This window comes from Methylobacterium jeotgali (assembly GCF_022179345.1).
Classification (GTDB): Bacteria; Pseudomonadota; Alphaproteobacteria; order Rhizobiales; family Beijerinckiaceae; genus Methylobacterium; species Methylobacterium jeotgali.
Window position 1 is genome coordinate 1 of the sequence record NZ_BPQR01000045.1, and the last position, 55,465, is coordinate 55,465.

51 protein-coding genes and 1 riboswitch are annotated in these 55,465 nt (G+C 72.4%); of the genes, 22 read left to right on the top strand and 29 right to left on the bottom strand.

The features are described from left to right. Positions 1 to 88: 88 nt before the first annotated feature. Entirely contained in the window at positions 89 to 1,051 is a 963-nt protein-coding gene (gene mdh, locus MFF04_RS13755) for a malate dehydrogenase (RefSeq protein ID WP_238276558.1), read from the bottom strand. Between the two features lie 363 nt (positions 1,052 to 1,414). On the opposite strand from mdh, the gene mdcB reads away from it, so the two are divergent. Continuing rightward, on the top strand, positions 1,415 to 2,275 hold the full coding sequence (gene mdcB / locus MFF04_RS13760) for a triphosphoribosyl-dephospho-CoA synthase MdcB (RefSeq protein ID WP_238276559.1): 861 nt from the start codon (positions 1,415 to 1,417) through the stop codon (positions 2,273 to 2,275). Continuing rightward, positions 2,272 to 3,201, top strand: a complete 930-nt coding sequence (locus tag MFF04_RS13765) for an acyltransferase domain-containing protein (protein WP_238276560.1) — start codon at positions 2,272 to 2,274, stop codon at positions 3,199 to 3,201. The genes mdcB and MFF04_RS13765 overlap by 4 nt, the downstream gene beginning before the upstream one ends. 102 nt (positions 3,202 to 3,303) lie before the next feature. Here the strand turns inward: MFF04_RS13765 and MFF04_RS13770 are convergent, their stop codons facing one another. The 4 genes from MFF04_RS13770 to MFF04_RS13785 form a co-directional block, all read right to left on the bottom strand. Further along, on the bottom strand, positions 3,304 to 3,726 hold the full coding sequence (locus tag MFF04_RS13770; RefSeq protein WP_238276561.1) for a hypothetical protein: 423 nt from the start codon (positions 3,724 to 3,726) through the stop codon (positions 3,304 to 3,306). A gap of 56 nt (positions 3,727 to 3,782) precedes the next feature. Next, complete coding sequence (locus MFF04_RS13775; protein ID WP_238276562.1) at positions 3,783 to 4,139, bottom strand: hypothetical protein; 357 nt, start codon at positions 4,137 to 4,139, stop codon at positions 3,783 to 3,785. Positions 4,140 to 4,313: 174 nt separating this feature from the next. Then, a complete protein-coding gene (locus tag MFF04_RS13780; protein WP_238276563.1) occupies positions 4,314 to 5,366 on the bottom strand; it encodes an alpha/beta hydrolase in 1,053 nt (350 codons plus the stop codon). A gap of 150 nt (positions 5,367 to 5,516) precedes the next feature. Then, positions 5,517 to 7,922, bottom strand: coding sequence for a putative bifunctional diguanylate cyclase/phosphodiesterase (locus tag MFF04_RS13785; RefSeq protein ID WP_238276564.1), 2,406 nt, complete (start codon positions 7,920 to 7,922; stop codon positions 5,517 to 5,519). Between the two features lie 394 nt (positions 7,923 to 8,316). Continuing rightward, positions 8,317 to 8,378, top strand: a riboswitch (Fluoride riboswitch). Between the two features lie 80 nt (positions 8,379 to 8,458). On the opposite strand from MFF04_RS13785, the gene crcB reads away from it, so the two are divergent. Genes crcB through MFF04_RS13800 form a run of 3 tightly spaced genes read left to right on the top strand, consistent with a single transcriptional unit; the run spans position 8,459 to position 10,562 of the window. Then, positions 8,459 to 8,890: a fluoride efflux transporter CrcB gene (gene crcB / locus MFF04_RS13790; RefSeq protein WP_238276566.1), complete on the top strand. Its 432-nt coding sequence runs from the start codon at positions 8,459 to 8,461 to the stop codon at positions 8,888 to 8,890. A gap of 41 nt (positions 8,891 to 8,931) precedes the next feature. Next, positions 8,932 to 9,951, top strand: a complete 1,020-nt coding sequence (gene meaB / locus MFF04_RS13795) for a methylmalonyl Co-A mutase-associated GTPase MeaB (RefSeq protein ID WP_238276568.1) — start codon at positions 8,932 to 8,934, stop codon at positions 9,949 to 9,951. Continuing rightward, on the top strand, positions 9,948 to 10,562 hold the full coding sequence (locus MFF04_RS13800) for a pyroglutamyl-peptidase I family protein (RefSeq protein WP_283206372.1): 615 nt from the start codon (positions 9,948 to 9,950) through the stop codon (positions 10,560 to 10,562). The genes meaB and MFF04_RS13800 overlap by 4 nt, the downstream gene beginning before the upstream one ends. 4 nt (positions 10,563 to 10,566) lie before the next feature. On the opposite strand, the gene MFF04_RS13805 is transcribed toward MFF04_RS13800, so the two are convergent. After that, on the bottom strand, positions 10,567 to 11,709 hold the full coding sequence (locus MFF04_RS13805) for a GGDEF domain-containing protein (protein ID WP_238276570.1): 1,143 nt from the start codon (positions 11,707 to 11,709) through the stop codon (positions 10,567 to 10,569). Positions 11,710 to 11,918: 209 nt separating this feature from the next. Here MFF04_RS13805 and MFF04_RS13810 point away from each other — a divergent pair, with 209 nt between their 5' ends. Then, positions 11,919 to 12,263 (top strand): CsbD family protein, encoded by a 345-nt coding sequence (locus MFF04_RS13810; RefSeq protein ID WP_238276572.1) that lies wholly within the window; start codon positions 11,919 to 11,921, stop codon positions 12,261 to 12,263. Positions 12,264 to 12,293: 30 nt separating this feature from the next. Here the strand turns inward: MFF04_RS13810 and MFF04_RS13815 are convergent, their stop codons facing one another. From MFF04_RS13815 to MFF04_RS13825, 3 genes are all read right to left on the bottom strand, one after another. After that, positions 12,294 to 13,079: a 3-hydroxybutyrate dehydrogenase gene (locus MFF04_RS13815; RefSeq protein WP_238276573.1), complete on the bottom strand. Its 786-nt coding sequence runs from the start codon at positions 13,077 to 13,079 to the stop codon at positions 12,294 to 12,296. Between the two features lie 26 nt (positions 13,080 to 13,105). Continuing rightward, positions 13,106 to 13,849, bottom strand: coding sequence for an acetoacetate decarboxylase (locus MFF04_RS13820; protein ID WP_238276575.1), 744 nt, complete (start codon positions 13,847 to 13,849; stop codon positions 13,106 to 13,108). 67 nt (positions 13,850 to 13,916) lie between these two features. After that, entirely contained in the window at positions 13,917 to 15,041 is a 1,125-nt protein-coding gene (locus tag MFF04_RS13825; protein WP_373320061.1) for a DUF3734 domain-containing protein, read from the bottom strand. 202 nt (positions 15,042 to 15,243) lie between these two features. Between MFF04_RS13825 and MFF04_RS13830 the strand changes: the two genes are divergently transcribed. From MFF04_RS13830 to MFF04_RS13840, 3 genes are all read left to right on the top strand, one after another. Continuing rightward, complete coding sequence (locus MFF04_RS13830; RefSeq protein WP_238276652.1) at positions 15,244 to 16,197, top strand: acetyl-CoA carboxylase carboxyltransferase subunit alpha; 954 nt, start codon at positions 15,244 to 15,246, stop codon at positions 16,195 to 16,197. A gap of 38 nt (positions 16,198 to 16,235) precedes the next feature. After that, positions 16,236 to 16,928 (top strand): DUF1796 family putative cysteine peptidase, encoded by a 693-nt coding sequence (locus MFF04_RS13835; protein WP_238276653.1) that lies wholly within the window; start codon positions 16,236 to 16,238, stop codon positions 16,926 to 16,928. A gap of 186 nt (positions 16,929 to 17,114) precedes the next feature. After that, positions 17,115 to 18,593: a L,D-transpeptidase family protein gene (locus MFF04_RS13840; RefSeq protein ID WP_238276580.1), complete on the top strand. Its 1,479-nt coding sequence runs from the start codon at positions 17,115 to 17,117 to the stop codon at positions 18,591 to 18,593. A gap of 70 nt (positions 18,594 to 18,663) precedes the next feature. On the opposite strand, the gene MFF04_RS13845 is transcribed toward MFF04_RS13840, so the two are convergent. The 3 genes from MFF04_RS13845 to MFF04_RS13855 form a co-directional block, all read right to left on the bottom strand. After that, positions 18,664 to 18,915, bottom strand: a complete 252-nt coding sequence (locus MFF04_RS13845) for a hypothetical protein (protein ID WP_238276582.1) — start codon at positions 18,913 to 18,915, stop codon at positions 18,664 to 18,666. Positions 18,916 to 19,051: 136 nt separating this feature from the next. Further along, positions 19,052 to 19,768 (bottom strand): PhoH family protein, encoded by a 717-nt coding sequence (locus MFF04_RS13850; protein ID WP_238276584.1) that lies wholly within the window; start codon positions 19,766 to 19,768, stop codon positions 19,052 to 19,054. A gap of 427 nt (positions 19,769 to 20,195) precedes the next feature. Beyond that, positions 20,196 to 22,475: an ATP-dependent helicase gene (locus MFF04_RS13855; protein ID WP_502692905.1), complete on the bottom strand. Its 2,280-nt coding sequence runs from the start codon at positions 22,473 to 22,475 to the stop codon at positions 20,196 to 20,198. Positions 22,476 to 22,717: 242 nt separating this feature from the next. Here MFF04_RS13855 and MFF04_RS13860 point away from each other — a divergent pair, with 242 nt between their 5' ends. After that, complete coding sequence (locus MFF04_RS13860; protein ID WP_238276588.1) at positions 22,718 to 22,960, top strand: hypothetical protein; 243 nt, start codon at positions 22,718 to 22,720, stop codon at positions 22,958 to 22,960. A 100-nt stretch (positions 22,961 to 23,060) separates the two neighbouring features. Then, on the top strand, positions 23,061 to 26,639 hold the full coding sequence (locus tag MFF04_RS13865) for an AsmA family protein (protein ID WP_238276590.1): 3,579 nt from the start codon (positions 23,061 to 23,063) through the stop codon (positions 26,637 to 26,639). Positions 26,640 to 26,643: 4 nt separating this feature from the next. Here MFF04_RS13865 and mdcG read toward each other — a convergent pair whose 3' ends face one another. Genes mdcG through mdcA form a run of 5 tightly spaced genes read right to left on the bottom strand, consistent with a single transcriptional unit; the run spans position 26,644 to position 30,924 of the window. Continuing rightward, the gene (gene mdcG / locus MFF04_RS13870; protein WP_238276592.1) at positions 26,644 to 27,315 is read right to left on the bottom strand and encodes a malonate decarboxylase holo-[acyl-carrier-protein] synthase; all 672 of its coding nucleotides are present in this window, start codon (positions 27,313 to 27,315) and stop codon (positions 26,644 to 26,646) included. Positions 27,316 to 27,359: 44 nt separating this feature from the next. After that, entirely contained in the window at positions 27,360 to 28,064 is a 705-nt protein-coding gene (gene mdcE, locus MFF04_RS13875) for a biotin-independent malonate decarboxylase subunit gamma (RefSeq protein ID WP_238276594.1), read from the bottom strand. Continuing rightward, positions 28,051 to 28,959: a biotin-independent malonate decarboxylase subunit beta gene (locus MFF04_RS13880; RefSeq protein WP_238276595.1), complete on the bottom strand. Its 909-nt coding sequence runs from the start codon at positions 28,957 to 28,959 to the stop codon at positions 28,051 to 28,053. Before MFF04_RS13880 ends, mdcE begins: the two co-directional genes overlap by 14 nt. Continuing rightward, complete coding sequence (mdcC, locus tag MFF04_RS13885) at positions 28,956 to 29,270, bottom strand: malonate decarboxylase acyl carrier protein (RefSeq protein ID WP_238276596.1); 315 nt, start codon at positions 29,268 to 29,270, stop codon at positions 28,956 to 28,958. Before mdcC ends, MFF04_RS13880 begins: the two co-directional genes overlap by 4 nt. Positions 29,271 to 29,277: 7 nt before the next feature. Continuing rightward, complete coding sequence (gene mdcA, locus MFF04_RS13890) at positions 29,278 to 30,924, bottom strand: malonate decarboxylase subunit alpha (RefSeq protein ID WP_238276597.1); 1,647 nt, start codon at positions 30,922 to 30,924, stop codon at positions 29,278 to 29,280. 113 nt (positions 30,925 to 31,037) lie between these two features. On the opposite strand from mdcA, the gene MFF04_RS13895 reads away from it, so the two are divergent. Further along, positions 31,038 to 31,733, top strand: a complete 696-nt coding sequence (locus MFF04_RS13895; RefSeq protein ID WP_238276598.1) for a GntR family transcriptional regulator — start codon at positions 31,038 to 31,040, stop codon at positions 31,731 to 31,733. 140 nt (positions 31,734 to 31,873) lie between these two features. Here MFF04_RS13895 and MFF04_RS13900 read toward each other — a convergent pair whose 3' ends face one another. From MFF04_RS13900 to MFF04_RS13915, 4 genes are all read right to left on the bottom strand, one after another. After that, entirely contained in the window at positions 31,874 to 33,394 is a 1,521-nt protein-coding gene (locus MFF04_RS13900; RefSeq protein ID WP_238276599.1) for an amidase, read from the bottom strand. A gap of 264 nt (positions 33,395 to 33,658) precedes the next feature. Then, the gene (gene acuR / locus MFF04_RS13905) at positions 33,659 to 34,309 is read right to left on the bottom strand and encodes an acrylate utilization transcriptional regulator AcuR (protein WP_238276600.1); all 651 of its coding nucleotides are present in this window, start codon (positions 34,307 to 34,309) and stop codon (positions 33,659 to 33,661) included. A gap of 158 nt (positions 34,310 to 34,467) precedes the next feature. Then, positions 34,468 to 35,949 carry a M48 family metalloprotease gene (locus MFF04_RS13910; RefSeq protein ID WP_502692904.1) on the bottom strand — a complete coding sequence of 494 codons (1,482 nt, stop codon included), beginning with the start codon at positions 35,947 to 35,949 and terminating at the stop codon, positions 34,468 to 34,470. Positions 35,950 to 35,999: 50 nt separating this feature from the next. Continuing rightward, complete coding sequence (locus MFF04_RS13915) at positions 36,000 to 36,896, bottom strand: thermonuclease family protein (RefSeq protein ID WP_238276601.1); 897 nt, start codon at positions 36,894 to 36,896, stop codon at positions 36,000 to 36,002. A 471-nt stretch (positions 36,897 to 37,367) separates the two neighbouring features. Between MFF04_RS13915 and MFF04_RS13920 the strand changes: the two genes are divergently transcribed. The 4 genes from MFF04_RS13920 to MFF04_RS13935 all read left to right on the top strand — a co-directional run bounded on the left by MFF04_RS13920 (position 37,368) and on the right by MFF04_RS13935 (position 41,750). Then, positions 37,368 to 37,784, top strand: coding sequence for a helix-turn-helix domain-containing protein (locus tag MFF04_RS13920; RefSeq protein ID WP_238276603.1), 417 nt, complete (start codon positions 37,368 to 37,370; stop codon positions 37,782 to 37,784). A 154-nt stretch (positions 37,785 to 37,938) separates the two neighbouring features. Then, positions 37,939 to 39,117: a methionine adenosyltransferase gene (metK, locus tag MFF04_RS13925; RefSeq protein WP_238276605.1), complete on the top strand. Its 1,179-nt coding sequence runs from the start codon at positions 37,939 to 37,941 to the stop codon at positions 39,115 to 39,117. A 4-nt stretch (positions 39,118 to 39,121) separates the two neighbouring features. After that, on the top strand, positions 39,122 to 39,838 hold the full coding sequence (gene trmB, locus MFF04_RS13930; protein WP_238276606.1) for a tRNA (guanine(46)-N(7))-methyltransferase TrmB: 717 nt from the start codon (positions 39,122 to 39,124) through the stop codon (positions 39,836 to 39,838). Positions 39,839 to 40,022: 184 nt separating this feature from the next. Continuing rightward, complete coding sequence (locus MFF04_RS13935; RefSeq protein WP_373320062.1) at positions 40,023 to 41,750, top strand: sensor histidine kinase; 1,728 nt, start codon at positions 40,023 to 40,025, stop codon at positions 41,748 to 41,750. 19 nt (positions 41,751 to 41,769) lie between these two features. Here MFF04_RS13935 and MFF04_RS13940 read toward each other — a convergent pair whose 3' ends face one another. Then, complete coding sequence (locus MFF04_RS13940) at positions 41,770 to 42,708, bottom strand: hypothetical protein (protein ID WP_238276608.1); 939 nt, start codon at positions 42,706 to 42,708, stop codon at positions 41,770 to 41,772. 287 nt (positions 42,709 to 42,995) lie between these two features. Here MFF04_RS13940 and MFF04_RS13945 point away from each other — a divergent pair, with 287 nt between their 5' ends. Next, positions 42,996 to 43,595: a superoxide dismutase gene (locus MFF04_RS13945; RefSeq protein ID WP_238276609.1), complete on the top strand. Its 600-nt coding sequence runs from the start codon at positions 42,996 to 42,998 to the stop codon at positions 43,593 to 43,595. Between the two features lie 51 nt (positions 43,596 to 43,646). On the opposite strand, the gene MFF04_RS13950 is transcribed toward MFF04_RS13945, so the two are convergent. Both MFF04_RS13950 and MFF04_RS13955 read right to left on the bottom strand, forming a co-directional pair. Beyond that, positions 43,647 to 44,360 (bottom strand): Pr6Pr family membrane protein, encoded by a 714-nt coding sequence (locus MFF04_RS13950; RefSeq protein WP_238276610.1) that lies wholly within the window; start codon positions 44,358 to 44,360, stop codon positions 43,647 to 43,649. 81 nt (positions 44,361 to 44,441) lie between these two features. Then, positions 44,442 to 45,095, bottom strand: coding sequence for a hypothetical protein (locus MFF04_RS13955; RefSeq protein WP_238276611.1), 654 nt, complete (start codon positions 45,093 to 45,095; stop codon positions 44,442 to 44,444). Positions 45,096 to 45,252: 157 nt separating this feature from the next. Here MFF04_RS13955 and murJ point away from each other — a divergent pair, with 157 nt between their 5' ends. The 4 genes from murJ (at position 45,253) to MFF04_RS13975 (ending at position 48,087) form a co-directional block, all read left to right on the top strand. After that, a complete protein-coding gene (murJ, locus tag MFF04_RS13960) occupies positions 45,253 to 46,782 on the top strand; it encodes a murein biosynthesis integral membrane protein MurJ (RefSeq protein WP_238276612.1) in 1,530 nt (509 codons plus the stop codon). A gap of 26 nt (positions 46,783 to 46,808) precedes the next feature. Continuing rightward, complete coding sequence (locus MFF04_RS13965; RefSeq protein ID WP_238276614.1) at positions 46,809 to 47,474, top strand: haloacid dehalogenase type II; 666 nt, start codon at positions 46,809 to 46,811, stop codon at positions 47,472 to 47,474. Between the two features lie 80 nt (positions 47,475 to 47,554). After that, complete coding sequence (locus MFF04_RS13970) at positions 47,555 to 47,917, top strand: ArsR/SmtB family transcription factor (RefSeq protein WP_238276616.1); 363 nt, start codon at positions 47,555 to 47,557, stop codon at positions 47,915 to 47,917. Continuing rightward, on the top strand, positions 47,914 to 48,087 hold the full coding sequence (locus MFF04_RS13975) for a metallothionein (RefSeq protein ID WP_238276618.1): 174 nt from the start codon (positions 47,914 to 47,916) through the stop codon (positions 48,085 to 48,087). The genes MFF04_RS13970 and MFF04_RS13975 overlap by 4 nt, the downstream gene beginning before the upstream one ends. 243 nt (positions 48,088 to 48,330) lie before the next feature. On the opposite strand, the gene MFF04_RS13980 is transcribed toward MFF04_RS13975, so the two are convergent. The 5 genes from MFF04_RS13980 to MFF04_RS14000 all read right to left on the bottom strand — a co-directional run bounded on the left by MFF04_RS13980 (position 48,331) and on the right by MFF04_RS14000 (position 54,152). Continuing rightward, positions 48,331 to 50,001 carry a methyl-accepting chemotaxis protein gene (locus tag MFF04_RS13980; protein WP_238276619.1) on the bottom strand — a complete coding sequence of 557 codons (1,671 nt, stop codon included), beginning with the start codon at positions 49,999 to 50,001 and terminating at the stop codon, positions 48,331 to 48,333. A 294-nt stretch (positions 50,002 to 50,295) separates the two neighbouring features. Beyond that, on the bottom strand, positions 50,296 to 52,440 hold the full coding sequence (locus tag MFF04_RS13985) for a TonB-dependent receptor (protein WP_238276620.1): 2,145 nt from the start codon (positions 52,438 to 52,440) through the stop codon (positions 50,296 to 50,298). Positions 52,441 to 52,574: 134 nt separating this feature from the next. Further along, entirely contained in the window at positions 52,575 to 53,366 is a 792-nt protein-coding gene (locus MFF04_RS13990) for a creatininase family protein (protein WP_238276621.1), read from the bottom strand. Positions 53,367 to 53,440: 74 nt separating this feature from the next. Next, on the bottom strand, positions 53,441 to 53,857 hold the full coding sequence (locus MFF04_RS13995; RefSeq protein WP_238276622.1) for a CsbD family protein: 417 nt from the start codon (positions 53,855 to 53,857) through the stop codon (positions 53,441 to 53,443). Between the two features lie 82 nt (positions 53,858 to 53,939). Further along, positions 53,940 to 54,152 (bottom strand): CsbD family protein, encoded by a 213-nt coding sequence (locus MFF04_RS14000; RefSeq protein ID WP_238276623.1) that lies wholly within the window; start codon positions 54,150 to 54,152, stop codon positions 53,940 to 53,942. 292 nt (positions 54,153 to 54,444) lie between these two features. On the opposite strand from MFF04_RS14000, the gene MFF04_RS14005 reads away from it, so the two are divergent. Continuing rightward, positions 54,445 to 55,455 carry a 2-dehydropantoate 2-reductase gene (locus tag MFF04_RS14005; RefSeq protein ID WP_238276624.1) on the top strand — a complete coding sequence of 337 codons (1,011 nt, stop codon included), beginning with the start codon at positions 54,445 to 54,447 and terminating at the stop codon, positions 55,453 to 55,455. Positions 55,456 to 55,465: the final 10 nt, after the last annotated feature.

The window sequence follows — 55,465 nt, forward strand, 5'->3', positions numbered from 1 at the left end:
ACTCGTGTACGTTCATGGCCGCCTCGCAGATCGGGGACGAGTGTCGCGGGAGCCGGGCGGCGCGGGCCGCCCGGCTTGGTCTCAAGCCTTAGGCGAGCGCCGAATTGATGCCCTTGCAGGCCTCGATCAGGCCCTTCACCGAGGCGATCGACTTGTCGAACATCGCCTTCTCGTCGGCGTTGAACGTGACCTCGAGCACCCGCTCGACGCCGCCCGCGCCGATCACGATCGGCACGCCGATGAATAGGCCGTCGATGCCGTACTCGCCCGAGAGATGGGCGGCGCAGGGCAGCACCCGCTTCTTGTCGCGCAGGTAGCTCTCGGCCATGGCGATGGCCGAGGCTGCCGGCGCGTAGAAGGCCGAGCCGGTCTTGAGAAGGTTGACGATCTCGCCGCCCCCCTTGCGGGTCCGCTCGACCATGGCGTCGAGCTTCTCCTGGGTAGTCCAGCCGAGCTTCACGAGGTCCGGCAGCGGCACGCCGGCTACCGTCGAGTAGCGCACGAGCGGCACCATGTCGTCGCCGTGGCCGCCGAGCACGAAGGCGGTCACGTCCTCGACGGAGACGCCGAACTCGTCGGCGAGGAAGTGGCGGAAGCGGGCGGAATCGAGGACGCCCGCCATGCCGACGATCTTCTGCGGCGGCAGGCCGGAGAACTTCTGCAGCGCCCAGACCATGGCGTCGAGGGGGTTCGTGATGCAGATCACGAAGGCGTCCGGGGCGTACTGCTTGATGCCCTGGCCCACCGCCTCCATCACCTTGAGGTTGATGCCGATGAGGTCGTCGCGGCTCATGCCGGGCTTCCTCGGCACGCCGGCGGTGACGATCACCACGTCGGCGCCCTCGATCGCCGCGTAGTCGCTGGCGCCGGAGAACTTGGCGTCGAAGCCGTTGACCGGGGCCGACTCGGCGATGTCGAGACCCTTGCCCTGGGGAATGCCGTCGGCGATGTCGAAGAGGACGACGTCGCCGAGCTCCTTCAGGCCCGCCAGATGCGCGAGGGTGCCACCGATCTGCCCGGCGCCGATGAGCGCGATCTTGCTGCGTGCCATGAAGGGGACCTCCGCTGTCGTGCCGAACCGTCTCGGACAGGGCCGGCCAGAGCGCCTTGCGCGTCGTCGCGGCGCAGATGCCGTCGACCCTTCCGAATGCGCCGCTGTGTGGCCGAAAAGACCCTGTGCTTCAACCCGAGCGGCCGGGGCCCCAAGCAGCGTTCGGGCCAACCGGACCCTCGGACCGGCGAAGGGTTGTCCAGGAAAGGCGAGCGGCCGGAGCGGCTTAGCTGCCGCTCATGCGGCCGCCGCACGAGCTTGGCCGCGAAATGACATCATCGTGGCTCTGTCACGGGAGGCCTCCGCCGGCCGTGCTTTCGTGCGATACCGGCGCCCGAACGGGGTCTTGCCGGGAATCCTGCCATGCTGAGTCCGGACGGCGCGCCGGCGCGGATGCCCGATCTCGCGCCGCTCTGCGAGCGCATCGCGCAGGCCGCGCACCGGGCGCTAATCGACGAGCTTGAGACCTATCCGAAGCCGGGCCTCGTCAGCCCCGTCGATGCCGGCAGCCACCGCGACATGGACGCCGGCACCCTGCGCCGGAGCGCCGGGGCGATCCGCCCCTTCTTCGTGCTGCTCGCGGCAGCCGGCGCGCGGAACGCGCCTCTCGCCGAGCTGCGGGCGATCGGGCTCCGGGCGGAGGCGGCGATGATGGCGGCGACGGGAGGCGTCAACGCCCATCGCGGCGCGATCTTCTCCCTTGGCCTGCTCTGCGCCGCCGAGGGCGCCACGGGTGGGAGACTGCCGAGCGCGGAGGCGCGGGCGCTGGCCGTCGCCGCCCGCTGGGGCGCGGCGATCGCCGCGCGGCCGCCCTCGCCCGAGACGCATGGCGGCCGCGCGGTGCGCCGCTACCGGGTCGGCGGCGCGAGCGGCGAGGCGGCGGCGGGCTTCCCGACCCTGAGGGTGCTGGCGCTGCCAGCGCTCCGCGAGGGGCGCCGCCTCGCCCCCGGTGATGGGGAGGCGGCGCGGGTGCAGGCCTTCTTCGCGCTGCTCGCCGCCCTCGACGACACCAATCTCCTCCACCGGGGCGGCGCGGAGGGTCTGGCCGAGGCCCGCGCCATGGCGGCGGGCTTCCTGGCGCGGGGCGGCGTCGCGGCGCCGGACTGGCGGGCGGAGGGCGTGCGCATCCATCGCGCCTTCGTCGCCCGCCGCCTCAGCCCCGGCGGCTGCGCCGACCTGCTCGCCGCGGCCCTGTTCCTCGACGCGTTGGAGGCCGGTCGGTGAGCACGCTGGCGATCCTCTGCTCGGGGCAGGGCGGGCAGGGCCCCGGCATGTTCGCCCTGACCGAGGGCGAGGCGGCGGCCGAGCCGGTCTTCCGCGCCGCCGCCGCGCTCCTCGGTGCGGACCCGCGGGCCCTCGTCGCATCCGCGGAGCCGGGGGCGCTCCATGCCAACCGGACCGCGCAGATCTTGTGCTGCACGGCGGCGCTCGCCGCCTGGGCCTGCCTCGGGCCGCGCGCCGCGCCGCGCCGCGTCGTCGCCGGCTACAGCGTCGGCGAGGTGCCGGCCTGGAGCGTCGCCGGGGCGATGACCTTCGACGCGGCGCTCGCCGTCACCGCCGAGCGCGCCGACCTCATGGACGCGGCGACCCCCGGCCCCTCCGCCATGGCCGCCGTGCGGGGGCTCTCGCCGGCTAACCTGGAGCGGGTCCGCGGCGAGGCCGGCGTCCATGTCGCGATCCGCAACGGGCCGGACCAGGCGGTGCTCGCCGGATCGCGCGACGCCATGGCGCGGGCGCTGGCCGCCGCCGAGGCTGCGGGCGCGGCGAAGGTCACGGCGATCCCCGTCGCGGTCCCCTCCCACACGCCGCTGCTGAAGGCTGCGGCGGAGGCCTTCGCCGGGCGGCTCCGGGTGCGGGAGGACGTGCGCCGGCCCGCCGCCCGGCTGCTCAGCGGCATCGACGGGGCGGCGGTGTTCGATCCCCGCGCCGGCCTTCAGAAGCTCGCCCGCGCGGTCGCCGAGACCGTCGACTGGGCGGCCTGCCTAGAGGCCTGCCGGGCAGCCGGAGCGACCCGCGCCTTCGAGCTCGGGCCGGGCGCCTCGCTCGCGCGGATGATGGGCGGCCTGCTGCCCGAGCGCGACTGCCGCAGCCTCGCCGACTTCCGCACCCTGGAGGGCGCGGCGGCCTGGCTGCGGGAGGCGGAGGATTAGCGGCCGATCCGGCCGGCGGGCTCCGCCTCGCGACGCCCGTTCGCCCCTGGAGGCGAAGGCCGCTCCCGTTCGTCCGGTCGAGGCTCTGGACCGCGCGGCACGTCAGCGAGCTGCGGGATACTCGAGCTGGAGCGCCACGAAGGCGGCGGTGCCGGCCCCGTAGCGCTCCGCGATTCCGGACAGCGCGCGGTCGAATGATCCCGCCGGCTGCCGGCTCTCGATCGTTGGCATCATCGCGATCGGCTCCGGCGTCACGCCGAGCGCGACGACGTCGGCGACGTCGGAGCGTTTCAGGATGCCGTAGCGCACGATGAAGTCGGTCGTCTCCGTCCCGTCGTTGTCGCCGACGACCGCCACGACCGGGCGCCGCAGCGCGGCCACGGTCTCCGAATGCTCCTGCGCGGAGAGCCGGGCCGAGGGCGGCCGCGGTGGCGCGGCCGGCCCATCGGCGAGGACGATGATCGCGGTTCCGAGAAGCGCGATCCCGCCGCCGAGGGCCGCCACCCACCCGACCGGGATGCGCATCCGCTCCGTCCCTTGCGTGCGAGGTCCGCCGCGCCCGCCTGGCCGGCCCGGAGGTCTCAGGCGTCGTGCCGGGGGGCCTCGTCCTCGTCTTCGTCCTCATCGCCGTCGATGTCGACGAGGAAGACGATGTCGGCCTCCTCGTCGTCGTCGGACTTCTCCCCGGCATGGGCCGGATCGGACTCGAAATCCGCGTCCGAATCGTCGTCGGCGATGGCGTCCTCGAAGATCTCGATCTCGTCCTCGGTGGCGGCGCGCACGGTGAGCGCCGAGGTGCCGTTCCAGAGCGGCGTGCCCTCGCTCGTCATGGTGCGAATGTCCTGCTTGAAGCCGTCGCAGGTGAAGAGGTCGCGGGCGACCTCCTCGGTACCGTTGATGACCGCCACCGCCGTGCCGTCGATCTCGAGGGTGAACATGCTTCGCGATTCCTAACGCTGCGTCCGCCGGCACCGAGGGCCGGTGCGGCGGGGATCAAGCCTGAGTCGGGTCTCGACGGCGTGACGGTTCGGGCCGTCGTCGCGCCGTCCATTCGGGAAGCTGTAAGGGAAGACGCGCCCGCCCGCCATGGCGTCGGGCGCATCGGCGGGGCCTCAGGCGCCCGCCGCCCGCGCCACTGCGCGCTTGATTACGCCCTGCACTTCCGGGTTCGAGAGGAACAGGTCGTGGTTGATGAGGCCGCCGCCGTAATCGGAGGCGTCGGCGACGCGCACGCCGAGCGCCTCGAGGCGCCCGCGGTCGGCGGCGCCTGCCCGGACGATGCCGCCGGCGATGGTGCTCGACAGTTCCAGCGCCCGGTCGTTGGTGGAGGAGATCACGGTAATCTTCGAGACGTCGGGGCCGAGGCGCTCGACGCCCTTGGCGAAGAGGTCGATGTCGATGTCGGGGGCGGCGAGCACCACCGCGCCGATGCGGGCCATCGCCGCCTCGCCGGCCTCGGCGCGCAGCATCCGCAGGGTCTCGAGCGTCAGCAGCGTGCCCATGGAGTGGGCGACGATGTTGATGCGCCCGCCGCTCGGCGAGCCCGCCAGCGCCTTGAGCAGGTCCTCGAAGGCGTCCCGCGACCAGAGCGCGCTTTCGCGGTCGTAGCCGTAGTCGAAGGTGGCCCCCGCCGAGGGCCAGGTGAAGAGGCCCGAGACGCCGCGGAAGCGGATGCCGTCGGAGAGCATCGCCGCCGAGACCGCCGCCGACTCGAAGCTCTCCCGGTAGCCGTGGACGTAGATCAGCACGTCCCGCCCGAAGGCGGCCTGGGCGAAGGCCTCGGCCGCGCCGGCCCCGGTCTCGACCTTGGGGATGGCGCCGACCGTCCAGTCCCCGGTGATGACCGCGGAGACCTTGCCGATCAGCGAGCGGTCCGGGGCCTTCAGCCGGGCCTCGGCGAAGCTCAGGCCCCGGCCCCGCTCGGAACTGAACCAGGGAGCCTTCGGCGGATTTCCGACGGGCTTGCGGGTGGTGGCGACGAGGAGCACCGGGCTCACGTCGAGGGCCGACTGGCGCTCGGGAACGGCGGCGGTACCGGTGGCGAGACCGTCCGTGATGCAGCCCCCGAGGGAGGGCGCGAGCCCGGCGGCGCCGAGGACGGCGCCGATCCGCAGGAGGGAGCGTCGGGAGGGCCGTTCGGGCGGGCGCGGCGGGAAGCGCGTCATGGTCGGCGTGTCGTCCTCGAAGACCGGGCTCGCGGGCCCGTCCGGGAGGCGACCTTGACCACGATCGTGACCATGGCAGGGCGGGCCAGCGGCGACCGCCTGTGGGCGGCTGGGGAGAGGCCCCGGCGTGGCTTGCGGGCCACGACGGGATCAGGCCGCCCGCGGGATCGACCCGGAGCCGGCCTTGCGCCCGAGGAAGGCTTGCAGCTCTCCGGCGGGCATCGGCTGGGCGAAGAGGTAGCCCTGCGCCTCGTCGCAGCCGGCCTGGCGCAGGAGGTCGAACTGCTCGGCGGTTTCCACGCCTTCCGCGACGGTAGTGATGCCGAGGCTCCGGCCGAGGCTGGTCACCGCCTGGATGATCGCGGAGCAGTGCCGGCTGACGCCCAGCTCGCGCACGAAGCTCTGGTCGATCTTGATCTTGTCGAAGGGGAAGCGGTGCAGGTAGCTCAGCGACGAGTAGCCCGTGCCGAAATCGTCCATGGCGATGCGCAGGCCGAGCGCCTTGAGCCGCCGCAGCGCCGCCACGTTCGCCTCGCTGTCGGCGAGGAGCACCGATTCCGTGATCTCCAGCTCGAGGCGCCCCGGCGCCAGGCCCGAGCGGTCCAGCGCCTCCGTCACGGTCCGCAGCAGGGCTTCGGGATCGCGGAACTGCATCGGCGAGAGGTTCACGGCGACCTTGACGCCGTCGGGCCAGAGCGCGGCTTCCCGGCAGGCTCGTTCGAGCACCCATTCCCCGAGGGCGCCGATGAGCCCGATCTCCTCGGCGAGCGGAACGAACTCGGCGGGCGAGATCCAGCCCCGCTGCGGATGCGGCCAGCGCAGCAGGGCTTCGCAGACCGTGACGGTCCCGCCATCGATGCCGACGAGCGGCTGGTAGTGGATCGCGAGGGCGTCCGTGCAGACCGCCTGGCGCAGGTCGTGCTCGAGATGGCGCCGCGCCTGGAGGCTCGCATCCATGTCGTACTCGAAGAAGCGGAACCGGCGCCGCCCCTCCGCCTTGGCCCGGTAGAGCGCCATGTCGGCGTGGCGCAGGAAGGTCTCCGGGTCGGCCCCGTCCTCCGGCGCGAGGGCGATCCCGACGCTGGCGCCGACCACGATGTCCTGCCCCTGTACGGCGTAGGGGCGGCCGACGGTCTCGACGATCCGGCGCGCCAGCTCCGCCGCCCGCGCCGGGTCGAGATGCGCCGCGAGCACGGCGAACTCGTCGCCGCCGAGCCGGGCGACGCAGTCCCGGTCCGCCCGCAGGCAGCCCTTGAGGCGGGCGCCGACCTCGGCGAGCAGCATGTCGCCGACGGCGTGGCCGAGGGTGTCGTTCACGCCCTTGAAGCCGTCGAGATCGATGCAGAACAGGCCGAAGCCGCCCGCGTCCTCCACGCGCCGGCCCGGTTCCGGGGCGGCGAGCGCCTCGGCCAGCCGCTCCCGGAACATCCGGCGGTTCGGCAGGCCGGTGAGCGTGTCGTGATGCGCGAGATAGGCCACGCGGGCCTCGGCCCGGCGCCGCTCCGTGACGTCGGTCGCCGCCAGGAGCACGGCCGGCGCCTCGCCGTAGCGGAGATCGCGGGTGTAGGTGATCACGTCGATCGGCGTGCCGTCCGCCTTGGCATGCCGGCGGAGCGCCTCGTTGCGGGGGCCCGGCTCCCGCCGCGGCGGCTCTCCCTCCGGCGGCACGCCCTCCGCCGTGATGTCGGCGAGCGTCATCCGGAGGAGGGCGTCGCGGGCGTAGCCGTAGTGCTCGATCGCGGCGTCGTTCACCGCGAGGAAGCGCAGGCTCCCCGGCTCGAACACCCACATCGGGACCGGATTGCTCTCGAACAGCAGGCGGTAGGAGGCCTCGCGCTCGCGGACCGGGCCCACGTCGGTCAGGGTCATCGCCAGGAGGTCGCCGATCGCGCCGGCCTCGACCTGGAGGTGGAGATCGCGCCGGCCGGACGATCCGGGATAGTCCAGGTCGAAGGTCCGGCGCTCGCCCGTCCGCACGACGTGGAGGAGATGGTCCAGCGCGTCCGTCTCCCGGAGCCGAGGGACGAGGTCGTTCAGGGACCGGCCGGGCAGCTCGACCAGGGCTCGGCCCATCATCCGGGCGGCGCTCTCGTTCGCGGTGACGATCTCGAAATCGACGAGGGTGCCGTCGTGCCGCCGGGTCGAGGACAGGACGAGCACGCCGTGCTGCGTCGCCTGGAACACGGCGTCGATGAGGCTGGTGCGGACGGTCTCGCCGGTCGTGAAGAGCAGCACCACCGCGCCGCCGCCGCGGACGTCCAGGGGAAAGGCGAGGAGCTGGCTCGCCTCGAGCGCCCCGGCCCGGATGAGGTTGCGCTGCGCGCTCGCCGGCGCCCGCGTCCGGAGGGCGAGCTCCATCGCCCGGCGGATCGGCTGGGCCAGGTCGTCGGCGAGGCTTGCGACGGCGAGGTCGCGGATCTCGCAGCCGAGCCAGCTCTCGAAGCGCCGGCCGCTCCAGCTGATCACGATGCCGCCGTCGGTGCCGGTCCGCGCGATGGCCGCGCCGTCGGCGTAGCGGCCGAGCTGACCGAGCACGACGCTCTCGTAGGAGGGCAAGCCGCTCTGCGTGCGCGCCGCAGCGCGCCACAACGCGTCGGGTGACAAGGCAGGCTGAGGGCGCAACGGATCCACCCGAGAACCTCGACGCGAAGATGTTCGACCTCGCGCCGGCGTCGTCTATAGCCTGGCACGTTTCGTTTTCGTAAAAATGCCTGCAGAACTTGGATATGTCTCTTTGATGACAACGCTGCGTGCTGGAGAAAATGGTACGACTAATCATTCGGGAAGCGGTCGATATACATCGAACCTCATCTCGTCTTACACGCCCCGCGTGTAGAGGGGCGGCACCTTCGTGCGACGCCTGCGAACGTCGCCGCTCCGCCGACGGCCGGTCCGAGGAGCCCGGCGCCCCGCTCCGAATTGCCTCGCTCCCGGCGGCCCGCTATGTCGGGCCGGCGATGGGGATGGGGTTCCCCGAACCCGCCCGCGAGGGCTGATGACCCCGACCGCAGCCACGATGCGGTCGGGGTATGCCCATCCCGACCCGCCGCGAGGGCGGGTCTGTCCATGCCCGCCCGGAACGAGGAGCGCGCATGTCCTTCACCACCTGCCTCGTCGTGATGCTCGGGGGCGCCCTCGGGACGCTCGCCCGCTACGTCGTCTCGGTGCTGGCGCTGCCGATCAGCCGGGACCTGCCCTGGGGCACGATCCTCATCAACGTCACCGGCTCCTTCGCCATTGGCCTGTTCGGCACGCTGACGCTGGCGCAGGGCCGCTACCCGGCCTCGGAGACCCTGCGGCTCTTCGTGATGATCGGGCTATGCGGGGGCTACACCACCTTCTCCTCCTTCAGCCTCCAGACCCTCGACCTGATGCGCAACGGCGCCATGGTGCGGGCGGGCGTCAACATCGCCGCCTCGGTGGCGCTCTGCGTGGCGGCGACCGCCGCGGGCCACGCCATCGCCGCGCATCTCAACGGCGGCGCCCGGCAGATCGCCCAGACCGCGATCGAGGAGGACGCCTGAGCCCTCTCGACGCCGCCGCCGCGGCCCGGCATGAAGGGGCCATGGCTTCCCCGGTCACGGCGCCCAGCGCCGCCCGCCCCCCCGCCCTCGACATCGACGCGCTCCGCGGGCGGCTCCTCGCCGGGGACCGGGCGGCGCTCGCCCGCGCCATCACGCTCGCCGAATCGAAGCGGGCCGACCACCGCGCCGCCGCCCGCGATCTCATCGACGCGGTCCTTCCGCAGACCGGCAACGCCATCCGCGTCGGCATCACCGGGGTGCCCGGCGTCGGCAAGTCGACGACCATCGACGCGCTCGGCGCCAACCTGACCGCGGCCGGGCATCGCGTCGCGGTGCTCGCCGTCGACCCGTCCTCGACCCGCACCGGCGGCTCGATCCTCGGCGACAAGACCCGCATGGCCCGGCTCGCCACCGACCCGAACGCCTTCATCCGCCCCTCGCCCTCCTCGGGCACGCTGGGGGGCGTGGCCGCCAAGACCCGCGAGACCATGCTGCTCTGCGAGGCGGCGGGCTTCGACGTGATCCTCGTTGAGACGGTCGGCGTCGGCCAGTCGGAGACGGCGGTGGCCGACCTCACCGACTTCTTCCTCGTGCTGATGCTGCCCGGGGCCGGCGACGAGCTCCAGGGCATCAAGAAGGGCATCCTCGAGCTCGCCGACATGATCGCGGTCAACAAGGCCGACGAGGGCGAGGGCGAGCGGCGGGCGAACGCGGCGGCCTCCGAGTACCGGGCGGCGCTGCACATCCTCACCCCCGTCTCGGCGAGCTGGACGCCGCCGGTGGTGACGATCTCGGGGTTCCACAACCTGCGCCTCGACGCTCTCTGGGAGAAGGTCGTCGCCCATCGCGAAAAGCTCACTGCCACCGGCGAGATCGCGCGCAAGCGCCGCGCCCAGGACGTGAAGTGGATGTGGGCGCTGGTCCACGAGCGGCTCCACCAGCGTCTCGTGGGCTCGGCGGAGGTCCGCCGACAGACGGCGGAGGCCGAGGGCGCCGTCGGCCGGGGCGAGCGCTCGCCTGCGGCGGGCGCGGCGGCCATCGCCGAGCTGATCGGCCTGTGAGAGCGGCCGGGCCGGTGCTGGTCACGGGCTTCGGCCCGTTCCCGAGGATGCCCCGCAACCCGAGCGGAGCGCTCGCCCGCCGCCTCGCCGCATTGCCCCGGCTGCGACGGGCGCTCGGTCGCGCGCCCGTGGGGCTGGTACTACCGACCGCCTACGACGCGCTGCCACGCCGGCTCGCCCCGGCGCTCGCCGAGGGGCCGGCCGCGGTCCTGATGTTCGGCGTCGCCGCCCGCGCCCTGCGGCTGCGGGTGGAGGTGCGGGCCCGCAACCGGGCGAGCCGGCTGTTCCCGGACGCGTCGGGTCGCGTCTCCGGGCGGCTCACCCTCGATCCGGCCGGCCCGGCGGAGCGTCGCAGCCGCGCCGCCGCCGCCGCCGTCGCGCTCCTGCGCCGCCGGGGCGTGCCCGTCGCGGTCTCGCGGGATGCCGGGCGCTATCTCTGCAACGCGGGCTACTACCGGGCGCTGGCCGAGCCCTGCCCGGTCCTGTTCGTGCACGTGCCGCCTCCGCGAACGAAGCGGCCCGTCAGGCCGGGGCGGCGTCCGGATGCGTCTCGCGAGGAGCGGGCGCTGGCCGATCTCGTCCTGCTGCTGGCCCGGCTCGGGCGCGCCTGAGCCCTCAGGCCGCGACGCGGTTCCGGCCGAGGGTCTTGGCCCGGTAGAGCGAGGCGTCGGCCCGCGCGATCACGCCCGCGAGCCCGGTCTCGCCGGGCTCGACCATCGCCAGCCCGAGGCTGAGCGTCCAGGGTGGGGCGGCCGGCTCCGGCCCGCTCGGATGCCGCAGGGCGTCGGCGACGGCGAGCGCCGCCTCCCGCGTGGTGCGGCCGAGGAGGATGACGAACTCGTCGCCGCCGAGCCGCGCCAGGACGTCGCCGTCGCGGGGCAGGAGCGCGGTCGCGCGGGCGGCGAGCGCCGCCAGCACCGCGTCGCCCGCCGCGTGGCCGTGGCCGTCGTTGATCCCCTTGAAGTGGTCGACGTCGAGCACGACCACCGCCGTGCCGGGACGCATCATGCCGGCGGCGCGGGCCTCGAGCCCCGCCCGGTTCCAGGCGCCGGTGAGCGGATCGCGCAGGGCGCCCTCGCGCAGCATCGCCTGGGCCCGCTCGCCGGGCATGGCGAGGAGCCCGAGGTTCAGGACCACGAGCAGGATCTGGTCGGAGAGCATCGCGACGAGGGCCGTCGCGTTCACCGCGCCGGGCAGGCCGGAGAGCAGCGGCAGCGCCAGCGCCGCAAGATAGCCCGGCACGTAGGCGAACATCGACAGCCCGACGAGGCGCCGGCCCTTGACCGCGGCGGGCAGCCGGCCGGCTCGGGTGCGCAGGAGCGAGCAGCCGGTGAGGATCACGACGGCGATGAGGGCCAGGGTGCCGCCGATGCGCGCCGCCTGCCGGTCCTCCGCGATCAGGCCGGCGTCCGTCGCCAGCGCCGGCAGGGCGTAGGCGAGGAAGCTCAGGGCGATCGGCACGAGCATCCAGGCGGCGAAGGGCGGGCGCCCGTCGAAGCGTCGCACGCCGGAGAGCGTGACCATGTTCGAGAGCGCCAGCGCGGCATGCAGGAGGCCGCCGACGACGACGGGCGGGGCGTCGGCGTAGCGGCCGAACACGACGAGCGCGGCGGCGTAGATCGCCATGCTCAGCGCCCAGTGCAGGAAGTACTCCTCCTCCCGGCGGCCCCGCCAGAGGGCGAGGAACACGCCGAGATAGGCACTGGCCGCGAGGAGGCTGCACAGGCGTACGGTGCCGATGTCCGGCAGATCGGCCATGGCCTCGATTCGCTCCTGGAAGGGACCTTCGCGGACAAGGCTACGGCCGCGGGGTTAAGGGACCGGTAACCGCCGGTTCGCCGACCCGCGCCCTCCGGCGCGCAAAAATCGGCACCGGGGCGGTGCACAATCGCCGTCTCGCACGTTGGGAGCACGACGGACACCCGCCCCCCCCCCCGCTTGGGGGCGTCCCGCACAAGGAGACGGACATGGTTGATACGGATCGCATCGCCGGCACCGCCCGCGAGCTCGGCGGCAAGGCCCAGGCGGCTGCGGGCGACATCGTCGGCTCGACCCGCGAATCGGTCGAGGGCCGCTTCCGGGAGGCGCACGGGCGCGCCCAGGACGCCTACGGGCAGGCCAAGGACACCCTGCGCGACGTCGCCGACGAGGTCAGCGACTATGCCGGCGAGGCCTACGAGCGCGGCGGCTCCTATGTCCGCGACGGAAGCCGGGCGGTCTCGGCCCGCGTCGAGGAGAACCCGCTGGTGGCCCTCCTCATCGCCGGTGCCGTCGGCTACGGCCTCGCCCTGCTCCTGCATGGGCGCCGCTGAGCCCCCCTCCCCGTGACCGGGCGGACCGCGCTACTGCGCGGTCCAGCCCCCGTCCATGGAGATGTTGGTGCCGGTGATCTGGCTCGCCGCATCCGAGCACAGGAACACTGCGAGCGCCGCCACCTGATCGACCGTCACGAACTCCTTCGTGGGCTGCGCGTGCAGCAGCACGTCGTTGATGACCTGCTCCCGCGTCAGGCCGCGCGCCTTCATCGTGTCGGGGATCTGGCCTTCGACGAGCGGCGTCCAGACGTAGCCCGGCGAGATGCAGTTCACGGTGATGCCGTGGGTCGCGACCTCGAGGGCCGCCGTCTTCGTGAGCCCGACGATGCCGTGCTTGGCCGCCACGTAGGCCGACTTGAACGGCGAGGCCACGAGCGAGTGCGCCGAGGCCGTGCTGATCACCCGTCCCCAGCCCCGCGCCTTCATGCCCGGCAGCGCCGCGTGCAGCGCGTGGAAGGCCGAGGACAGGTTGATCGCGATGATCTGCTCCCACTTCTCCGGCGGGAACTCCTCGATCGGCGAGACGAACTGGATGCCGGCGTTGTTGACGAGCACGTCGACCGCGCCGAACGTCTCCTCGGCGAGCCCGATCATGCCCGCGATCTCGGCAGGCTTCGACATGTCGGCGGCGGAGTGGATCGCCCTCACGCCGTAGTCGCCCTCGATGCCGTCGCGCTCGCGCTCGATGTCCTCGGGCTTGCCGAAGCCGTTGATGACGACGTTGGCGCCCTCCGCCGCGAAGGCGCGGGCGATGGCGAGCCCGATCCCGCTGGTCGATCCGGTGACGACGGCGGTCTTGTCCTTGAGGATCATGCTGGTCTCCTGAGCGGAACGGGGGGTCAGGCGAGGTAGTCGTGCAGCACCCGGCCGAAGGGCAGGGTGAAGTCGACGATCATATGCCGGCCGCCGACGATGCGTCTCACCGGAAGGTCGGCGACCCGGCAGTTGACGTGGGGGATGAGGTCGAGCCGCGCCTCCCCGTCCCAGGCGCCGTGAACGGTGATGTCCTCGAGCCGGTAGCCGACGAGCTGCGCCACCTTGGGCGAGCCGTCGACGTCGGGCAGGAGCTTCAGGTTGACGTTGAGCTTGCCCAGGCCCTCCTTCACCTTGGGCAGGTCGCCGTTCAGGCTCTTGTGCTTGTAGGTCATGGTGCCCATCGCGACCCGCTCCTCGTCGTAGAGGAGCGTGCCGGTGAGAGTATCCTTGCGCAGGTCGAGGCGCGGCTGGCCCCACTTCTTCGGGAAGCCCCAGATCTCGCGGCCGGCGGTGATCGGCGGCTCGTCGTCGAGATACATCTGGATCGAGAAGTTGCAGGGCTCGCCGTCGTAGAAGGCGTAGGCCCCCGAGCCGCTCTCCTGGTAGTCGCCGAAGCCCGAGGAGTCGGGCATCTTCATCCACTCGTAGAAGACGAGGTTCTCAGGGTGCGGCTCCAGCGGCTCGGGCAGCGCCCGGCGCAGGGCCTCGGCATCGGTCTCGTAGGTGACGATCAGGTACTCCCGGTGGACGAACCGGTAGGGCCCGCGCGGGTAGCTCGGGCTGAAGGCGGGCATCGAGGGCATCGAGAGGATGTCGTCGCGGGTCATGTCCGATAGGTCTCCGCTGTCGGCCCGGAGGGCCGGGGCGGCCCGCGGGCGGCGTCTCGGGAAAGGGTCAGTCGCGGGCGTCGCGGGTGAGGTCGAAGACGGCGACGCCCGCCTCGTTGTGGGCCCGCTCCCGCCAGGCGGGGTGGCGCAGGGAGCGCACGACGTCGTTGCGGCCCGCCTGCCAGTGCTCGAGCATGGTGGCGCGGGAGAACTCGTAGTCCTTCGAGTTCCCCTCGTAGGGCTTGCGCCGGTAGATGAGCTGCATCAGCGTGATGAAGTTGGCGTGGCTGATCCGGCGCAGGAAGCCGACATCCTCGTCCGCGAGCATCTCCGCGGGCAGCTTCTCGATGAGCCTGCGCACGGCGCGGCGGGCCTTGCGCATCTCGACGTTCTTGTCGGTGTTGAGGCGGGTCCGGCTCGAGTAGCGGATGTCCTTCTCGCGCTCGGCCGCCTCGGTGAGGGTGCGCGGCACCGGCCCATGGGCGGCGAAGAGATCCACCTGGAAGATCACGAGGTCGCGCTGGCGCTCGGTGTCGAGCACGTAGTCGAGGGGCGTGTTCGAGACGAGGCCGCCGTCCCAGTAGAGCTCGCCGTCGATCTCCACCGGCGGGAAGCCCGGCGGCAGGGCGCCCGAGGCCATGACGTGCTCGGGGCCGATCCGCTCGTGGCGGTTGTCGAAATAGACGAAGTTGCCCGAGCGCAGGTTCACCGCGCCGATGCTCAGGCGGGTCTCGCCCCCGTTGATCCGGTCGAAGTCGACGAATCGCTCCAGCGTGCCCTTCAGCGCGCCGGTGTCGTAGAGGCTCAGGGCCTGCGGTGCGCCGGGCGGGTAGAGGAAGGCCGGCGGCATCCGCGGGGCGAAGAAGCCCGGCACGCCGACGCTCGCCACCCAGCCGGCCGCGACCTCGTTGAAGGTGGCCCGCGCCTGCTCGCCGGGGAAGGCGGGCATCGCCGTGAACCCGGAGGAGACCAGCTCCCAGAAGCCGCGCAGCCGCTCGATCCGGCGCTCGGGCGGGTTGCCGGCGACGATGGCGGCGTTGATCGCCCCGATCGAGATGCCCGCGATCCAGTCGACCTCGATGCGGCTCTCCGCGAGCGCCTCGAAGATGCCCGCCTGATAGGAGCCGAGGGCTCCGCCTCCCTGAAGCACGAGCACGGAGGTTTCCCCCGAGGGATAGAGCTTCGAGTTCAAGGTCTCGCGAATCCTCAGGATGCCCCGTGGACGACCTAGATCGGGGCCCGTGGCGGCCCGATGACAGGCACGGGCCGTGCCGCGCTCCGGCGGCCGAGCTCCCGTGCCGGTTGACACCCGGGCCCGCCTGCTTCCACACCACGCCCCCGCGGAGGCTCCGGCGCCGGACCCGCGCTAGAGGACCGACCCCCGAATGACGGCGATGCGCTCCTATCTCGACTTCGAGAAGCCCGTGGCCGAGCTCGAGGCGAAGGTCGAGGAGCTTAAGGCCATGGGCGCCAAGAACGGCGCCGTCTCGATCAGCGAGGAGGTCGGCCGGCTGGAGGCCAAGGCCGCCCAGGCGCTCGCCGAGATCTATGCCGGCCTCACGCCCTGGCAGAAGACGCAGGTCGCCCGCCACCCGCAGCGCCCGCACTTCGTGGACTATTGCGCTGGGCTCATCGAGGAGTTCACGCCGCTGGCCGGCGACCGATCCTTCGGCGAGGACGAGGCTATCGTTGGCGGCTTCGGGCGCTTCCGGGGCCGGCCGGTCTGCGTGCTCGGCCAGGAGAAGGGCGCGACGACCGAGGCCCGCCTGCGGCACAATTTCGGGATGGCCCGGCCCGAGGGCTACCGCAAGGCGGTGCGCCTGATGGAGCTTGCCGACCGTTTCGGCCTGCCGGTTCTGGCCTTCGTCGACACCGCCGGCGCCTATCCCGGCATCGAGGCCGAGGAGCGGGGCCAGGCGGAGGCGATCGCCCGCTCCACCGAGGCCTGCCTCGCTCTCGGCGTGCCGAACGTGGCGCTCGTCATCGGCGAGGGCGGCTCGGGCGGGGCCATCGCCATCGCCACCGCCAACAAGGTGCTGATGATGGAGCATTCCATCTACAGCGTGATCTCGCCGGAGGGCGCTGCCTCGATCCTGTGGCGCGACCAGGGCCGGGCGCACGACGCCGCCACCGCCATGAAGCTGACGGCCCAGGACCTCGTGAAGCTCGGCATCGTCGACGGCGTCGTGCCCGAGGCGACGGGCGGCGCGCACCGGGACAAGGCGGCGGCGATCGCGGCCGCCGGCAGCGCCATCGCCGGAGCGCTCGCCGAGTTCCAGGGGCTTCCCGCCGCGGAGATCCGCGACCGCCGGGCGGCGAAGTTCCTCGAGATCGGGCGCCGCCTCTGAGCACGCCCGGCCCCGAGGGCCCGCCCGTGGGTCTGCTCATGGGCCTGCGCCGGGCGCTTCTCGGCGGGCGTCCCCCGCGGGAGCCCGGCCCCGTCAACCACGTCTCGCTCGGCTGCCACTGCCACATGGCGCAGGTGCTCAAGACGCAGGGACTGCGCGGCTGGTCCGGCCCCTTCGACTGGATCTTCTCGACGCCGGGCATGGTCCGCGACTGCCTCGCCGACGACTTCGCCTCGCTCCTCGACAGGTCGGAGCTCGAGAGCGTGCCGCTCGCCGAGCGGCCGGGCCCCGAGATCGGCCGCTGCCGGCACCGCACCTACCGGGTGCGCCACGACCTGCCGGCGGTGTTCAACCACCACGATCCGGCCACCAGCGAGGCCGACTACCGCTTCCTCGCCGAGGGCGTGCGGCGCTTCCGGACGGCGCTGACGCTGCCGGGCGCCCGCAATCACTTCTGGATGATGACGGCGCTCGGCACGCCCCCCGAGGTCGTGACCGAGATCGGGGACCTGCTGGCGCGCTCGGGGCCGGCGAGCCGACTGACCTTCATCCAGGTTCGCCCCGGCCACGCCGCTTTACGCGCGGCGGAGGGGCCGGCGCTGCGCCCGTGGGTGCGCTGGATCGACCTCGAGACGCCCTCGGAGTCCATCGGCCTGCGCTTCTCGGACCCCGCCGCCGACGCCTTCCTGGCCCGGCTGGTGGCGGAGGAGGCCGCGATCGCGTCTCGGTGAATCGGGCGAAGGCAGGGCGGTGCGGCACGCACGCCACGCCCACGACCAAAATTCACAGCCGGCCAAAGGCTGGCCCGAGCGATCGTTGCGGTAAGAGCGGGGTAAGTTTAACGACGCTACAGGGTTGGGGAGTGGCGCCCGCAAGGACGAGAACGTCCAGGGCGCGGATCGAGGACCTGAGTCCCCATGGCTGTGCGTCCGCTCGCGGCGGCGAGCCTCCTCGCGCTCGCGCTCACACTCGGTGCCTGTCAGGACGGCACCTTCGGCGGCGGCGGCTCGACCCGCCACCTCACGCCGATTCCGGCCAAGACCCTGGCGCTCATGCAGGCCAAGGGCCTGTCCCAGGGCGATCCCATCCTGATCCGCGCCTACAAGAAGGAGGCGGAGATGGAGGTGTGGAAGCGCGGCGGCAACGGCCAGTACGCGCTCCTGAAAACCTTCCCGATCTGCCGCTGGTCGGGCCAGCTCGGCCCCAAGAAGAAGGAGGGCGACCGCCAGGCGCCCGAGGGCTTCTACACGATCACGCCGGGCCAGATGAACCCGAACTCGTCCTACTACCTGTCCTTCGACACCGGCTACCCGAACGCCTTCGACCGGGCGAACGGCCGCACCGGCAACTACCTCATGGTGCACGGCACCTGCTCGTCGTCGGGCTGCTTCGCGATGACCGACGAGTCGATGGCGGAGATCTACGCCATCGCCCGCGAGGCCTTCGCCGGCGGGCAGCGCTCCTTCCAGTTCCAGTCCTATCCGTTCCGGATGACGGCGGCGAACGTCGCCAAGTTCCGCAACGATCCGAACGCGCCGTTCTGGCGGAACCTCAAGGAGGGCTCGGACTACTTCGAGGCCCTGCGCGAGGAGCCCCGCGTGGGCCTGTGCGGCACGAAGTACGTGTTCGGCGGGGCCGACGCGGCGGCCGGCTCCTGCAGCCCGCGGGTCGAGCCGCTCGTCGCCGAGAAGCGCCAGCGCGACGAGCAGGAGGTCGCGGAGCTGATCGCCAAGGGCACGGCGGCGACGCGGGTCGTCTACGACGACGGCGGCCAGAACCCGGTGTTCAGGGGACCGCCGGCCTCGGCGAGCGCCTTCGCGAGCCTCGGCACCCCGGCGGAGGAGCCCGCCTACTCGCAGAAGGACTACGCCCGCCACGCGCTCGGCGACGTCAGCCGTCCGGAGTCGCTGGCCGCCGGCCCCCGCGAGTTCGAGATCGATGGGAAGGGCAGGCCGGCGACGCTGATGGCCGATGCGGCTGCGCCGATCCCGACCAAGGCCGCCGCCGCCCGCAAGGGCGGGCACGAGGCGCCGAAGCCCGCCGCCGCGCCGGCGACGCTGATGGCCGCGAAGCCGATCCCCGACCCGAAGGAGACCTCCGCCCTTCCCACCGAGAGGCCTCGATCCGAGCGGATCGCGGTGGCCGACGCCGAGGGCGACCCCTCTGCCTACCAGAAGCTCCTCGGCCGCGTGTTCGGCAAGGAGGCGCCTGCCCCGGCGACGCCCGCCGCCGACACGGCGCTCGCCGCGGCCGCCGCGCCAGCGCCTGCTCCGGCGATGCGGAAACTCGCCGAGGCGAAGCCCGCGCATCACGCGGGCAAGGCCGCGGATGCCAAGACCGTGGCCGCCAAGGCCGGGGACAGGACGGTGGACACCAAGGCCGCGCCGAAGCCGTAGCGGCGTCAGGGCCGACACGAAAAAGGGGCCCCCAGGGCCCCTTTTCCATGCGTGGATGCCGTCGCGGCGATCACATGCGGTGCATGCGGCGGTGATGCATCATCCGCTTGTGGTGCATCATCCGGCGGTGATGCATGCGGCGCTGGTGCATCCGATGGTGATGCATGTGCCGGTGGCGGTGCATGTACTGCACGGTGTCGACGCCGGTCTCGGGAGCGGCGATGCCCGAGGGCACGGCCGGCGCCGCGGAGGCCTGGCCGGCGAGGCCGGCGACACCCAGGGTGGCGGCGAACAGCGCCGCGGCGAAGGTCAGTTTCCTCACGTGTCGGGAACTCCCGTTCTCTGATTCCGCCCCCGGAGAGGCCCGGAATCTCCCGGCGTCTGCGGCCGGGGAAGGATGTCGCTCCCTTCACAGGGCGCGGCGGACCCGGACGGGTCCGCCGCCGATAACCTGCAACTCAGAGATTCGTTTCCTCGAAGGCCCTGACCCACTCCGCGCAGATGCCGGAGCGGACGATGTCGTCGCAGGTGAACTCGACCACCGGGATCGGCATCATGCGGCTCTTGATGAGGTGGATCACCGTGCGCAGGCCCGAGACCTCCCGGAGGTCGGTCTGGCTGACGTCGCCGTTGATGATCACCTGGCAGTCGTCGCCGATGCGGGTGAGGAACATCTTGATCTCGGCCGTGGTCGTGTTCTGCGCCTCGTCGAGGATCACGAGGCAGTCCTTGAAGGTGCGCCCGCGCATCACCTCGAAGGGCACGATCTCGATGTCACCGGTCTTCAGCGCGATCTCGAAGGCGGCCGGGCCCATGCGCTCCTTCATCGCCTCGGTGAGCGGCGCCACCCAGGGGGCGATCTTCTCCTCCAGCGTGCCGGGGAAGAAGCCGAGCGAGCGGCCGGAGGGCACGTTCGGGCGGGTGATGACGACCTTGGAGATGCGGCGTTGGCGGAGCAGGTCCGCGGCGCGGGTGCCGGCGATGAAGGTCTTGCCGGTGCCGGCCGGCCCCAGGACGATGACCTGGGCGTTCGAGGCGAGGGCTTCGAGGTAGCGCCCCTGGGCCTCGGTGAGGGGCTGGATCGGAGCGAGGTGGCGTTCTTCGTCGAAACGGGTCTTGTGGGGCCGGAGAGGACGATCCTCAACGAGTTCAAGTCGTGCGCGTCGTCTTTTCATCGATCAACACTCCACTTGGACTTGCCAATCTTGAGACTTGCCAACCTGTCTGTGCCGTTCACGAATGCGATCTGTCTCGAAACCTCTGGTTAAATGTCCTGCTCCTCCGGTTGCGAAGAAAATCCTGAGGGCCCGTCCGGGTTCCTGAGCCGCGAATCAGGCCTGTTGACAGTTCATGCGGCCCGGTCGGCGACCGCCGGGTGACGGCAGGCAAGCCGCGCGCCGGCCGCCGCCGAAAGGCGCCGCGTGAGTCTTTCATGCAACGGTCACGATGGGGACGAAGGAGGCGCAGGCCCCGCCGGGGCGTTTCGGTCAGGCTGGATGACGGCGCATCCCGCACGAGCCTCTTTCCTGTCCCGCCCGCAAGGGCGATGCCGGCCGGCCTCACGCCCCGGAAAGAGATGGGCTCACGGCCGGCGGGACGGCTTCAGCCCGGCTGGACGAAGCTGTCGAGGACCATCTTCCGGCCGGCCTTGTCGAAGTCAACGGTGAGCTTGTTGCCGTCGATGCCGGCAACCGTTCCGGGGCCGAACTTGGTGTGGAAGACCCGCATCCCGTCCGCGAAGGACGAGGCCGGGCCGCTGGAGCGGGCGACGAGCTCGCCCTCGATCTCCCGCGGGCCGCCGCTGCGGCCGCCCGGCGCGCGGTCCCGCCCGAAGCCGCCGCCGGTGTTGGCCTGCGCCCGCTGCCAGCCCGGTGTCCCGTAGGAGGAGCCGAAGGGCGCCGGGTTGCGGTCGAAGCGGGAGGCGCCCGCGGAGAAGTGGGCCGGCGCCTCGATCACCTCGACGCTGCCCGGCGGCAGCTCGTCGAGGAAGCGGCTCGGGATGGTCGAGGACCAGAGGCCGTGGATGCGCCGGTTGACCGCGAAGGAGAGCCGCGCGCGCTTCCGCGCCCTCGTCAGCCCGACATGGGCGAGGCGGCGCTCTTCCTCCAGGCCCGCCCGGCCGCTCTCGTCGAGCGCCCGCTGGTTGGGGAACAGCCCGTCCTCCCAGCCCGGCAGGAACACGGTGTCGAACTCGAGCCCCTTGGCGGCGTGGAGCGTCATCAGGGAGACCTTGTCGGCGCCCTCCGCCTCGGTGGCCTCCATGACGAGGGAGACGTGCTCCAGGAAGCCCGCGAGGTCCGGGAACTCCTCCATGGAGCGCACGAACTCCTTGAGGTTCTCGAGCCGCCCGGCGGCGTCCGCCGAGCGGTCCTTCTGCCACATGTCGGTGTAGCCGGACTCCTCGAGGATGGTGCGGGCGAGCTCCGTGTGCGGCATCGTCTCGACCGCCTTCGTCCAGCGCCCGACCGCCTCGACGAAGGCGCGCAGCGTCGAGCGCACCTTGGGCTTCAGCTCGTCGGTCTCGACCATGCGGCGGGCGGCGAGCAGCAGGGGCACCCGCTCGGCGCGGGCATGCGCGTGCAGCGCCTGGAGCGTCGCGTCGCCCAAGCCCCGCTTCGGGGTATTCACGATGCGCTCGAAGGCGAGGTCGTCGGCGGAGTTGGCGGTGATGCGCAGGTAGGCGAGCGCGTCGCGGATCTCGGCGCGCTCGTAGAAGCGTGGGCCGCCGATCACCCGGTAGGGCAGGCCGAGCTGCACGAAGCGGTCCTCGATCTCGCGCATCTGCGCGGAGATGCGCACCAGCACGGCCACCTCGGAGAGGGGGTGCTTCTTCGTGTGGAGCGTCTCGATCTCCCCGGCGAGCTGGCGCGCCTCCTCCTCCGAGTCCCAGGCGCCGGAGACGGTGACGCGCTCGCCCGGCTCGTCCTCCGTGCGCAGGGTCTTGCCGAGCCGGCTCTCGTTCTTGGCGATCAGCCCCGAGGCTGCGGCGAGGATGTGGCCGGTCGAGCGGTAGTTGCGCTCCAGCCGCACCACGGCGGCGCCGGGGAAGTCGTGCTCGAAGCGCAGGATGTTGTCGACCTCGGCGCCGCGCCAGCCGTAGATCGACTGGTCGTCGTCGCCGACGCAGGCGACGTTGCGGTGGCCCTGGGCGAGCAGCCGCAGCCAGAGGTACTGGGCGACGTTGGTGTCCTGGTACTCGTCGACGAGGATGTAGCGGAAGCGCCGCTGGTAGCCCTCCAGGATGTCGGCATGCGTGCGCCACAGCCGCAGGCAGAGCAGCAGCAGGTCCCCGAAATCGACGGCGTTGAGGGTCGCGAGCCTGGCCTGGTAGGCGGTGTAGAGGGCGCCGCCCTTGCCGAAGGCGAAGGCCTGCGCCTCGCCCGCCGGCACCTGGTCCGGCAGGAGGCCGCGGTTCTTCCAGCCGTCGATGGCATGCGAGAGGGCGCGGGCCGGCCAGCGCTTCTCGTCGACGTTCTGGTCGAGGATGACCTGCTTCATCAGGCGGAGCTGGTCGTCGGTGCCGAGGATGGTGAAGTCGGACTTCAGCCCGACGAGCTCCGCGTGCCGGCGCAGGATCTTGGTGCCGATGGCGTGGAAGGTGCCGAGCCAGGGCATGCCCTCGCCCTCGGCCCCGATCAGGGTGCCGATGCGGGCCTTCATCTCCCGGGCGGCCTTGTTGGTGAAGGTCACCGCCAGGATGTCGTAGGGCCGGGCGCGACCCGTGGCGACGAGGTGGGCGATGCGCGTCGTCAGCACCCGGGTCTTGCCCGTGCCGGCGCCGGCCAGCACCAGCACCGGCCCCTCGGTGGTCTCGACGGCGCGGCGCTGCTCGGGGTTCAGCCCTTCGAGATAGTCCGCCTGCCCCCGGCGCAGTCCGGCCATGGCGCGGGCGGTGATGGAGCCGCCGGCCGACCCTTGGGCCGACCCTTGGGCGGATCCTTGGAAAGCGCCGTTCGAGGTCTCGCCCGGAAAAGGCGGACCGCCCGCGTCGGGATCGTTCTGCATGGCCCTTCCCTGGACCAAAACGCGAACGGCGTCGAGGGGACGCAGGGTCCTGCGGGAACCCGCACCCTTCCGGCCGCGTCGTTCCGGTCACACGCCAATTCCTCGACAGGAGCCCGCCGATGCGTCCGCTCGCCCTCCCGCTTTCCGCCCTCGGCCTCTGTTGCGCGGCCCTGCCGGCGCTCGCCCAGTCGCCGACCTCGGACCTCAACCGCATCAACGATTCGCTGATCCGCCAGCAGGAGAACCGCACGATCCAGCAGCAGCAGATCGGCGACAGCAACCTGAGCCGGATGCAGAACCAGCGGCAGATCCAGGATCAGCCGGTCCGCACCGGGCCGGGCGCCGGCTACCCGGTCCGCTGATCGCACCTCCGTCGTCGGCCGCCCTTGTGAAGCGCCGCCCGGCCCGGCATGAAGCCCTGGGGCGTCGCCACGAAGGCCGGCGCGGGGGCAAAAGCCGACGGTGCGCCATATCCTGACCGCCCTCGCCGGGGCCGTCATCCTCATCCTGCTCGCGGCGCTCGCCGTGCCGCCCTTCGTCGGCTGGGAGGGGCATCGGGCGTTCCTGGACGGCGTGATCGCGCGTTCGCTCGGCGTGCCGGCCCGGAGCGAGGGCCGCATCGCCGTCCGGCTCCTGCCTTCCCCCCGCCTGCGCATGGACCGGCTGCGGATCGGCGAGGGCGCGGGCCTGCCGGGCCTCGACATCCGCTTCCTCAGGGCCGAGATCGCCCTGGCGCCGCTCCTCAAGGGCGAGCTGCGCTTCACGCAAGCCCGCATCGGCCGTGCCGAGCTGCGCCTGCCCGTCACCGAGGGCGACGCCGTGCGGGTGCCGCAGAACCTCGGCGAGGCCCTGCGCCGGAGCGACCTCGCCGTCGAGGAGCTGCGCATCGAGCAGTTCCTGCTGACCACCCAGGTTCCGGCGACGGGCCGCACGGATCAGGTCCAGGCCACGGCGCTGCATCTTCAGGCGCCGACGCTCCTCGGGCCCTGGCGGATCGAGGGCCTGAGCGGCGCGGCCCCGTTCCGCATCGCCACCGGCGAGCCCGCCGCGGACGGCAGCCTTCCCGTGAAGCTCTCCGGCGGGGGCGACACCCATCCCCGCTTCGAGGCGGACCTGCGCCTCTCGCTCGGTCCCGGCCCCGAGGCCGATCCGGAGATCCGCATCCCGGAGGGCGAGGGCACGGCGCGCCTCGTCGTCGGGCCACCGACGCAGATGGCGGGCGCCTACCTGCCCTTCGCCCTCTCGGGGAAGTTCAAGGCGCGGGGGCCGCTCGTGCGCTTCGAGAGCGTCAGCGCCGAGATCGATCCCGGCGGGCAGGCCCTGCGGCTCGCCGGCACCGGGCAGATCGACCTTCGCGCCTGGCGGGCGGGCCTGTCGCTGGAGGCGCGCCGGCTCGACCTCGACGCCTTCCTGCTCTCGGGCGCCGGCCAGGCGCTGATCGAGCGCGGCCTGCCCTCCGGTCCGCGGGACCTCGCCCTGCCGGTGATGCTCGACCTCGACCTGTCGGTCGAGAGCCTGGCGCTCGGCTTCGACGAGTGGAAGGGCCTCTCCGCCTCGGGCACGATCGACCGCTCGGGAGGGCTGCTGCTGCGCCGGCTCGCCGTGACGGCGCCCGGCGCGACGGCGCTCACCGCCTCCGGCGAGATCGACACCGTGCCGGCGCCGGGCTTCACCGGCCGCGTCTCCCTCGACGCCCCCGCCTCGGATGGGCTCGCCCGCGCCCTGCGCCGGCTCGGCCGCGACGGCGCCTGGACGCGGCTTCTCGACGGGCGCCCCCTCTCCGCCAGTGCCGAGATCGCAGCGGGCGCGGGCGACCTCTCCTTACGCGCGCTGCGCCTCTCGCTCGGCGACGCGCGGGTCGCCGGCAACGCCCGCTACGTCCGGGCCGGGGCGGACCGGCGCGGGCGCTTCGACGCGCAGCTTTCCGCGCAGGGCATCGACGTCGCGGCGCTGCCCTCCTTCACCGGCGCCCTCGGCAGCCTCGACGGGCACGATCTCGGCCTGACCATCGAGGCGCGCGACGTGCGCTACGGCCCGGCGGGGCTGCGCTCGGGGGCCGGTACCGTCACCGCCCGCATCCAGACGGACGGGGCGGCCCTTTCCGTCGACAGCCTCGACGTGTCGGGCGTCGCCGGGGCCCAGGCCAGCCTGTCGGGACGCATCGAGCCGGACGGGGCGGGCCGGATCAGCGGGCGCCTCACCGCGCCGGCCGCCGCGCCGCTCGCCGCCCTTCTCGACCGCGTCTGGATCGCGGAAGCGCGCCTCCTGCCCGAGGCCTTCCGCGCCGGCGCCCTCGACCTCGCCGTCACCGCCGAGCGGAGCGCCGGCGGCGAGGGCGCGCTACGCAGTACCGCCAAGGGCGGCGCCGGGGGCGGCACGCTGGAAGCCACCCTCGTCACCCGCGCCGGGCATCTGGAGAGTGCCGACATCCGCGCCGCGACCCCGCGCACCGGCCGCTGGTTCGGCCGCGACGACCTCGCTGGCCTCGACCGCCCCTCGGACCTGCGCCTTCAGGTGAAGCGGCCCTCCGGCCCCGCCCGGACCGAGCCGCTGGAGCTGACCGCGGCGGGCACGCTCGCCGGGGCGGCGCTCTCGACCCCCGAGCCCGTGCGGCTCGATGCCGAGGATCTCGGCCCGCTCTCCGGAAGCGTGCGCCTCGCCGGGCCCGATCTCGCGCCGTTCCTGCCCCTCGCGGGAGTCGGCAACCCCGCAGCGGGCACCCTGCCGGCGGAGCTCGCCCTCGCACTCTCCCGCGAGTCCGGCCTGCCGGCCGGCGCCCTCTCGGGCCGGGTCGCCGGGGTCGGCGTCGAGGCCCGCCTGCGCCGCGACGAGGCGGGCGCGCTCTCCGGCACCGCCACCGTCGAGCGCCTCTCGCTCCCCGCGCTCGCCGCCGCGCTCGTCGCGCCCCTCGGCAACCAGTCTTCCAGTGCTGCACCGAGGAACGGCTGGGCGACGGCCCGCTTCGGCCCGGCGCCGGCAGGCGCCCCCCGCCTCGCCATCGGCCTGACGACGCCGGCCCTCGACCTCGGACGCGGTCTCACGGTGACCGGTGCGAGTGCACAGCTCGGCCTCGCCGACGGCACCCTGTCGCTGCGCGATCTCTCCGGCCGCCTCGCCGAGGGCCGTCTCACCGCCTCCGCGGCCCTGTCGCGATCCGGCCCCGCCGCGAGCCTGTCGGGGGAGGTCTCCCTCGACGACGCCTCGCTCCGGGCGCTCGCGGGGGGCGGTCCGCTCTCCGGCCGGATCGGCGCGCGTCTGCGCTTCGGCGCCAGCGGGGAGAGCCCGGCCGCGCTCGTCGCCGGGCTCTCGGGCAGCGGCGAGATCGCGCTCAAGGCGCTGAGTGTGCCCGGCGCCGACCCCGGCGGCCTGGAGCGGACGCTGGCGAGGATCGTCACCGAGGACGATCCGCTCCGCGAGGGCCGCCTCCAGGCGCTGGCGGCGGAGGAGTTCGGGCGCGCCGCCGCGGGCGCCGAGGCCGAGGTGACGGCGCCCGCGACCCTCGTCGGCGGCGTGCTGCGGGCGGGGCCGCTCAGCCTCGATCTCGGCCGTGGCCGCTGGACCGGGACGCTCGCCTACGACCTGCGCGAGGGCCGGCTCGACGCCCGCGGCCTGTTCTCGGGGGGCGCCGCGCCGAAGGGCTGGACGGGGGCGCCGCCGGCGATCCAGCTCGGGCTGACCGGGCCCCTCGCCGCGCCCGAGCGCGTCCTCGACACGGCGCCGCTCACCACGGGGCTCGCCGCCCTCCTGCTCCAGCGCGAGCTCGACAAGATCGAGATCCTTGAGATCGACCAGGCGGAGCGCCAGCGCCGCCGCTCCCGCCTGGAGATGGACCGGGCCCGCGCGCTGGCCGAGAAGGCGGCCGAGGAAGCCGCCCGGCAGGCCCGCCTCAGGGCCGAGAAGGCCGCGGCAGACAAAGCGGCGGAGGACGCCCGCCAGGCCCGCCAGCGGGAGGCGGAGCAGGCCGCCCGCCGCGCTCTGGAAGAGGCCCCGCCTCCGGAGAGCCGCCCCCTCGACATCCGGCCCCCCGCCGCCCAGCCCTGAGACGTCAGAGGCTTGGGAGCGAGGCGACGGGCTGCATCGCGAGGCCGTCGATCCGCTTGGCGAGGACGCTGCCGTCCGGAGGTGCGACGTGCCACTCGCGCCAGTGGAGCCCCGAGCCGTCCGGCAGCAGCACCTCGCCGTCGAGGCGCATCGGCGCCTGCTCCTCAATCCGGGCGAGGCCGTCGAGGAGCGGCCCTGCGGCGGCGTCCGCCGGGAGCGTCCAGAGGAGGTCGAGGTCGGAGCCCGGCGCGAGGTAGGGCAGGCCGGTCAGCGCCTGCCAGAGCAGCGAGCCGAAGGGCCGGCAGGGCACGCCGCTCTCGTCCGACAACCGCACGAGGGCGTCGAGGATCGGTCGCCAGGCCGGAGGCGCCGCGGCGCGGGTCTCGGCGAGCGAGGGGCTCCGGCGCCGGGTCAGGACGGAGGGGGGAAGGCTCAGACCGATGCGGCGCTTGCCGTCCGCGGGCGGCAGGGGCAGGCCGAGGGGCACCGCGTCGCGGGGCTCTCCCGGATGGAAGCGGCGCACCACGAAGGGGTGCCCGGCGCAGGCCCAGCCGGGGAGGTGAGGGATACCCGCGAGGTCCGAGCGGGCGGCGAGCAGCGCGGCCCAGGCGTCCGGGTCCGCATCGACGAGGTCGTGCCGGGCGAAGGCGGGGTCGCCCGCGATGCGTGCCATCATCGGGCGTCCCCGCTGCGGCGTGCCGGACGCGTCACGCGCGGCCCTCAGCCACCGGCGATCCGAGCCGCGATCGCCTGCGCCACCGGCCGGCCGCCGCGCTCGGCGCCGAGCCGGTCGCGGATGTCACCCTCGGGGAGGGCCGCGATCAGCGCCTCGATCTGGGGACCGAGCGGCGCCGCAGGGTCGAGCACCGCGTGCACGGCACCCGTCGCGACCATGTTGTCGAGGCCCGGCGCGAAGACGGGCGTCGATTTCGCCATCTCCCGCAGCGTGTCGAGCGGCAGCTTGGTGACGCGGGCGACGGAGGGCAGGTCCATCACGCTCGGGTGAGCGCCGGGGAGCGCCGCCAGCACCCGCGTGGCGAGCGCGGTCGCGATGAAGGCGCCCGCCGCCGAGTGCCCGTAGAGGAGCCCGACCGTCGGGTGCCCGAGGCGGTCGGCGAGCAGCAGCGCCTTGGCGAGATGGGCGAGGTATTCGTTGAGGCCGAGCAGCTCGTCGCGCCGGCTCATGCGCTGGCTGTCGGAATCGACCGCGACGAGGATCGGCGCGCCCGGCGCCTCGCGGATCACCGCGAGCACTTTTGCCGCGAGCCGGATCGCGCCGTCGACCCCGAGCGCCGTATTGCCGTCGAGGCCGACGACGTGGAGCCGCTTGGCCCCGAGCGGCCCGTGTCCGCCGACGAGCCCGTCCTCTACGGTGACGGAATGGCCCTCGGGAAAGAGCGACGAGAAGATCTCAGCGAGCGTCACGGGCACTCTCCCGGCATCCCTCGGCGCTGGCCCGGAAGGCGTCGTCCGTCGCGGCGGGGATGCCCTCCGGATCGTTGACGCCGAGCCGGGCCCAGACGTCGCGCCCGTCGAGCGTCTCGCCGAAGCGGTCGAGGCGCCGCTCCAGCCGGGCCTGCTCGGCTTCCAGCGTCGCGAGGTCGAAGGGCGCGGCTGCGTCGATCAAGCCGAGGGCCGCCTTGCGGAAGCTCTCGGGGGTATCCTCCGCGAAGGCGTCGGCGCCGCCGATCAGGTAGCGGTGCTTGCCGCCCATCGTCCGCCAGACCAGCGCCCGGTCGCGGGCGTCGAACTCCTCCGCGCCCCGGTTGGTCTCGATCACCTCCGGCCCCGAGACCGAGATGCGCCCGGCCTCCGAGACCGCCAGCCCCGAGCAGGTGCCCGCGACGAGCCCGCCGCCGCCATAGGCGCCGGCCCGGCCGCCGACGAGGCCGATCACCGGCACGCCGGCCGCCCGCAGGTCGGCGATGGCCCGCATCGCCTCGGCGATGGCGGTCTCGCCGGCATTGGCCTCCTGCAGGCGCACGCCGCCGGTGTCGAACAGGATGAGGAGGGCGGCCGGGCGCTCGGTGAGCCCGAGGCGCAGGAGCCCGACGAGCTTGGCGCCATGCACCTCCCCGAAGGCGCCGCCCATGAAGCGGCCCTCCTGCGCGGCCACGAGCACCGGCCGCCCGTCGAGGCGGCCGCGGCCGACGACGATGCCGTCGTCGAAGGCGCGGGGCAGGCCGAAGAGCGGCAGATGCGGGCTCATCCGCCGCTCGGCAGGCCCCAGGATCTCCGCGAAGGAGCTTTGGTCGAGAAGCACGGCGATCCGCTGGCGGGCGCCGGCCTCGTACCAGCTCAAGGCACCGGGCGCGCTCACGGGGCCTCCTCCATCAGCCGGGCGCCTTGGAGCAGGCGCAGGGACACGGTGTCGGGCCGGGCGCCGCCGTCGTTGATGCTGATGCGCAGGCCGCCGGGCTGGGCGCGGGCGACGAAGTCGGCCACCACCGCCTCCCAGACATCGCCGTAGCCGGTGACCGGCGTCTCGATCTCGACGGTGCAGAGGTCCGGGGCCAGCACCCGCTCCAGCAGGATTTCGAGATTGCCCGAGGCGACGACGCCGGCGATGGCCTCGGCCCGGGTGCCCGGATGGGGCCGCCGGGTGGCGTGGCGGAAGCTCAGCCTGTCCATCGATGCCTCACCAGTTCCGGAAGCGGGCGGGCGGGTCGTAGAGGCCTCCCGACCAGTGCACGAGGTCCTTGATCGAGCGCGCGGCGAGCAAGGAGCGGTCGGCGTCGAGGGGCTCGATGCCGAGATCCTCCGGGCGGCGCACGATGCCGCGTTCGCGAAGACGCTCGACCATGGCCCGGTCGCGGCCGCGGCCGACCTCGGTGTAGCCGGCGACCCCGCGGATCGCCTGCTCGCGCTCGTCGGCGTCCCGGCAGAGGAGGAGGTTGGCGATGCCCTCCTCGGTGACGATGTGGGTGACGTCGTCGCCGTAGACCATCACCGGCGCCAGCTCGAGCCCGAGCGTCTCCGCGAAGGCGAGGGCGTCGAGCCGCTCCACGAAGGCCGGGGCGAGCCCCTCGCCGAAGGTCTCGACGATCTGCACCACGAGCTTGCGGCCCCGCCGGAGCGCCGGGTCACCGTTGCCCCCGGCCTCGCGGCCCGCCTTGAGCCAGGTCTCCGACGGGTGGCGGCGCCCGTGCGGGTCCGAACCCATGTTCGGCGCCCCCCCGAACCCCGCCGCCCGCGAGCGGGTGATGGTCGAGGAGTGGCCGGCGAGGTCGATCTGGAGCGTCGAGCCGATGAAGAGGTCGCAGGCGTAGAGCCCGGCTGTCTGGCAGAAGGCGCGGTTCGAGCGGAGCGAGCCGTCGGCGCCGGTGAAGAACACGTCCGGCCGCTCGCGGATGTAGCGGTCCATGCCCACTTCCGAGCCGAAGCAGTGGACCTGTTTCACCCAGCCGGACTCGATCGCCGGGATCAGAGTCGGGTGCGGGTTGAGCGCCCAGTGGGTGGCGATCTTCCCCTTGAGGCCCAGCCGCTCGCCGTAGGTCGGCAGCAAGAGCTCGATCGCCGCCGTGCCGAAGCCGATGCCGTGGTTGAGCCGGGTGATCGCGTACTCGGCGTAGATGCCCTTGAGGGCCATCATCGCCATCAGCACCTGCGTCTCCGTCATCGCGGCGGGATCGCGGGTGAACAGCGGCTCGACGTAGAAGGGCCGGTCGGCGGCGACGACGAAATCCACCCGGTCGGCGGGGATGTCGACGCGGGGCACCCGCTCCACGATCGCGTTGACCTGGGCGATGACGAGGCCGTTCTTGAAGGCGGTGGCCTCCACGACGGTCGGCGTGTCCTCGGTGTTCGGGCCCGTGTAGAGGTTGCCCTCACGGTCCGCCGAGACCGCGGCGATGAGCGCGACGTTCGGGGTCAGGTCGACGAAGTAGCGGGCGAAGAGCTCCAGGTAGGTGTGCACCGCCCCGAGCCGGATGCGCCCCTCCGAGAGCATCCGCGCCACCCGCGCCCCCTGGGGCCCCGAGTAGGAATAATCGAGGCGGCTGGCGACGCCGGTCTCGAACACGTCGAGATGCTCGGGCAGCACGATGCCCGACTGGACCATGTGCAGGTCGTGGACGCGGGCCGGATCGCAGGCGGCGAGCGCGCGGGCGAGGCAATCCGCCTGCTTCTGGTTGTCGCCCTCCAGGCAGACCCGGTCGCCGGGGCGCAGCACCGCCTCCAGAAGGGCGACCGCATCGGCGGCCGCGACGTGCTTGCCGTCCGCGAGGGATCGGCCCGCCGTGATGCGGGCGTCGCGGGCCTCGCGCTCCCTGCCCCAAGCCGACACCGGCGCTCCTCCCTGCCGCCCGAAACGATCCGGACCGCTTTCGTATTCCGAATGACCGATCTGTCAACGTTCTGTATATGACAGGCGGTGTGATGGCGCTGAAGGATACGCAAATGTCCCTCCGAGTCGTTCCTGCATACGAGGTTGAGGCCGAGGCGCCCGAGGGCGGTCTCCTCTCCGACCGCATCCGCAATGCGCTGACCGACGCGATCGCCGCCGGCCATCTCGCCTCCGGCACGGCGCTCGACGAGCAGGAGATCGCCGACCGTTACGGCGCCTCCCGCACGCCTGTGCGCGAGGCCCTGCGCCAGCTCGCCCATGGCGGCCTCGTGGAGCTGCGGCCCCGCCGGGGCGCGGTCGTCGCCCGGCTGACCCGCGAGCGGATCATGGACATGTTCGAGACCACCGCCGAGATCGAGGCGACCTGCGCGCGGCTCGCCACCTACCGGATGACGCCGCTGGAGCGCAGCCGGCTCATCGAGCTCCACGCCGCGTCCGAGCCGCACGTCGCGGCGGGCGACTACGACGCCTACGACGCCCTCAACCGCGCCTTCCACGAGACGATCTACGCGGCGACCCACAACGCCTTCATGGCCGAGCAGACGCTGGCGCTGCGCACCCGCCTCTCCGCCTTCCGGCGCACGCAGCTGCGCGACGAGGCGCGGCTTCCCCGCTCGCGCGTGGAGCACGGCGAGATCCTGGCCGCCATGGCCGAGGGCGACGGCGAGGCCGCGGCCCGGCGCATGCGCGCCCACATGCTCAACGCCGCCGGGGCGCTCGGGCGCTACATCGCCGAGCACACGGGGTGAGGGGCGGCTGAGGGCGCGTGCCCTTCCGCCGCCCGGCCGGAGATCGGAGCGGCGATCCCGCGTGTCCTTCCGACGGGTCGGAAGGACACGGCGACGTCACGAGGCCGTGCGAGCCTCTGTGACTCGACCGGCCTCGGCCGCTATTCGGCAGCGGTGTGATAGGCGTGGGCCGCGCGCAGCACGGTGCTCTCGTCGAAGTGACGCCCGGTGAGCATGAGCCCGACCGGCAGCCCCTTGACCCCGTGCACGGGCACCGAGATCGAGGGGTGCCCGGTCAGGTCGAAGGCCGCCGTGTTGCGGATCATGTTCAGGGCCTGCCCCACGAAGGTCTTGCGGTCGGTCTCGACCGGCTCCGGGAGCGCGTGGGCCGTCTGCGGCGTCGTCGGCATCAGCACGAGGTCCGCATCGCGCAGCACGCGGTCGTAGGCGGCCGTCAGGACGCGGGAGAGGTTCTGCGCCCGCCCGTACATCACGCCCTGGTAGCGCTCGCGCATGTAGTGGGCGACGAGCACACCCATCTTGGCCGTCGCGGAGAAGTCGCCGCCGTTCGTCACGATGGCGCGGGACATGGCCGACATCAGACGCGTGTTGAAGTAGCCCTTGGTCTGGTAGGCGGCGTGGCCGTGGTAGAAGCTGTCGACCCCGCCCTCGATGGCGATGGCGTTCCAGATCGGCACCGTCTGGCGATGCTCGGGAACGGACACCTCGGAGACCTCCGCGCCCAGGCTCGCCAGGTGCCGGGCCGCGTCCCGAACGGCGTCGTCCACCTCGGCCATCGACTCGGGCGTCTCGAAGCCTTCGCGCACTACCGCGATCCTGAGGCCCTTCAGGCCGTCGCCGAAGCCTCCGCGATAGTCCGGAACCTCGATCGTCGAGGGCTGGCGCGGGTCGATGGCCGTGTCGTCCTTGCCGGCGATCACCTGGAGCATCAGCGCGCAATCCTCGACCGTCGTCGCCATGGGGCCGATATGGTCGATGGTCTGGTCGAAGCCGACGATGCCCGTGTAGGGCACCAGCCCGTGGGTCGGCTTGAGGCCGACGATGCCGGACCAGGACGCCGGCATGCGGATCGAGCCGCCCTGATCGCCGCCGATGGCGATGTCGACGAGACCCGTCGCCGGCGCGATGGCCGAGCCGCAGGAGGAGCCGCCGGCGACGTGCTCCGGGTTCCTCGGGTTGAGGCCGGGCCCGTAGGTGCTGGTGTGGCCGCCGCCCGAGAAGGCGAAGTCGCAGGTGTTCAGCATGGCGGTGATGTGGCCGCCGGCCTCGATGATGCGCCGGACGATGGTCGCGTCCACGTCCGGCACGTAGTCGTACAGGAGACGTGACGCGCAGGTCGTCGGGATGCCGGCGACGCAGACCGTGTCCTTGATGCCGATGCGCTTGCCGGCGAGCGGCCCGTTCGGATCGACGGCCTGGACGCTGCAATGGCGCACGATGCCGTTGAGCGGATCGTCCTCGCGGCTCGGCCGGGCCCCCGGGACGCGGACGGCGGGCGTGACCTCTCGGATCGGATCGGGATACTGGTCCAGCGCGTCGTAGCCGTCCATCACGCCCTTGACGATATCGAAGTAGTCGTCGACCTCGGACTCGGTCAGGCGCAGATGATAGCGTCGCGAGATGTCCTCGATATCGGTACGCGATGGACGACGTAAGGTCATATCAGTTTCCCATGATAAAGATGCCGGATCGATGATCCGGTGATCTCCCAGGAAAAGCCTATTCGATTTTTAGACCGATCGCCTATAAGCGGAAAGCCGAGATTTTTGCCAGATTACGACCAGATTTTAGGCGGGATGCCTTCAGGAGGCGCGATGTCTCGGCAGATCGCGCAAGGCGCAGGCGCTTCCGCATCCCGGCGGAGCCGTGAGCGTCCGCGCACGTGATCGTGGCCTGCCGCTTTCGCGGATCGATCTCACGCGCCCTCAGGCCCGGTCTCGGCCCTCGATGCGGATCATCGCGAAGAAGCCGTCCGCGAAGGTGCGAAGCGCCTCGCCGCTTCGCTCGAGCTTCGCGCGCAGCACCGCGCCCTCCCACCCGATCCAGAAGAACGCCGCCAGCCTGTCGGCGTCGTGATGGGTCGCGATCTCGCCGATCCCCTGCGCGCGCCGCAGACAGGCGCTGGTGCGCCGTTGCCAGTCGGCGAAGACGCCGTTGATGAGCGTGCGGTAGGATTCCGGCAGCGCTCCCATCTCCTGGCCGAGATTGCCGACGAGGCACCCGCGCGAGAAGCCGTGGCGCTGCATCGAAGCCTCGGCATCGCGCGTGAAGGCGTCCAGTTGCGCCAACGGCGACAACGTCCTGTCCGCGAAGAACCGTTCGAGCCGACTCGCGAAATATTCGGCGTAGCGCCGTATCAGCTCGGCACCGAAGGCGTCCTTGCTGTCGAAATAATGGTAGAACGATCCTTTCGGAACGCCGGCCGTCCGCAAAATCTCGTCCAGACCCGTCGCCGTGAAACCCTTCGCGGTGAGAGCCGCGACGCCGGTTCGGATCAGCGCCTCGCGCGCGTTGCCGTCGCCGGCCAAGACCTTCAGCGGGCGGCCGCGGCGCTTGAGCGAGGGGTCGGCAGTCATGACATCTGGTTAGGCAGGCGACAGGGACCGATCAAGGGGCTTGCCGTCCCTTCGCGGACGAGGCCGGGGAACGGCGCCCGCCGTCCGGCACCGATGGCGGCGGCCCTGCCGCGCGTTCCGGCCGGAGCGGATCCGGACGGACGACCGCCGCCGAAAACCTACTCCACCACGATCTTGTAGCGCTCGCCGGGCTTCAGCCGTGCGCCGCGCTCCAGCCCGTTGAGGACGAGGAAGCGCTCGAGCGGCTTGTCTGGCACCGCCATGCGGCCGGCGAGCTCGGCCGGGTCTTCGGTGGCCGCCGCCGTGACCTCGACGTGGAGGGGGCGCAGGCTCCGTGCCTCCTCCGGGCGCACCGGGGCGAGGCTGCCGATCCAGCGGCGGAAGGCCGGGTCCGGATCGGTGGCGCCCTTGGCGGCCATGATCATCCGGTAGGTCGAGCCGCCGAGGCGGATCGCGGCGAGGCGGAAGGTCCAGTCCTTGCCCTTCGAGAGGGCGACGGCCGCCTCGTGGCCGGCGACGGTGCGGCTCTCGATCGAGCCCTCGTCGATGCTGTCGTTCCAGGTGGCCTTCAGCACCTCGGCGAGGGGCTGCCCCTCGCGGCTGTCGACCTGGTCGAAGAGCAGCCGGCGGCTGCCTTCCTGGGTGGTGCCGAGCACGGCGTTGCGGGTGTTCTCGATGGAGAAGCCGTCGGGCACCTCGAAGGCGATGCCGAGGCCGGGATGGATGAAGCGGCGCCCGCGCACCGCGCCCTCGGCCGGGTTGTCGCCGTAGGCGAGCCCGTCGACGGCGGCGAGATAGCGGGCGCGGTCGTCGGCGCCGAGGCCCGGCGCGCCGATGCGGCGGGCGGCCCGCGTCACCAGCGCGATGCGCTCAGGGGTGCCGGGATGGGTCGCGAGCATGTCGGGCTCGGAGGCACCGGAGGATTTGAGCGCCGTGGTGCGGTTGAGCGCGGTGAGGAAGCGGGCGGCGCCGAAGGCATCGTAGCCCGCCCGCGCCAGGGTCCTCACCCCGGCCTCGTCCGCCTCGAACTCCTGCTCGCGGGAGAACTTCGCCAACGCGAAGCGGGACTGGTTCCGGAGCTGGCTGCCGGTCGTCGGGTCGTTCAGCACGTCGGTGACGACCCGGCTGACGAGCTGGGCGCGCAGCTCCAGCTCCGTGCGGGCGTTGGCGTGGCTCAGGGTGACGTGGGCGATCTCGTGGGCGAGGACGGCGGCGACCTCCGAGGTGTCGGAAGCGAGCGCCACGAGGCCGCGGGTGACGTAGAGGCGTCCGTTCGGCAGGGCGAACGCGTTGACGACCCCGGAATCGAGGATCGTCACCGCGTAGCTCCGGTCCGGCCGGTCGCCGGCCTTGACGAGCCGCTCGGTGATCTCGGTGAGGAAGCGCTGCGTCGCCGGTGCCTGGACCTCGCCCCCGAAGGCGGCGACGAGCTTGGCGTGGTCGCCATCCGCCGGCCGCTCGCGGGCGCCGGTGGTCCGGGGCGCTTCCGCCGGCACCGTGACCGCCGCCGGCATCACCACCGCCTGCTCGCCCGCGCAGCCGGCCAGCAGGGCGGCGAGGAGCGCCGCGCCCGCGAGCCCGCCGCGCTCCCGCGCAGGCAGCCGCAGGCCGGGCAAGAATCCGGACAAGAATCCGGTCATGGATCCGGCCCGGATCGATCCGTCGCTGAGAAGCGGTCCGCCCATCCCGTTCAGCGCCGCGGCGCCGGCTCCCCGTTTGCGTCCTGCCGGAGCCCGTCGTCGCGGGCCTCCTCCGGCAGCACCTCGATGGCCTCGGCGCTCGCGACGTCGAGGGTCGGTCCACGCCAGATCTCCAGGATGCCACGAGCGCGCACCCGGCGCCCCCGCAATCCGGCGGCACTCAAACCACGTTCGAGCAAGCGTCGCCAAGTGCGTTTCGACACGGTGACTGTGAGAGCGTCCTCCCCCGAAGGTCCGAAATCGAGATAGGTGCGCGCTGCCCGCTCCCCGACCCGCCGGACCCGCCCCTCGACGATGGCGAAGCGCCCGGCGCGCGCCCGCAGGGCGGTGCCGTCCGTGGCGGCGGGGCGGGGGCGCGCCCAGATTCCCCGGCCGGCGGCGCGGGGTGCCTCCTCCAGGGCGAGGAGGGCCGGGCGGCAGAGCGTCTCGCCCTCGCCGGCATCCGCAGGCGCGAGGCCCGCGCCGATCAGACCGCCGGCGAGATCGGTCGCGTCCGCGCCCTCCGTCTGCGCGTCGACGCGGATGCGGCCCCACCGGTCCGCCTCGCCCCGGGCGACGAGGGTGAGAGGCTGCCCGACGCGCGCCTGGAGCCAGGCTTCCGCCGCCCGCGCGTCCTCCGGCTCCTCCGGCCAGCGCAGCGACCCGAGCACCGCCTGGCCGCCGGAGCCGAGGCGCAGCTCCCCGCGCGGCCCGAGCCCGGCGATCGTGTCGCGCGTCGCCGCCGCGGCCCGGCACTCCGCCGGCCCGGACCGCGGGGCGGCTTGAGAAGGGAGAGGAGCGAGGCTCGCGATCCCGGCGGCCGCGAGGGCGACCGTCCGCCCGGCCCGCGACCCCGGCGTCCGTGGCGCGCCCGCGAGTTGGCGGCGCGGGGCGTTGGTGCTAAGCACGCTGCCGGTCGTCTCCGTAGCTCAGCTGGACAGAGCACAGGTTTCCTAAACCACGTCAATTGGGCGCCGCGATCCGGGAAACCGCGCGGTGGATCCGCTCAAATTCGGGGAACGCTCCCGGCGCCTCACCGGCGCCCTGCCGATCCCGAGCCAAGCCCGCCCCGCACACGGACGGGAAGGTGTAGAGACTAGACGGGCGGCACCTAAAGGCGCTCTCGCGAGGGCGGCCCAGGGTGAAGGGATAGTCCAGACCACGAACGCGCCCGTCACGGCGGGGCGGCGGCGAAAGCCGAAGTGGGATGAAACCTGGGGTCGCAGGTTCGAGCCCTGCCGGGGACACCAATCGACACGTCGCGAAAGATGAAACCGACGCGTAGTACCGACATGGTCCCGCCGGCCCGTGACAAAGGCTTCGCTTGCGCCTAAGGCTCCGCTGAATGGCACAGGAGAGCGGGCGGGAATTCGAGAGTCATGGCCGGCCAGAAGCCTGACGCGCGGGATGCGTATATTGGACAGCGCATGGCCGACCAGCGGCGCAAGGCGTCGCTGACGCAGCGCAGCGTCGCCCGGAACTTCGGGCTTTCGGCCGCACAGCTCCAGAAATATGAGAAGGGCACCAACCGCATCAGCGCGGTGCACCTCGACATCATCGCCCGCATGACGGGCAAGCCGCTCGACTTCTTCCTGCGCGGCATGCCGCGCCTCGATCCCGTCGCCGAGACCGGCTTCGGCGAGGAGAAGCAGGAGGGCTACCAGGCGCCGGACAACCCTTGGGCCGGCCTCGCCGAGACCGTCGCCCGCTACGTCGCCGAGAACTTCCCCGAGGACGCGCGCCGGGACTTCGCCGCGGCGGTCGCGGCCCTGAACGAGAAGCTCAAGGGCGAGTAGTCTGCCGTGACGAACGTTCTGTACTTTTTAGCGGACACGTTCGGAATTCCGGCTTGACCTTCGCCAAGCGGCGATGCGAGAAGGCCTGCCGTCTTTACAGAGAGGCCGCGCAAGCACCGCATCCGACGGTTGCGCCGGCCGCTGGGGGTGCCCGATGCCGCGGTCCGACTATCTCTTCACCAGCGAGTCCGTGTCCGAGGGGCATCCCGACAAGGTCAGCGACCGCATCTCCGACACCGTCGTCGACGCTTACCTCGCGGCGATGCCCGAGGCCCGCCTCGGCGTCGAGACGCTGACCACGACGAACCGCGTCGTCATCGCCGGCGAGGTCCGCGGCCCCGAGAGCGTCACCTTCAAGGACCTCGAGGCGCTGACCCGCGAGGCGGTGCGCGACATCGGCTACGAGCAGTCGGGCTTCCACTGGAAGAACAACGACGTCGCCATCTACCTGCACGCCCAGTCCGCCGACATCGCGCAGGGCGTCGACGCCGCCGGCAACAAGGACGAGGGCGCGGGCGACCAGGGCATCATGTTCGGCTACGCCGCCGACGAGACCCCGGAGCTGATGCCGGCCCCGATCTTCTACGCCCACAAGATCCTCAAGGACCTCGCCGACGCCCGCAAGGCGCGCGAGGGCGACGCCGCCAAGCTCGGCCCCGACGCCAAGAGCCAGGTGACGGTGCGCTACGTCGACGGCAAGCCGGTCGAGGTCACGCAGATCGTGCTCTCGACGCAGCATCTCGACGAGTCCCTGGACTCGGCCGACGTGCGCGCCATCGTCGAGCCCTACATCCTCAAGGCCCTGCCGCAGGGCTGGGTCAACGAGGGCACCGTCTGGCACGTCAACCCGACCGGCAAGTTCGTGATCGGCGGCCCCGACGGCGATGCCGGCCTCACCGGCCGCAAGATCATCGTCGACACCTACGGCGGCGCGGCGCCCCATGGCGGCGGCGCCTTCTCCGGCAAGGACCCGACCAAGGTCGACCGCTCGGCCGCCTACGCCGCGCGCTACCTCGCCAAGAACGTGGTCGCCGCGGGGCTGGCCCGCCGGGCCACCATCCAGCTCTCCTACGCCATCGGCGTCGCCAAGCCGCTCTCGATCTACGTCGACCTGCACGGCACCGGCACCGTCGACGAGGCGAAGCTGGAAGGCGTGCTGATGGACGCCCTCGACCTCTCGCCCCGCGGCATCCGCACGGCGCTCGGCCTCAACAAGCCGATCTACGCGCGCACCTCCGCCTACGGGCATTTCGGCCGGGCGCCGGACGCGGACGGGGGCTTCTCCTGGGAGCGCATCGACCTCGCCGAGAAGCTCAAGTCGGCCCTCTCCTAAGTCCATGACGGCGGGAGGGGACGAGACCCCTCCCGGCGCGGGCGGGGCCGATCGCGCCTTCTTCGGGCGGCGCAAGGGCAAGCGCCTGCGCGTGGCCCAGGAGGAGCGCCTCGCCGGGCTGCTGCCGCGCCTGCGCATCGGCCTGCCAACTGAGGGCGCCCTCGATCCGGCAAGCCTGTTCCCGGAGCCCAAGCGCCTCTACCGCCTGGAGATCGGCTTCGGCGGCGGCGAGCACCTCGCCCACGAGGCGGCAACGAACCCGGACATCGGCTACATCGGCGCCGAGCCCTTCCTCAACGGCGTCGTCAAGCTCCTCGCCCTCGTCGAGGAGCGGGGCCTGCGAAACGTGCGCGTCCACGACGAGGACGTGACCGCGCTCCTCGCGGCGCTGCCGCCGGAGAGCCTCGACCGGGTCGACCTCCTCTATCCCGACCCCTGGCCGAAGCGGCGCCAGCGCAAGCGGCGCTTCGTCTCGGACGCGTCGCTTTCGGCCATCGCCCGCGCGCTCCACCCCGGCGGCCGCTTCCGCTTCGCCAGCGACATCGACGACTACGCCGGCTGGGTGCTGGTACGCGCCGCCCGCAGCCCCGCCCTCCGCTGGACCGCCGAGCGGGCCGACGACTGGCGGCGCCCCTATCCCGGCTGGCCGGGCACCCGCTACGAGGCGAAGGCCGAGGCGGCCGGCCGCGTCCCCACCTATCTCGAATTCGAGCGGGCCTGAGGCCGCTTGCCGCGCCCCCCTGCGGCGACACACGCACATGTTGTGATCGAAGGCCCCTTGCGGGCCCGATCCGCCTTGCCCGCCGGGGCCGGAGCGGCCATCTTCCGCGCCATCGGGCGGGCGCGGGGACCGATCCCTGCCGGCGTGGACGGCGTCGGTGCGAGGGACTTGGCGAAGGCTGAGGATGCGAGTGGGCGCAGGCGCGCATGAGCCGCGGCAGGACGTGCCGCAAGAGGTGCGCGATCCCCATCGCGCCGCGTTCGAGGACGCGCCGGTCGGGCTCGCGATCCTGACCCCGGACGGAGCCGCCATCCGCGACGCCAACGCCTGCCTCGCCGATCTCCTCGGTTACGCGCGCGAGGCGCTCGCGGGCACGAGCCTCGCGACCTTGCGCGAAGGGGCTGCTTCCGAGGGCATCGAGATCTGGCGGCGTCGCGACGGTGCCCTCCTCGACGTGCGGGTGCGCGTCAACGGCGGCGTCCTCGCCGTGGAGGCGGTCGACGCCGACGAGGCGGTGCGCGCCGAGCAGAACCGGGACGCGCTGACCGCCGCCGGGCTCGGGGAATGGCGCTGGGACCTGGGGAGCGGCCGCATCGGCCTGTCGCGCCGGGCCGCGCAGATCCTCGGCCATCCGCCCGGCCGCTCGCTGACCTGGCCGGACCTGCGCGGCATGTTCTCGGAGGGCGAGGCCCGGCGGGTGCGGCGCGTCCTGCGGCGCGCCTTCGCCCGCGGCCGGCACTATACGCTGGAGTGCCGGCTGGCGCGGGGCGGGGACGGGCGCTCGATCGTCGTCGGCGTGCGCGGCGAGCCGGTGCGCGCGCCCGACGGCACCCTGACCGGCACGGTCGGCGTGCTCCAGGACGTCACCACCCGCGTCGAGGCGCGCGACGCGCTGCTCGGCCGCGAGCAGCGCCTGCGGGTGGCGACGACGCTCGCCGATCTCGGCATCTTCGAGTGGCACATGCTCGAGGATTCCGCGACCTGGGAGAACGAGCGGATGTTCGAGATCTTCGGCCGGGACCCGGCCGAGGGCACGCTCGGCAAGACCGAGTTCCTCTACGAGATCCTCCATCCCGACGACCGGGCGGAGGTGCGCGCGGCGATCTCGCGGGCGCTCAAGGAGGACGAGATCCTGCGGGTGAGCGGGCGCATCCGCCGGGGCGACGGCGCCTGGCGCACCATCGACATGGCCGGCCGCTTCGAGCGCGACGCCCCGAACCGGCTGCCCCGGCGCCTGATCGGCGTCGTCGCCGACGTCACCGACCGGCGCTACGCCGAGGAGCGGCGCACGCTCCTGATCCGCGAGCTGCACCACCGGGTGAAGAACACGCTCGCCACCGTGCAGGCGATCGTCGGCTCGACGGCCCGGACCGCGTCCAGCATCGAGGCGTTCTACGAGGCCTTCGTCGGGCGCATCAAGTCGCTCGCCCACACCCATTCCGTGCTCACCGAGGCGACCTGGCAGACGGCCGATCTCCGGGCGCTCCTCGCCAACGAGCTGCGCCCGTATGCCGGCGATGCCCAGGGCGGCCTGGACGGGCGCGTCTCCCTCGAGGGGCCGACCGTGGCTCTGCCCTCCGAGATCGCGGTGCCGATCGGCATGGCGATCCACGAGCTCACCACCAACGCCGCCAAGTACGGCGCCCTCTCGAACCGCACCGGCCATGTCGACGCGCGCTGGAGCGTCGAGCCCGGCGGCCCGCAGGGCGTGCTGCATTTCGCCTGGCGCGAGAGCGGGGGGCCGCCCGTCGCACCGCCGCGCCGGCAGGGCTTCGGCTCGCGCCTGCTCCAGCGGGTGCTGAGCACGCAGGTCGAGGCCGAGGTCGTCACGGACTACGCCAAGGAGGGCTTCAGCCTGACCATGCGGGCGCCGCTGCCGGCCCGCGACGAGTCGCTGAACCCGCTGGCCTGACTCTTCGAGCCCGCCGCCGTCAGGCGGCGCCGCGATCCGCCTCGCCGCCGGCGGCCACGAACGCCTTGAGCTCGTCCAGCGACCCGAAGGTGTAGCGGCCCCGCGGGGTCTCCGCCTCGATCACCCCGTCCGAGAACATGACGTAGGTGTTGCCGCCGGACGCATAGGTGCCGACGACCTCGCGGGCGGCGGGCGCCGCCTCCGGCTCGGGCGCCGTCTCCTCCGGCGCGGGCAAGGGCTCTTCGGTGGCGAGCGCCGGGCGCAGCGGCGTCTCCTCGGCGGCCGGCGCGACCGGCGCCTCGGCCGCGGCCTCGTCGCGCAGGGTCTCCTCCGGGCCCGGTCCGGCGATGGGCTCGGCGGTTGCCGTCTCCTCGGGGCGCGCCGGCGGGGCCGGCTCCGGGCTCACGAACAGCTCGTCCTCGGGCGCGAGGTCGATCGGCGTCTCGTCCCGGGCGGGAGGCGGCAGCGGACGCTCGGGCTCGTCCCGGTCCTCCGGCGTCGGATCGGAGGCGGGCCCATTGTCGGCGGCGGCGAGCAGCGCGCTCTCGAAGCTCGGCTCGCTCCGGCGCAGGCCGATCCCGGCGGCGCCTGCCCCGGCGAGCGCGCCGATGGCTCCCGCGCCGAGCGCGCCGGCCCCGAGCGCCGGCTCCGCCGTCCGGCCCTGCGGCTCCGGCGGGGCGGGGAAGGGCAGCGTGGCCGCGGGTGGCACCAGGGACGCGGGCACGGGCGGGCGCGCCTCCTCGGCGAGGCGGCGGAAGCTCAGCGCCTGCTCGACCCGGCGCAGGGCCGAGACGGCGGCGGCGAGCCCGAGCAGCACCGCGCCCGCGGCGGCGACGGTGGCGCCGGCCGTGACCATGGCGAGCCCGCTCTCGAGCCGGACGAAGGGGAAGCCCTGGATCACCGAGGCGATGCCGCCGATCATCATGGCGGCGGCGAGCGCGTACAGCGCGACGGTCATGGATACTCTCGACAGACGGGACGGTGGTCCGGCCGCGGACAGTAAGGCCTTGTCCGGCATTTGCAAAATTCGAACGCCGTCATCCCCAGGCCGCCCCGGACGGGGATGTTTCCCGCCTCTTCGCGAAACCGCCGTTGCCAGGCCGCCGCTGCGGCTTACCTTAGCGTCGTCGCCGCAGGGCCGCCGCACGGGCGGTCCGCGCAACGGGCCCCGGCGCGATGGCGGCGGATGCCCGCCCAAGGGCCGGCCGACGGCCCCGCGCCCGACGAGAGAACCGGAGACCGACGATGACCTTCACGCTGCCCGAGCTGCCCTACGCCTACGACGCGCTGGGGCCGTACATGTCCAAGGAGACCCTCGAGTTCCACCACGACAAGCACCACAAGGCCTACGTGGACAAGGGCAACGAGCTGCTCCAGGGCACCGACCTCCAGGGGAAGAGCGTCGAGGAGATCGTCAAGGCGAGCTACAACACCAACCAGGCGCTCTTCAACAACGCCGGCCAGCACTACAACCACATCCACTTCTGGCAGTGGATGAAGCCCAACGGCGGCGGCACCCCCCCCGGCGCGCTCGCCAAGAAGATCGACGAGGACCTCGGCGGCTTCGAGAAGTTCAAGGCCGACTTCATCGCCGCCGGCATCGGCCAGTTCGGCTCCGGCTGGGCCTGGCTCGCGGTCAAGGACGGCAAGCTCGCCATCCTCAAGACCCCGAACGGCGAGAACCCGCTCGTGCACGGCGCTACGCCGATCCTTGGCGTCGACGTGTGGGAGCACTCCTACTACATCGACTACCGCAACCGCCGGCCCGACTACCTCAAGGCCTTCATCGAGAACCTCGTGAACTGGGAGCACGTCGAGAAGCTCTACGGCGAGGCGCGCGCCTGATCGCAGGCCCCGCGTGACGGCCGGGGCGCCCGCGCGGCGTCCCGGCTCCGATCAGGACCGGTCCGGCTCCTCCCCTCGGCGGCCGGGCCGGGCTCCGGCGAGCAGCCGGTCGAGGGCGACGAGCGCCATTCCCACCGCCACGAAGCCCGCCGCGATCACCGCGCAGGTGACGGCCACCGTTCCCCAGCCGAACCGCGCCCCGTCGATGAACGGGTAGGCGTAGCGCCCGCCGAGCGCCCCCCGGACCAGCGCGTAGCCGAGGAAGGCGAGCGGATAGGCGGTCCAGATCAGCGGATCGACGCGCCGCAGGCGGCCCTTCCCGGCGAAGACCAGCCAGAACAGCGGCACCGCCACCGGCAGCACGAGGTGGAGCATCGCGTCGGCGAGCAGGTCGGGGCCGGCGAGCGGACGCAGGCCCCGCAGCAGCGCTTGCTGCACGATGCCGACGAGGAGCGTCATCAGCGCGGCCGCCGCGACGGCGCGGGCGCGGGTGGCGGGCCGCGCGAGCCCCCGCGGGTTCGCTGCCAGGGCCGTGAACAGCACGGCGGCGAGCAGCCCCGTGGTGTTGGTGAAGTAGCCGAGCATCACCCAGGCGGTCGCCCCGACCGATCCGGTCCGGCCAAACACCGCCGTGCAGCCCGCCGCGAGGCCGGTCCAGGCCGCCAGCGCGACGAGGGCGGCGCAGATGCGGGCGGCCGGACCATCCATCGGCCACCGGCCGGGTCGTGCGGGATCATCCATGCGCTGGAGCGAAGCGTCCGCCATCCCTGCTCCGGTCGTCCCGAGCCACCTTCGCGGCTCTCGTAGCCGGCGCGCATGTGGGAACGATGTCTGAGGCCGCACCCGCTATAACCGCTCCACCTCCGGGAGGGTGGCGAGCACGGCCTGCTCGTGGGCGAAGTCGTGGCCCTCGAAGCGGCCTCGCACCCAGGCGCCGGGATCGGCCGCTCCCGTGAAGCCGACGGTGGCGAGCGCCATCGCCTCACGCCCGTGCAGGCGCCGCAGCAGGTTGAGGAGCCGCAGGAGACCCAGCACCGCGAAGCCGAGGGAAGGCATCCGCCCCTGCGGGTAGGACAGGCCGGGCAGGCGAGCCCCGTCGAGGACCGAGGCCGTCACCCCGCTCCGCCGCGCCCCGAGCGCCGCCCGCAACCCCTCCTCGAGCCCCGGCCGCCAGACCGGCGCGAACAGGAGATGCAGCGCCCCGCCCGCCTCGGCCGCGAGGTCGAACCCCGGCCGCAGGTCCGGGCCAAAGCCCCAGTAGGACTCGTGGTGGTTGGCGAAGAAGCAGAGCGCCCGCGCGCAGGGGGCCGCCCGCAGCGTCTGCGCGAAGAGCGGCCGGTTGAACTGCACGAGGAGGTCGTCCGCGTTCAGCTCGAGGCGCGCGGTCAGACGCGGGTTGTTGGCGACGAGCACCGCCCGCCGCGCCCCGCAGGCGTAGAGCGGATGGCCGAGGAAGTCGGCGAGCGTCGCCGGGGGTGTGGGAAGGGGACGCTCGCTCATCGACAGCCTTCCCGAACCTCCCGCCCGCTCGGGTGCATCATCGCGGCCTTGAGCCCGGCCGGCAAACCGGCCAAACCCGCACGCGCCGCGAACCGCGTCGGCTCCGGGAGCTCAAGGTGGCGTCGATCTCATCCGTCCTCGCGCAGCGGCCTCCGGCGTGATCCGCTCGATCCTCTCGGTCGGCGGCTGGACGCTCGTGTCGCGGGCCACGGGCTTCGCCCGCGACGTGGTGATGGCCGCGGTGCTCGGCGCCGGACCCGTCGCCGACGCCTTCGTGGTGGCCTACCGCCTGCCGAACCACTTCCGCGCGATCTTCGGCGAGGGCGCCTTCAACACCGCCTTCGTACCCGCCTACGCGAGGCTCTCCGAGGCCGGCGCGCCGGGGGAGGCGGCGCGCTTTTCCGACCGCATCTTCACCCTGATGCTGGTCGTGCAGGTGGCGCTGCTGGCGATCGCCCTGCCGCTGATGCCCCTCGTGGTGCGGGCGCTGGCGCCGGGCTTCGCCGAGGACCCCGCCCGGCTCGACCTCGCCGTGGCGCTCACCCGCATCACCTTCCCCTACCTGCTCTTCATCACCGGGGTGACGCTGCTCTCCGGCATCCTCAACGCCCATCGCCGCTTCGCCGCCGCAGCCGGGGCGCCGGTGCTCCTCAACCTGACGATGCTGGCGGCGCTCTCCGTCGCCTTCCTGTTCCCGAGCGCCGCGCACGCCGCCGCCTGGGGCGTGACGGTCTCAGGGTTCCTTCAGTTCGGTCTCGTCTGGTGGGCCTGCCGGCGGATCGGGGCGGATCCCGGCCTCGCCCGCCCGGCCTTCTCCGACGCGCCGATGCGGCGCTTCTTCAAGGTGCTCGGCCCCGCGGTGATCGGCTCGGCGGGCTTCCAGGTCGCGACCTTCGCCGACACGATCATCGCGAGCCTGCTGCCGACGGGCGCCGTCTCGGCGCTCTATTACGCCGACCGGCTCTACCAGCTCCCCTTCGGCGTCATCGCCATCGCCACGGGCACCGTGCTGCTGCCGGAGATGAGCCGGCTGCTGGCCGCCGGGGACGCGGCCGGAGCGCACGCGGCCCAGAACCGGGCGACGGGCTTCTCGCTGGCGCTGTCGGCGCCCTTCGCGATCGCCTTCCTGACCCTGTCGGGGCCGATCGTCTCGACCCTGTTCGAGCGCGGCGCCTTCTCCGCCGAGGACGCCGCGCGGGCGGCCTCGGTGCTCGCCGCCTACGGGCTGGCGCTGCCCGCCGTGGTGCTGGTGCGCAGCGCGGTGGCAAGCTTCTACGCGCGGCAGGACACGACGACGCCTCTCTACGCCTCGCTCACCGCCATCGCGGTCAATGTCGGCCTGAAGATCCTGCTCACCGGTACCTATGGCGTCACGGGGCTGGCGCTCGCCACCGCCGCCTCGCAGTGGGTGAACCTTGCGATCCTCGTGATCCTGGCGCTCCGCCGGGGCTGGACGGCGCCGAGCCGCGGGCTCGGGATCACCGGGATCGGCGTCGCGCTCGCCTGCGCCGGCCTCGCCCTCGTCGCCCTCTACGGCTGGCCGCTCGCGAAGGGGTTCGTGCCGCCGCTGCCGCACCTGCGCGACCTTCCCGCGTTGGCCCTGACGGGGCTCGCCGGCGTGATCGTCTACGCCGCGCTGCTGGGCGGCACGCTCGCAGCCTTCGGGATCAGGCTGCGCCGGCGGTAGCCCTCCGCCCCGGAAAGGAGGCCCCGATGCGCCACGACATCCTCGCCCACGCCCGCGCCGTGGTCTTCGACGCCTACGGCACCCTGTTCGACGTCCACTCGGCGGTCGCCCGCCACGCCGGCGCGGTCGGCCCCGAGGCGCGGGCGCTCTCCGACCTCTGGCGGGGCAAGCAGCTCGAGTACACCTGGGTCTACGCGCTCACGGGCCGCCACCCCCCGTTCTGGACCCTGACCGAGCGCGCCCTCGATTTCGCCCTCGCCCGGCATCCACGCATCGACCGGGCGCTGCGGGAGCAACTCCTCGACGCCTACCGCGACCTCGACGCCTACCCGGAGGCGAAACGCGTCCTCGCCGCCCTGAAGGCGCGCGGGCTTTCCACGGCGATCCTCTCCAACGGCGATCCCGCCATGCTGGCGCGCGCCGTCGCCTCCGCCGGAATCGAGCTCGACGCGGTCCTCTCCGTCGCGGCGGCCGGCGCCTACAAGACGCACCCGCGCGCCTACGCCCTCGTGGAAGAGCGCCTCGGCGTGCCGCCCGAGGCCGTGGTGTTCTGCTCCTCGAACCGCTGGGACGTGGCCGGTGCGGCCGCCTTCGGCTTCGCCGCCGTCTGGGTGAACCGGACCGGGCTGCCGGACGAGTACCCGGACCTGCCCCCCACACAGGTCGTCGCTTCCCTCGATGCCCTCGTCTGAGGGACGAACCGTCTCCCCCGATTGACGGCGGGAGGCCAGATCTCTACATATGAACATGTGCTCATGTGTTGGAGTCGGACGTGCAGCCGCTCTCGGCGGGTCAGGTCGAGGATGTTGCGGAGGTGTTCCGGCTCCTCGGGGAGCCGAACCGCCTGCGGATCGTGCTCGCCTGTCTCGACGGAGCGCATGAGGTCGGGGAGATCGTCGAGCGGCTCGGGCTCTCGCAGTCGCTGACCTCGCACCACCTGCGGCTGCTGCGCACCGCGCGGATCTTGCGGGCGGAGCGTCGGGGTCGGCACGTGGCCTACGCGCTGGACGACGACCACGTCCGCGACGTGGTCGCCAACATGGTCGCCCACCTCACCGAGGCGCACGACCACCACGGGCACTCTCACCCCCCGCATGACGGGGACCTGGATCAGAGCGAAGGAGCGGAGCGATGACGAGCGTCGATGTCGAGATGGTGAAGTGCGCCTGCCCGGACTGCGTCTGCGTGGTGCCGGTGGCCAAGGCGGTCGAGCACGAGGGCCGCGCCTTCTGCTGCGACGAGTGCGCCAACGGCCACAAGGATCATGCCGGCTGCGACCACGCCGGCTGCACCTGCCACGGCTGATTGTTCGGACTTTCGCGCGCCGGGCCTTCCTGGGCCGGCGCGCCGCGCTTCCAGCAACCGACCTCGATCGGCTCGGCCGTGTTGGCTTCGGCTCGCGACCCAGCCCGGTCGCCCGGACAGCCTTCGGCACTTCCCGAAAGCGGCCATTCGTCGGCTACTCGGCAGTTTCGGCTCGGGGTAGGTTCCAATGAAAAGGGGCCGGCGTAGTGGCGACCCTCGTCATCATTGCCCGTTCGGCCGATCTTAAGCGGCACGAACGGTCGCCAAGAAGCGTGCGACTTCCGCGCTGAGATGCTCGGACTGGTGCGACAGCTCAGAGGCCGACGAAAGGACCTGGCTGGCAGCCGCTCCTGTGTCCTCCGACGCGCGTGCCACACCGACGATGTTGCTCGTCACCTCTGCGGTGCCAGTCGAGGCCTGAGCCACGTTGCGCACGATCTCCTGCGTGGCCGCGTCCTGCTCCTCCACCGCGGCGGCGATCGTGGAAGCCACAACGTTGATCTCGCGGATGCGCGCGGTGATGGAGCCGATGGCCCCGACCGCCTGACCCGTTGCAGTCTGGATATGACCGATCTGACCCGAGATCTCCTCGGTCGCGCGTGCGGTTTGAGAAGCCAGCTCCTTCACCTCGGCGGCGACCACCGCAAAGCCGCGGCCGGCCTCACCCGCCCGTGCCGCCTCGATCGTCGCATTGAGGGCCAAGAGGTTGGTCTGGCTCGCGATGTTCGAGATCAGGCCGACCACCTCTCCGATCCTGGCCACAGCCCCGCTCAGCTCCTGCACGAGGGATCCGGCCTGATCCGCCTCGCTGACCGCCCGCTGCGCCAGATCGGCCGACCCTAGAACCTGCCGGCCGATCTCCTGAACCGACGAGCCCAGTTCCTCAGCGGCCGCGGCCACGGTATTGACATTGGCGGCTGCTTCCTCTGCTGCAACCGCGACGGTGGTCGACTGGCTCGCCGTCTCGGTGGCGGCCGAAGTCATGGTCTGGGCGGTCGCCTGCAGCTCGGTGGCGGACGACGAGACCATGTCGACAATCCCGCCAACGGCCTGCTCGAAGCTGTCGGCCATCTGTCGCATACCGGCCTTGCGCTGCTCCTCCGCGGCCAAGCGCGCCTGGGCTGTCTCGGCTTCCAGCGCACGGGTGCGGATCAGGTTATCTCGGGATGCCTCGACGGCCGACGCGATCGCACCGATCTCGTTGGTCCGCGCGAGGTAGGGGACCTCGGTTGCCAAGTCGTCGGCCGAGAGGCCGCGCATCCGCTCTATCAGCCGGTCGAGGGGACGCGTGAGCCCGCCGACGACGAAGCCGAAGCCGGCCAGCCCGATCATGAGGGCGAGACAGCAGAGCGAACTCGTCAGCCAAAGCGCCTGCCGGTAGGTGCCGGCCGCCTGCGCCGCAGCCTCGTCGCCAGCCTTCGCGTTGAGCGCCGAGTCTTGGTCAAGGATCTTGACGGCATCATCGAACGGCGTGCGAGAGGCCGAAAAAGCGTCGAAGAGCAGCTTCTGATCACCGGCCCGAGCCGCGGCCATGAGCCTGACGCGCTCGCCGAGATACGCGGCCCACCGCTGGCCGTAAGACTCCCAAAGGCCGCGCTCCTCCGGGCTGCTGACAAGGGACTGGTAGCGCTTCGCCACGACCTCGACGTCTGCGAGCCTTTGTTCGGCGACTTGATCCAACTCGCGGACGGGTTCGAGCGCGGCGACATAACGTGCATCAACGAGGCGCAGTCGGGTGATCTTGTACTTGAGATCACCAAGTTCTCGTACGCTCGGCATCCAGTTTCCGGACAAGTCGAGCGCGTTGTCGTTGACGGCCCGTAACTGCAGAACGCTGATGACGCCTTGCGTCAAGATGGCAAGCGTCAAGCCCCATAGGAGGCCGATGAGGGTTTGCTTGATCTTCAGGCTCACGGCGGAAGGCCCTATGAAAACTCTGCCATCTTCCGCATTAATCATCAAATTTCCGTTTCGATTGCTTCTGCCTCGTTTATAGGCAGAAGATCCAATCATGGTCGGTACTGCGGCTTTGAAAGAGAGCGTGAGCGAGTGCGCTGGGGTGCCGAGTAGATCTCGTTGATGTCTGTGTCGGGTCGGAAGCCGGTGCAGCACCGACATCCGCTTTCACAAGTTGCCGACCGGAAGCGGACTGGCAGAAACCCACCCTCCGACGGTCCTCCGAATGGTCGAGCGGATCGGGTCCGGTCCCTAGAACCGCGCCGTCAGGAACAGGCGCAGGTTGCGGCCCGGTAGCAGGATCTCGTCCTTCTTGAAGGAGGCCGAGTTGCGGATGTCGTCGTCGAGGAGGTTGCGGCCTTGCAGGCCGAGCGTGACCTCGCTGGCGCCGTAGAGCGCCGGGTCGAGGCTCGCCGTGTAGCTCACCTCCGCGCGCAGGTCGTTCCAGCCGGGCGTCGTCGTCTCGAAGGGCGCGATCGCCGTGTGCGCGAAGGCGTGGAGCAGGTTCACCCGTGCGAACCAGCCGTCCGCCCGCACGAACACGCCGCCGCCGAGCCGGTGGGGCGGGATGCGCGGCACGTTCGAGCCGTCGTCGAACTGGGCGCGCACGAAATCGTACTGCGCCTCGACGCCGAACCAGCCGTTGCCGACCGGAATCGCATCGTATTGAGCCCCGATCTCGGCGCCGTAGAAGGTGGCGTTGGCCTGGGAGTAGACGATCTGGCGCAGCTCGTCGCCGCTGCCGCAGGAGGCGAAGTCGTCGTCGCAGCGGGTGCCGGTGTCGCGCTTGTAGATGAAGCCCGTGTAGCGGGTGAAGTAGCCGGTGGCGTCGAGGCGAAGCGGCCCTTCCGAGCGGCGGATGCTGGCCTCGATGGTCCGCGCCCGCTCGAGCCGCAGGCGCGGGTCGCCGATCTCGAAGGTGGCGGTGGCGTCGTGCGGCCCCTGCGAGAACAGCTCGTAACCCGTCGGTGCCCGCTCCACGTAGGAGCCGTTGAGGCTCGCCACGAACCCGTAGGGCAGATCTTGCAGCGCGCCGAGGCTGAGGCTCTTCGGGGCGAAGCGCCGGGTCAAGGCGTAACGAGCCGGGTCCTCGCCGGGCACCGGCAGATAATCCGTCGGGAACTGGGTCGCGGTGGAGTTCAGCCGGTCGCCCTCGATGCGCCCGGCCGCCTGGAAGCGCAGGCCGTGGCCGACATCGAGCTGCTCGAACAGGTAGACCGCGTTCGAGCGCGACTCGGTGGCCGGCAGGAAGCCTTCGAGCTGCGTGTTGATCACCCGCCGGCCCGCCTGGACGCCGACGGCTCCGGTCAGCGTGCCGAGCGCCGTGAACACCGGCACATGCTGCGCCTCGATCCGCGCCTCGACCTCGCGGTTCTTGAAGATCGCCTGGATGCCGTCGATCCCGCTCTCGCCGATGCCGACCTCGTCGTGCCGGTACACCGAGCCGCCGGCCCAGAAGCGCAGCACCTCGAAGGGACCTTCGAGCGGCCGAATCTCGCCCCGCGCCGCGAGCTTGTCCTGGCGCGGCGTCAGGCGGGTGCGCGCCTCCTCGGCCTCGCCGCCGGGGATCTGGTAGAGCCCCTCATAGCGGCTGTAGGAGATTCCGAGGAAGCCCCGGTCGCCGATCGCCGAGATGCCGACCGCGCCGCCCTGCGATTCGGTGGCCGAGTTGCGCTGGATGCCGCCAGGGATCGCGTAGCTGTCGGTGGCCGTCCTGAAGCCGTCGGCGTGGACCGCGATGCCGTCGCCGCCGGCATCGACGCTCGCGGCCCCGAGCCGCCCGTTGTCGACGCTGGAGAAGCCCGTCATCACCTGCCCCGAGACGCCGCGGGCGGGGATGAAGGTCGGGATGCGGTTGTTCTCCGCCGAGACCACGCCGCCGATGGCGCCCGAGCCGTAGCGGAGGGTGGCGGGTCCGCGGATCACCTCGATCCGGTCCGAGACCAGCGGGTTGATCGGCACCGCGTGGTCCTCGCCGAGCTCGGACACGTCGCCGGAGACGATCCCGTTCTCCTGGATGCGCACGCGGGCGTTGTCGAGGCCGCGGATGATCGGCCGGGAGGCGGCGCCCGGCGCGTAGGTCGAGGACGAGATGCCCGGCCGGTCGGAGAGCGCGTCGCCCAGTGTGCGTGGCTGGTCGCGGGCAATCTGGTCGCTTGTCACAACGGTCACCGGCGAGAAGGTGCTCGCGACGACTGGCAGGATCCCGTTCGGGGACGCGGCCGGCGCCGCCGCGCGGGGCGCCGGCTGGATCGGGCTCGGCGAGGTCACGCTGAGCTCGTCGAGGCTCACCGCCTGCTGGGCCTGCGCGACGGCGCTTCCCGGAGCGAGGCCGAGCAGCGGCAGCGCGGCGAGGCGAACGATGCGCTTCCGGCGCGGGGAGAGGGGACGGGACATGCGACCGGGCCGTTGAGACTGTTATATCGTTTCATAGGCACCGACCGCATGCCGCGCCGCAACCGCGAAAACGAGGATGCGATGGCATCGACGCGGGACGTTACATTGTTACAACAGGGTTTCGGCCCGGCGCGCTATCGGCCGTCGCCCGGCAGGGAGAAGCGCGCGACCTCCGCAAGGAGGGCTGCGAAGCGCTTTGCGCCGTGCTCCAAGGCGGCCTCGCCGGCCGCGGCCGTGCCGAGTCCCGCGTTCCCAATGGCGCCGGACGGGTGCAGGTCCCCCGCCTTCCAGGCGAAGGCGGCGGGGCGGCCGGCCCGCAGCAGCGCGTAGTCGCGGGCCATGGCGGCGGTCGCGGGTTCGAAGTCATCGATCGCCTCTCGGCGCACCAGCTCCGGGTGGAGCGCCAGCATCAGCGCCGTCTCGAGGCCGCCGGCATGGATTCCGTGGGCGATCTCGGCCTCGGGAAACAAGCCTTCGGGCAGGCCGAGCCGGCTCCAGGAGGTCGTCACCGCGACCATGCCGTGGCGGGCCCGCAGCTCCCCGGCCACGAGGTCGATGAGGGCGCTGTTGCCGCCGTGGGAGGTGACGATCACCAGCCGCTCGCAGCCGGCGCGGGCGACGCCGGCGCCGATCGCGGTCCAGGCGTTCAGCGCGGTGGCCGTGTCGAGAGTGAGGGTGCCGGGGAAGGCGTCGTGCTCGTCGGACTTGCCGATGCTCTGGACCGGCAGGACGAGGGCGTCGACCTCTGGAGAGAGGTGGGCGCCGAGTCGGGCGAGATAGCCCTCCGCGATCATCACGTCCGTGCCGAGCGGGAGATGCGGCCCGTGCTGCTCCACCGCCGCGACCGGCAAGACCGCCACGGAGCGGGAGAGCGCCCCGCCCGCGCAGTCGGCGGTGGTCAGGTGGCTCCAGGGGCGCAGGGGCATGGCAGAAACCTCCCGGACCCCTCTCGGGGCTCCGGGACAGGCTTACGTCATGGAAAGGTGCGTGAGAACGGGCCTCAGCGCCGCCCGCGCACGATCAGCCCGAGCCCGAAGGCGGCGGCCGCGACGAGGAGAAGGGTCGTCCCGCGGTTGTCGTCGGCCCGCTGCACAAGAGCGCGTCCGCGTGCCTCGGCCTCGTGGCGGTAGTGGCGCCCGCGCTTCCCGGCCTCGTGACGGATGTGGCGGCCCCGCTCCCGCGCTTCGCCGATCAGGGCCTCCCCGCGCTCGCGGGTCTCGCGATAGAGATGCTCGCCGTCGCGGTAGAGGGCCTCGCTGTGCTCGCGGGCGCGGCCGTACTCGTGGCGCAGGGCGCCGGCGGCTTGGTCGATGGCGCCCTCGATCTGCGGGCGCGGGCGGCCGGCCAGCGCGCCGAGGGCCGTCTTGCCGCGGCCGCGCAGGTTGCGGAAGCCGCCTTCGATGCGGTCTCGGTTCATGGTCTCGACCTCCTGTCGAAGGGGCGGCGCGCTTCCACGCCGCCCCGATGGTCGCGGGGCATTCGACGCCCCGAGGGCCGCGTCAGATCCGGTTGACGGCGTCGGAGGCCTTCTGGGCGGCGCCCTTGATGCCGTCCTTGGCCTTGCCGACGGTCTGCTGGGCCTCGCCCTTCAGCTCCTGCGCCTTGCCCTCTGCCTGCAGCTTCTCGTTGCCGGTGACCTTGCCGATGCCCTGCTTGACGTTGCCGGCGGCCTCGTTGGCGAGACCCTTGATCTTGTCGGTGGTGCTGCTCACGGAAGAACTCCTTCGCTCGATTTCGGTGCGGGCCAAGCTCAAGCCTGCCCGCTCACCGGGACCGAACGGCCACCTCCGGCGAAGGTTCCGGAGTGATCCAAGGGTGCCGAGACCCTCGACGTTCAAAAAAACCTGCGTTCGAGCGCCAAAATTTTGCGTTGGGCCGGGTTTGCCGGAACCGCTAAATCATCGCTAATTCAAAATACGCGCTGCTCGCACGGCGATATGCGGTCCTCGACTTTCGGCGACCGCCGGGCACCGGGCTGGCATCAGGGATCAGGGACGGGAAGCCATGAGCATCGCGATCGTCGGCGCCGGCGCCATCGGCGGCCAACTCGGCATCAAGCTCGCCCATGCCGGCGAGGACGTCACCTTCATCGCCCGCGGCGCCAACCTGGAGGCGATCCGCGACAAGGGCATGCGCCTGATCGAGGAGGACGGCTCCGAGATCCAGGTGAACAACGTCCGCGCCACCAGCTCCATGGCGGAGGCCGGCGTCCATGACGTGGTGCTGCTCACCGTGAAGGCCCACCAGGTCGGCCCCATCGCCGCCGACCTGCGCCACCTCGTCGGCCCCGAGACCGTCGTGGTGACGATGCAGAACGGCATCCCGTGGTGGTACTTCTGCGGCGGCCACGGCGGCGACTACGCCGGCACCCATATCGAGGCCGCCGATCCGGGCGGGCTCATCGCCAAGCACCTCGACTGCTCCCGCGTGATCGGCTCGGTGGTCTACCCGGCCGCGATCCTCACCGAGCCCGGCGTCGTCAAGGTCGTCGAGGGCAACCGCTACACGCTCGGCGAGCTCGACGGCACGGCGAGCGGGCGCGTCGAGCGCCTCGCGGCCCAGCTCACCAAGGCCGGCTTCAAGGCGCCGGTGACGAGCGACATCCGCGGCGAGATCTGGCTCAAGCTCTGGGGCAACCTCAGCTTCAACCCGATCTCGGCGCTGACCCACGCCACCCTCGTCGACATCTGCCAGTTCCCCGACACGCGGGCGCTCGCCCGCTCGATGATGGAGGAGGCGCAGGCGATCGCGAACAAGCTCGGGGTCACCTTCCGCGTCGACATCGACCGGCGCATCGCCGGCGCCGAGAAGGTCGGCAAGCACAAGACCTCGATGCTCCAGGACGTCGAGGCCGGCCGCCCGATCGAGCTCGAAGCGCTCGTCGGCTCGGTGATCGAGCTCGGCCGCCTGACCGGCACGCCGACCCCGCATATCGACTCGGTCTACGCCCTGATGCGGCTCCTCTCGAAGAGCCTGGAGACCGTGAACGGCTCCCTCTGCATCGTCTCGGTCTGATCTCCTCAAG

What these genes read in the sequence shown, in the direction of transcription:
- MFF04_RS13805 (WP_238276570.1), bottom strand. Translation starts at nt 11,709, where the DNA reads ATGGCCGATCTGCCGGACATCGGCACCGTACGCCTGTGCAGCCTCCTC.
- mdcB (WP_238276559.1), top strand. Translation starts at nt 1,415, where the DNA reads ATGCTGAGTCCGGACGGCGCGCCGGCGCGGATGCCCGATCTCGCGCCG.
- MFF04_RS13940 (WP_238276608.1), bottom strand. Translation starts at nt 42,708, where the DNA reads ATGACCGTCGCGCTGTACGCGCTCGCCGCCGCCATGATGATCGGCGGC.
- crcB (WP_238276566.1), top strand. Translation starts at nt 8,459, where the DNA reads ATGTCCTTCACCACCTGCCTCGTCGTGATGCTCGGGGGCGCCCTCGGG.
- MFF04_RS13810 (WP_238276572.1), top strand. Translation starts at nt 11,919, where the DNA reads ATGGTTGATACGGATCGCATCGCCGGCACCGCCCGCGAGCTCGGCGGC.
- MFF04_RS13835 (WP_238276653.1), top strand. Translation starts at nt 16,236, where the DNA reads ATGGGCCTGCGCCGGGCGCTTCTCGGCGGGCGTCCCCCGCGGGAGCCC.
- MFF04_RS13965 (WP_238276614.1), top strand. Translation starts at nt 46,809, where the DNA reads ATGCGCCACGACATCCTCGCCCACGCCCGCGCCGTGGTCTTCGACGCC.
- acuR (WP_238276600.1), bottom strand. Translation starts at nt 34,309, where the DNA reads ATGACTGCCGACCCCTCGCTCAAGCGCCGCGGCCGCCCGCTGAAGGTC.
- MFF04_RS14005 (WP_238276624.1), top strand. Translation starts at nt 54,445, where the DNA reads ATGAGCATCGCGATCGTCGGCGCCGGCGCCATCGGCGGCCAACTCGGC.
- MFF04_RS13855 (WP_502692905.1), bottom strand. Translation starts at nt 22,475, where the DNA reads ATGGCCGGACTGCGCCGGGGGCAGGCGGACTATCTCGAAGGGCTGAAC.
- mdcC (WP_238276596.1), bottom strand. Translation starts at nt 29,270, where the DNA reads ATGGACAGGCTGAGCTTCCGCCACGCCACCCGGCGGCCCCATCCGGGC.
- MFF04_RS13820 (WP_238276575.1), bottom strand. Translation starts at nt 13,849, where the DNA reads ATGACCCGCGACGACATCCTCTCGATGCCCTCGATGCCCGCCTTCAGC.
- MFF04_RS13770 (WP_238276561.1), bottom strand. Translation starts at nt 3,726, where the DNA reads ATGCGCATCCCGGTCGGGTGGGTGGCGGCCCTCGGCGGCGGGATCGCG.
- meaB (WP_238276568.1), top strand. Translation starts at nt 8,932, where the DNA reads ATGGCTTCCCCGGTCACGGCGCCCAGCGCCGCCCGCCCCCCCGCCCTC.
- MFF04_RS13950 (WP_238276610.1), bottom strand. Translation starts at nt 44,360, where the DNA reads ATGGCGGACGCTTCGCTCCAGCGCATGGATGATCCCGCACGACCCGGC.
- MFF04_RS13830 (WP_238276652.1), top strand. Translation starts at nt 15,244, where the DNA reads ATGCGCTCCTATCTCGACTTCGAGAAGCCCGTGGCCGAGCTCGAGGCG.
- MFF04_RS13985 (WP_238276620.1), bottom strand. Translation starts at nt 52,440, where the DNA reads ATGTCCCGTCCCCTCTCCCCGCGCCGGAAGCGCATCGTTCGCCTCGCC.
- MFF04_RS13900 (WP_238276599.1), bottom strand. Translation starts at nt 33,394, where the DNA reads ATGACCTTACGTCGTCCATCGCGTACCGATATCGAGGACATCTCGCGA.
- MFF04_RS13895 (WP_238276598.1), top strand. Translation starts at nt 31,038, where the DNA reads ATGTCCCTCCGAGTCGTTCCTGCATACGAGGTTGAGGCCGAGGCGCCC.
- MFF04_RS13840 (WP_238276580.1), top strand. Translation starts at nt 17,115, where the DNA reads ATGGCTGTGCGTCCGCTCGCGGCGGCGAGCCTCCTCGCGCTCGCGCTC.
- MFF04_RS13955 (WP_238276611.1), bottom strand. Translation starts at nt 45,095, where the DNA reads ATGAGCGAGCGTCCCCTTCCCACACCCCCGGCGACGCTCGCCGACTTC.
- MFF04_RS13935 (WP_373320062.1), top strand. Translation starts at nt 40,023, where the DNA reads ATGCGAGTGGGCGCAGGCGCGCATGAGCCGCGGCAGGACGTGCCGCAA.
- MFF04_RS13990 (WP_238276621.1), bottom strand. Translation starts at nt 53,366, where the DNA reads ATGCCCCTGCGCCCCTGGAGCCACCTGACCACCGCCGACTGCGCGGGC.
- MFF04_RS13850 (WP_238276584.1), bottom strand. Translation starts at nt 19,768, where the DNA reads ATGAAAAGACGACGCGCACGACTTGAACTCGTTGAGGATCGTCCTCTC.
- MFF04_RS13995 (WP_238276622.1), bottom strand. Translation starts at nt 53,857, where the DNA reads ATGAACCGAGACCGCATCGAAGGCGGCTTCCGCAACCTGCGCGGCCGC.
- trmB (WP_238276606.1), top strand. Translation starts at nt 39,122, where the DNA reads ATGACGGCGGGAGGGGACGAGACCCCTCCCGGCGCGGGCGGGGCCGAT.
- MFF04_RS13975 (WP_238276618.1), top strand. Translation starts at nt 47,914, where the DNA reads ATGACGAGCGTCGATGTCGAGATGGTGAAGTGCGCCTGCCCGGACTGC.
- MFF04_RS13860 (WP_238276588.1), top strand. Translation starts at nt 22,718, where the DNA reads ATGCGTCCGCTCGCCCTCCCGCTTTCCGCCCTCGGCCTCTGTTGCGCG.
- MFF04_RS13815 (WP_238276573.1), bottom strand. Translation starts at nt 13,079, where the DNA reads ATGATCCTCAAGGACAAGACCGCCGTCGTCACCGGATCGACCAGCGGG.
- MFF04_RS13920 (WP_238276603.1), top strand. Translation starts at nt 37,368, where the DNA reads ATGGCCGGCCAGAAGCCTGACGCGCGGGATGCGTATATTGGACAGCGC.
- MFF04_RS13780 (WP_238276563.1), bottom strand. Translation starts at nt 5,366, where the DNA reads ATGACGCGCTTCCCGCCGCGCCCGCCCGAACGGCCCTCCCGACGCTCC.
- mdh (WP_238276558.1), bottom strand. Translation starts at nt 1,051, where the DNA reads ATGGCACGCAGCAAGATCGCGCTCATCGGCGCCGGGCAGATCGGTGGC.
- mdcG (WP_238276592.1), bottom strand. Translation starts at nt 27,315, where the DNA reads ATGATGGCACGCATCGCGGGCGACCCCGCCTTCGCCCGGCACGACCTC.
- MFF04_RS13945 (WP_238276609.1), top strand. Translation starts at nt 42,996, where the DNA reads ATGACCTTCACGCTGCCCGAGCTGCCCTACGCCTACGACGCGCTGGGG.
- metK (WP_238276605.1), top strand. Translation starts at nt 37,939, where the DNA reads ATGCCGCGGTCCGACTATCTCTTCACCAGCGAGTCCGTGTCCGAGGGG.
- MFF04_RS13910 (WP_502692904.1), bottom strand. Translation starts at nt 35,949, where the DNA reads ATGACCGGATTCTTGTCCGGATTCTTGCCCGGCCTGCGGCTGCCTGCG.
- MFF04_RS13775 (WP_238276562.1), bottom strand. Translation starts at nt 4,139, where the DNA reads ATGTTCACCCTCGAGATCGACGGCACGGCGGTGGCGGTCATCAACGGT.